The organism is Veillonella parvula, assembly GCF_945949885.1.
Classification (GTDB): domain Bacteria; phylum Bacillota; class Negativicutes; order Veillonellales; family Veillonellaceae; genus Veillonella; species Veillonella parvula_B.
Window position 1 is genome coordinate 1 of sequence record NZ_CAMFFZ010000020.1, and the last position, 41,936, is coordinate 41,936.

The following is a 41,936-nucleotide window of genomic DNA, read 5'->3' on the forward strand; positions in this document are numbered from 1 at the left end:
AGGAAGCTGCTGATTGATTAAAGACACACCTGAGGGTGTGTCTTTTTTATGTATGGCTTCCTATCCTCCCAGGGTACCTGGTGAGCAGAGCAGTAGAAGATGGAGGAGTAAAGCGACGACAGGTTCACTGCATCGCTTAGTTCGGAGCGTAAGATGGACATGTAGCAATGCTACATAAGGCCATCCACAGCGATGAACACCCAGTATCCTGGAGGGAAAAGCCGTACATAAGAACTTGCTGATTAATAAAAAGAAAAAGGTCTACCTGTAGGTAGGCCTTTTTCTTTTTATGAGTCGTCGATTAGCATACCTACTAGAGCCGTCTCTAGCCAAGGTTGGAGAGGTAATAGCTATATATAATTAGCATTAATTAACGTGCTTTGAGATACGTATTTTTCTTATAGCTATGTTATACTAGTTCTAATACTATATTTTCATAGGAGGTCTTATGACTAAAAAAATTGCGGTCCTCGTGAATGAGGATACAATGCAGCGCTGTTCTTGTGGCGGTTGTTTGAAAGCATTTATGAATAAAGCGGATTCCTTTGAGCGTTATGCTGATGAGGATATTGAGTTGGTGGGGTTCACACATAGTGGTGGGGATCTAGCTAAGAAGATTGAGTCTTTTAAGAAAAAAGGTGTTACTACGGTACATCTTTCTACATGTACGCGTGGTAAGAATGAAAATTATGAAAGCATCGCAGAGCAGTGTGCTGAGGCGGGCTTTGATGTAGTAGGCTATACACATGGTGGCGCTGTTTCTAAAGATGGTAAAGAAGCGGTAGTACTTTCAGCTAAACCAGTAACGACAGATCAATAGTTAGCAATGTTTGAATTAACCATAATAGATTGCACCATCTTATGATAGATGAATGATTGTTCCATTATTCATTCTATATTTATACTAAACCTATATTATATAGATAGTATGTAAATTATGAGTGATATATTTATCATTTTGAGAGGTTGGGAGAATGAATAAGAAACTTACAGCGGCTACTTTATCTATCGCTATGGCAGTGACGATGGCACCTACTATGATGCAAACGGCGCCTGCTAATGCTGCATCTGCTGCAGTACAATCTTTAGCTGGTGGTGCCATTGCTATGGCTTACGTATCTACTGCATTAAATAAAATGGATAACTCTGCAGAGGGTCAAAAAGAAAGTTTGGCACGGGCAAAAGAGAAAACTGGTTACTTAAACGATAGTGCAGCTCAAGAACGGGTAAATCGAATTTTAAAAACCTTAGAGGCCACACCTAGTGTAAAACGTTCTTACGTTGTATATGCTAATCCAGATGAGGAGTTTAATGCGTTTGCCACCCTTGGTCGTGTTATGTCCGTTAATAAGGGTGCTCTAGATACACTGGATGATGATCAATTAGCATATGTTATGGCCCATGAAATCGCTCATGGTGAGCATAAAGATATTATCAATGGTGCTAAGAAACAAATCGGTCTTTCTACAGCAGTAGGCATTGCGGCTGGTGGCAGTGAAGGTGCGGCTATTTTATCTAATGTAGCAGGCAACTACTTATCCAACCAAGTGTTTACGATGAGTCAAGAAAAAGCTGCTGACGAGTTAGGTTTCAAGATTTTAAGTGAATCTCCATACAATGTGGGCGGTGCAGCTGGCTCTATGCTGGTACTTCGCAATAAAGTTGGGGAACACTACCGTGAAGGGCTTTCACAAGTGGTAGCCCCTAACAATCATCCTAAGTTGTCTGATCGCGTGAACAATAATATTTCTCGCATGTACACATACTCTGGAAATCATGTAAATGTATCTAATGGTACTGTGTACGTAAATGGCGATAATATCTATACTCCAGCAGGTAGCGGTCGTTATACGGGGGAAGAACGCGCTTTTTACATGGCCGGTAAATTGGCTCGCATGTATCACAACAATCAAGTAACACCAGGATCTGCATCCTATAATGGTGATACTGTAACTGTAGCAGGTCAATCTATTGTATCTACACCAAATGCGGACGTTGCATTACAAGTAGCTACAAATCTTAATAATGCATTTGTAAAGCCTGCAGGCTCTGCTGTTAATGCGAAAAAACCAGCGAAGGTTAAACAAGAAAAACCTAAAAAGACAAAAGAAAATAAAAAGGTAAAAGCTGATAAAGCTAAAAAATAAATGAGAGTTATAAATGGCATATAATTTGCTTTAAGGATTTATGTTATTATAATCAGAATAATCAGAGGACTGAGCCCATAAAGGCTTAGTCCTCTTTTTATATGGATTGTAATTTTTATAGTTTGAGTATAAGTTTATATGTTAATAAATTTATAAGATGTATTGAGGGATATACGAGTAAGAAATAGACTGTAAAGATATTGATAACCTTAGAGCATAAATATTGTTCATGTGTAAATAAATTATATTCATAAAGCAATAATAGATTCATAAAAATACAGAAAATCTTTTGAGAATGGAAAGTGAATTGTAATGGATTTATATCATAAAATATAAGAAATTATCTTGTTAAACATAGCTGTTATAGAAGGTTTTATTATATTTCTTGTAATATTTATGAATTATTTATGCGATGACTTAGTGTTGTCTATATATGGTGGATAGATGTATATTTAAGGTAGATGAAATATATAGTTAGAATGGAATCCTATAGAAATACCGTAACGGTAGGGGGTATAGGGTTATTGTACTTATACATGCTTTATAGGATAATGTCAATGTTGGTGGTTAATCTAATAATATAGATGACCATTTTTTTGTTAAATAATACGTAATTTTATACATTATATGGAGGCTATGATGGAGTATACAATTCACCTATTTAATGCAGGTGGTTTCGTTATGTATCCACTTGTACTATTCATGTTAGCAGCATGTACTATTTTATTTGAACGTATTCGTACGTACAGAAACATCAATCATGAGTTACAACAGTTGTCCGATAGCATTGATGCAGGTCGTAATAGTAATAATTGGTCTACTCTAGAAAATTCTATAAAAAATAGTGATGACGCATTGAGTAGATTCGTGTCTCCTATTGTGGAGTCTGTATATAGTGCGGAAGGTTTAGAGAACCGTTTACATGATGTGGTAGGTTACATGGATGAACGCTTAAAACGCGGCCTTAACTGGCTTAGCATGATGGTAACAATGGCTCCATTACTTGGACTTTTGGGGACTGTTGTTGGTATGATTCGATCCTTCGCAGCCGTTGGAGGCGATATTGGTGCGCCTACTGTTATCACAGGCGGCGTATCCGAAGCGTTGGTTGCCACTGCAACGGGGCTTTCAGTAGCCATCGTAGCATTAGCTATCCATAGTTGGTGTACAGATAAAGTAAATTCTGATATTGCAAAGTTAGAGCAAAAATTAGGTTCTATTATGGATTTATATATTAGGAGTCAACGATGAAACGTAGTTCAGTAGGCATACAAAAAGAACCTACCATCATGATTATACCTATGATTGATATCGTATTCTTCTTGCTCGTATTTTTCATGATGAGTACGCTATACATGAATACAGAGGAACAAATTCCTCTTAACTTACCAAAGGCCTCCTCTTCCTCTGCGAAGACGATTGAGCCTATCACGATTTCATTAACAGCTACACATAAAATGTATTTGAATGAACGTGAGATTGCCCCTGATCAATTGGGTAATGAAATTCAAGGGATTGTTGCAAAAGAACCTCAACAGGTATTTATTGTACGTGCCTCTGAGGATATTGCATATAAGGACGTTATCAATATTTTAGATAATCTTAAAATTAGTGGTGCTCGGTTTGTTAGCGTAGCTACAGAACGGAAGTGATTCTATGGTAGACAAACGATATGGAATTCCTTTCGTAGCTGCATTGGTATTAAATCTTGTATATTGGGGTGTTGTAGGTGATTGGTTTGGTCATATAAAACCTCCAGAAACACAAAAAAAAGACTTGGTTATCAACCTCGATATGGTGCAACCGGAACCTCCTGAGCAGGAGAAGAAACAGCAAGAGAAAATGGTCTCTGATGATAAAGAAAATGCTGCGGGCGGTAAGTCGGGTAGTGTATTACCGGATTTATCGGGAAAACCGACACCGGGCTTGCAAAATCTTAACCCTTATCTAGGTGGCAATGAAGCCGCTAGTATCAATCTACATGGGAATACAGATAATCCTGTAGGTGTTCCCGGCGATGGTGATACAACAGGCCCGGGTGGTGGACCTATTGGTAATGGTGGTAAAGCAAATGACGGCCCTGGTACACAGGGAGGCAATCCTGGGACTAGTGATACGGAAGGTTCAGGGTACTTTGATGTTTCGGGGTATCGTGCTAGATTAGATGCCAATAAAGTCATGCCAACACAAGCTGTACGAAGAGGTATTACAGGGACAGTCACTATTAGGGTTTATTTTGATGGCGAAGGTAATTATGTAAGTGCTGAAATTGAGGGGAGTAGCGGCTCTAGCCTTCTTGATAATGATGCCCTTGCCCTTGCAGCTAGGTCAGGTGGGGTTACCAATACAACTGGTGAGCCTAAATCAGATGTTTTTTATATAAGATATGAACTTGAATAATGATTATATTTGGAATGAGCCTAAATTGAATTAAATGGATTACAGTTTATGTAGGGGATATGAGAAGGTTCATATCCCCTACAACCAAATTCCCACTGTAGTTCGGAGGCTACAAATTAACAGAATTAACATAGTTTTAATAAAACATATAGGATGATGAATGAAATGAATAAACGTGTATATGTGGCCACAATGATGGCGTTACTTAGTATGAGTGTAAATGGTTATGCGGTAGATATGACAACTAATCAGAATCAAGAGTCGTCCAATGTAATCAATGTAACCGCCAATCACACAGCCCTTCTAGATTTGGACACACCTGTAGCGATGAATGTAATTACACCTGAGGAGTTAAAAAATACTGGTGCTACCACTGCTTTTGATGCGGTGGCGACCGTAGCAGGGGTAACAATAAATTCTTATGGTGCTGGCGGTGCCGATTTTGGTGGCATGGATAGCCGTACGAATATTCGAGGCCTTGACCGTGGTGCCCTTGTTCTTGTAAATGGCGTGCCTATGAACCTCAATGGCAAAGGTGGACTCGGCTCTATTCCTACGAGTGCCATAAAACGTATCGAAGTAGTGAAAGGAGCTGCTTCTACATTGTATGGTGCAGAGGCATTAGGTGGCGTTATTAATGTTATTACTAAGACTCCATCTACAGAGGGGGGCTCTGCTACGGTTGCCGTAGGTAATCAGGGTGCTAAACGCTTTGATGTGTCTTATGGTACAGATAAATTCATCGTTGGTATCGATAGAAAATACTGGGGCATGCAGGACCCATCCACACCGATTCGCTACGACTATGCAGGTACTAAAGGATATAACTACTATAGTACTCGCAACAAGGGCAATTCGTTGGGGCTCTTTATGGGTGGTAAGCTTTCAGATAAGGTAACATTGAATTTTAATCGTGCTGAAAGTAAATCGTCCTTTGGTCTAATCAGTACGGAAACAAATCCGGTTAATCAAGCAAGACATTCTACGACGTATCATTATAAGGATGATCGCAATAATGCTTCCTTAATTTATAAGGACAAGGGTACTACAGGAACCTTGTTCTATAATGACCGTACGATGCGTGGTACGAGCCGGGCGCACAATACGTCCCAAGCTAAGGCAACTGAAACAAGCTATCGCGCACGTCAATATGGTTTTGATGTACAGCATGAATGGGATTTTAGAGATGGTAAGGACTATTTAATCGCAGGTGTTACAGGTAAACAAGAAATCTATCATGCAACGGCTGTTCCTGTGTATATTCATCCTAAACGCAATAGTTATGCTGTGTATGGTAGTTATTCTTATGAAATTAACCCTAAATGGACATCTATTGTAGGTTTGCGTTACACCATAATCGATGACCCAATTAGGGATCAACATGTGTTGACGCCACAATTCCAATTGTTGCACTCTATCAATAAACAATCCTCCATGTATGTGAACATAGGGAAAGCTTTTACAATGCCTAGTTTGAGCGATACATTCCGTAGCGTTAGCCGTCGTTATACAGCGGTAAGCAGCAAAGGTCTCAAACCAGAAGAGGGTTGGAACTATGAAATTGGGTACAAGCGGATTAACAAAAAGGATGATTGGAAGGTTGATGTGTTCTATATGGATTTCAAAAACTTCTTCCAATGGCAACCGGATGCAAATGGTCGACCTTTGGTGCGAGTAAATGGCGGGAAATTCCGCAACGTGGGCATCGAAGCCGAATATGGTAGACGTTTATCCGACCGCCTCAAATGGAACGTGAGTGGTTCCTATTCTAATCCACGACAAAAGGAAATGAATGAAACTTATTGGAAACAAGCAGCTCCTAAATTACAGTTTACTTCAGGCATTCGTTATGAAAGCCCAACCTGGGAAGCTGGTACATCCTTTAGCTTTGTTACCAAACGTTTGCGCAATCGTGATGGCGGCTTAAATCCTAATATTGCCCTTTGGAATGCGTATGTAGGTTATCATTTCAACAAGGATGCAACACTTCGTCTCGATGCTCGTAACTTGTTAGACCGTCATAACGTTATCACTAATGGGGATTATGAATACTGGGGAGACCCATTTACATATGAATTGAGTTATACACAAAAATTCTAATATTTATTTATAGAGATTTATATAAAATCCAGTACTAATAGGGGGTATGGGTTTTGTGCAGCCCTTTTAAATGTGTAATAATACAATTATGTAGCTTTTATGAATAATTAGTGTGTATTACGAGGGATTTGTTATGAACAATCTTAAGAAACGACGGACTTCTGTACTTATAGGATTGGCTTTGATGGGATTATCTGTGCATGCATATGCAGTGGATGTAACGGCTACCACAGATACTCCTACTACGGTAGCATCTACTGAGGCAAATGGCGCATCTGAAAGTCATGTCATTAATGTAACAGCAAATCGCATGGCTCTTTTAGATTTAGATACGCCGGCTGCGATGGATGTTATTACTCAAAAGGACTTAGCTAATAGCGGTGCTAAAAATGCATTTGATGCAGTTAATATGGTACCAGGCATTACGTCTTTTTCCTATGGTGCATCCGGTCTTGAATATGGGGCTATGGATAGCCGTGTGAATATCCGTGGCCTTGAACGGGGATCCTTGATTCTCATGAATGGGGTACCGATGAACCTCAATGGCAAGGGCGGCCTTAGTTCTATTCCGACTAGCTCTATTGAACGCATTGAAGTATTAAAAGGTGCAGCCTCTGCTTTATATGGCGCTGATGCTATGAGTGGTGTTATCAATGTAATTACTAAGACTCCAAGTAAAGAAGGGGGCTCTGTTACGGTAGGTTTTGGTAATATGGGTCGCCAAACTTATAAAATTAACTATGGCACGCCTCGCTTCTTAATTGGTGTGGAGCGTAACTTCTTTGGTGCTCAAGATCCAGAAACCCCTATCCGCTCCGATATCGGTGCTTATGCTAGAGGCTATGAATATTATACAGCTCGTAACAAAGGGAATTCCTTAGGTGTATTTATGAGCGGTAAATTAAATGATAAGTTGACTTTGAACTTTAGCCGTTTTGAAGGTAATTCTTCCTTTGGACAGTTGAGTACGGAAACGAATCCTATTAAGCAAAAGCTTCACTCTACAACATATGCTTATAAAGATACTAAAAATAATGCGTCTTTAGTTTATAAAGATGGCTATACTACAGGTACAATCTTCTACAATGATAGAGATTTGCATGGTAAAAGTCGCATACATAGTAAAAAGACATATACGTTGAGTGATAATAACTATATTGCTCGACAATATGGTTTCGATGTGCAACATGAATGGGACTTCCGCGGTGGCAAGGACTATTTCATTGCAGGTGTACTTGGTAAACGAGAAACATATCGCACTACATCTGGTCCATACTATGGAAATCCACATCGCAATAGTTATGCCATTTATGGTACATACTCCTACCAAATCAATCCTAAATGGACTAGTATTTTAGGCTTGCGTTATTCGGATATTAAAGACCCTGTGAAAAATCAACGCGTATTAATTCCTCAGTTCCAATTACAACATCGTATTAACAAGGAATCATCCATGTACATAAATGTTGGTAAAGCCTTTAGAATGCCGAACTTAAGCGATACTTTCAAGAAAATTAATAAAGGCTATGCCTCTGTTAGTGGACGTAATTTGAAACCTGAAGAAGGTTGGAATTACGAATTAGGCTATAAACACATTACTAACAAAGATAGCTGGAAAGTAGCGCTCTTCTATATGGACTTTAAAAACTTCTTCTCTTGGAAACCGGATAGCAATGGTAAAAACACGATTCGCGTAAATGGTGGTCGCTATAGAAATGTCGGTATCGAAGCCCAATATGGTCGTAAATTAACAGATCACTTAAAAATGACTGTGGGTGCATCGTATTCTAATCCAAAACAACGAGAAATCGATAAGACCTATTGGAAACAAGCTAACCCTAAATTGCAATTTACAGGGGGTATCCATTACAATAGCTCAACTTGGACTGCAGGTACTAGCATCAACTTTGTCACAAAACGGATGAAGAACCGCGATGGCGGTACAAACCCAAATCTTATAGCTTGGAATGCATACGTAGGCTATCAGTTCAATGAAAACTCATCCTTGCGTTTAGATGCGCGTAACTTGTTGAACCGTCACAACGTTATTTCTAACGGTGACTGGGAATACTGGGATGAACCATTCAACTATCAACTTAGTTATACTCAAAAATTCTAGTCTTTATGTAATTGCTAATTAGAACTATACAAGGAGTATCGTCATGAATAAGAACATCAGGTTTCTCGTATGTTTGATGATACTCCTTTGTGTATGTATAACAGGTTGCGGTCCTCAAACGGAGGCCGGCATAACGACATATACTCGTTATGTTGAAAGCCACGATGGCGTTCGGGTAGGAGTACCAGAGCATCCGAAACGAATTTTAGCATTATCCTCTGCGTTCGACACCATTTTATTAGGACTTATAGAACCAGAACGCTTGGTAGGCATTAATAAACTGTCTACCTATGAGGAATATTCACTAGAGGCGAAGCGCGCAAAGCTGGTAAAGCCTGTTATGAGTTCTTATCCACTAGAGAAAATCATCGCCTTGAAGCCCGATTTAGTCATTGCTCCTGACTATATATCGGCAGATGTTATTTCCGGCTTACGCCACATGGGTATAGCCACTGTTGTGGTGTCATCGGGCTCTACGGTAGAGGGTGTCATTAAGAATGTGACGGAAGTTGCTCATATTATTGGCGAAGATGAGATGGGTAACTTTTATAATCAAAAAATTCGTAAAGAATTAGACGAAATGAAGCGTTTAGGAGAGTCCATTTCTCCTGAACAGCGCAAGACGGTTCTCTTTGTATCATCTATGGATGGCTATACGGGAACGGGCAGTCTCTTTGATGATATGTGTACATACATGAACGTCTATAATGCACCGAATCGGATTGGCTTACCGCCGCGCATACCCTTTGGGGAGGAGCGGGTGTTAGCCATGAATCCAGACTACATTTTTATTCCTTCCTATAAGGGAATGGACAAGAATTTGGCAGATCGATATTTAAAAAATCCGGCCTTTCAAAATCTGCCGGCTATCAAGGAAAATCGTGTGAAACCCTTACCGGCAGCGTACTTATATACTATGAATCAGCATATTGGCGAAGCGATGCTAGCCATTATGTATACTGTGTATCCTCAATTAGAAAGGAATTCTCATGACTAAACAGACACAACGCATCATGGCGATAACTCTGATTGGGGTATTGCTATGTATCGTGAGCTTATTGGCGCTCCATGTAGGGACCATTGTGATTCCTATTGGAGGGGGCGTCCAAAGTATTTTGAATGGTATGGGTATACCAGTGAGTTTTACTGAACCTATTTCTGCTGAACAAGAGGCGGTACTGTGGTTTATCCGCATGCCGCGCCTCATCATTGGACTACTCGTAGGCGGTGCCTTGGCAATCGCTGGTGCCGTTATGCAAGGGGTATTCTCGAATCCGTTGGCTGATCCAGGTATTATGGGCGTATCCGCAGGGGCATCTCTCGGTGCGGTTATCGCCATCGCCCTTGGTGTAACATCTCTTGGCATGTTTTACATGCCTGCCTTTGCCTTCGTAGGGGCCTTTGTATCCGTTGGGATTACTATATTGTTAACATGGCGTAATAACAAGCTTGACACGACCACCTTGTTGCTTGCTGGTGTAGCTGTTAGTATGCTGCTCGGTGCTTTCACATCGGGCATTTTGACTATGATTAATGAATACCGCTTGCGTGAATTCCTATTTTGGATGGTGGGTGGACTTGATTTTCGTCGCTGGGACCACGTTCTACTAGCGGTGGGGCCTATCATGACGGGCAGCGTTATATTAATGATGCTCGGTCGTCACCTGAATGTACTCGTTCTCGGCGATACAGAGGCGCGTGCCTTGGGTTTGCCTGTTATGGTGTATCGCATGCTATTCCTGTTTTTGGCATCTGTCGTTACTGCTACTGCGGTGTGCGTCAGTGGTTCTATTGGCTTTGTAGGCCTCGTGGTACCACATATTGTGCGTATCTTAGTAGGGCCAGATCATCGAATACTATTGCCTATGGCGGCCGTTGGAGGCGCACTATTCCTCGTGTTCTGTGATACCTTAGGTCGCGTTATCGCTCAGCCAGTTGAAATTCGCGTAGGTATCATGACGGCTCTATTAGGGGCACCATATTTTCTATATTTACTTCATCGCTTGCGTCGTAAAGGAGGGGCCTAATGAAACTAGATGTTCAATCTCTATCGGTCACATTAGGAGATACAACCATTGTAAAAGAGGCCTCCTTTGCTATTGACCGGGGCGAGTTCGTAGGCATTATCGGCCCTAATGGCTCCGGTAAAACAACGTTGTTAAAAGCATTGCGTGGCCTTTATCCTACATCTGGTGGAGATGTTGTGTGGGATGGTAAAAGCATCTCTTCTTTGAGCGATAAAGAAATCGCTCATCATGTGGCGTATATGCAACAGTCTGTAAATGTTTCCTTCGATTATGAAGCCATCGATATTGTGATGACCGCTCGTTATCCTTATTTGAAATGGTGGGAACAAGAAGGCCCTGAAGATAAGGTTATCGTTGAACAGGCTATGAAAGAGGTAGGCGTTTATCATCTGCGGAATCGTTCTGTACAATCTTTGAGTGGCGGTGAGCGTCAACGGGTATTCTTAGCAAAGGCTTTGGCACAACAAACAGAGGTCCTATTACTAGATGAGCCGACGGCTGCCCTCGATCTAGTATATGCTGACGATATCTTTCATGAGGGTCGCAGATTATGTGACGAAGGTAAAACGATTTTAATTGTCGTTCATGACTTAGAATTAGCCGCAAAATATTGCACTAAACTCGTCTTAGTTAGTGATGGTCACATCGTTGATGTAGGTGCACCTCGAGATGTGCTCACTGCAGATAATTTAAAAGCTGCCTTCCACTTGTCTGCAGCAGTTTACGACGATCCATATTTCAAACAACAACGTATCTTTGTGTTCCCAAAAGGAACTACGGATATTGAGGATTATAAACAAACAGAGACTAGTGGAGAGATGTCAATTGACCCTCAACTGAAATAGACATATGGGTGCCTATGTATAGGTCAGTAAATTTCCTGTTTATCTTGATATATTTGTATTGCTATTCCTAGCGAGGTCAGGCTTATGTTATATCCATTTACTGCTATTGTTGGTCAAGATGAAATGAAATTGGCTCTTTTGCTAAATGCTATCAATCCGTCCATCGGTGGTGTGTTAATTGAGGGCGAAAAGGGTACTGCAAAGTCTACGGCTGTACGTGCATTGCCAAGCCTGTTACCTCCGATGGAAACAGGGACTGATGCGATGACCGTAGTAGAATTACCTATAAATGCTACGGAAGATCGCGTTGTAGGGTCTATTAATTTAGAAAAGGCCTTGCAAGAGGGGGTAAAAGCTTTTGAACCGGGGATTTTACACGCAGCACATCAAAATATTCTCTATGTAGATGAGGTGAATCTATTAGATGACCATATTGTAGATATTTTGCTAGACGTGGCCGCTATGGGGGTAAACACGGTAGAGCGTGAAGGGGTAAGCCATTCTCATCCATCTCGCTTCATCCTCGTCGGAACTATGAACCCTGAAGAGGGGGACCTCAGACCTCAGCTATTAGACCGCTTTGGGTTGTCCGTCATGGTCTATGGTGAACAGGATCCAGCCCAGCGGATGGAGGTGATTAAGCGACGTCTTGCATTTGGCGATGCTCCAGAAGCGTTTATAGCGTCTTATGAGGAATCGGAGCAAGCATTACATGAGCGCTTGCTACAAGCTCGCAAATTATTACCAACCATTATTCCCTCCGATGATAGTTTGCTTAAGATAGCGAGCATCAGCATTGGTGTCGGCGTTGATGGACATCGGCCAGACATTACGATGATGCACACCGCTCGTGCTCATGCAGCCTTTCACGGTCGCTCACAAATCATAGATGACGACATTAAGGTGGCCGCAAGATTGACGTTAAAACATCGCATGCGGAGATTGCCTTTTGAAGAACAAGGTCACGACGAAGACCGCATTGATACAGTAGTATCTGCGGTAATCGAGGGCTAGCTATGGAAACATCTGTACAAGAAGCCCTCAAAATAGGTCTTGTAAACGACCAGATACATAGCATCGTCATTTCTGGGGGGACTGGTGTCGGTAAAAGTTTTATGGTTCGTCAGTGCCTCGACACATGGCATATTTCCTATCGTGTTATACCGGTTTATATAGATAACTCACAACTTCAAGAAAGCATCGATTTTGAAGCCTCTCTCGAGCAAGGTAAGATGATCATGACCTCTAGCCTACTAGATGATGATAATACGCGATGCTGGCTCATCGATGATGGTCATGTTCTATCTCCAGAAGTGCGTCATGCCTTATTAACAGAGGCAAAACGCCGCCAAATCTTGTTGATTATGACCATAAACCATGAGGATAGAGCCTTAACTGATGCGGAATGGGAACTCGTAGACGTACACGTATCTATGGAACCAACTTCATTGGAATCTAGGGTAGCGGTATTACAACAAACTCGAGATGGAATTTCTTGCGCAGATACTGTGTTACCTTCAATAGAAGAGCACCCACCTGAGGATGTAGTTAGTTTAATCGATCATAAGCGGATTTCATCTATTGCCGTTCCTGATGCAATGATTTCATTAGCCATTTCCTATGCACTCCAAGCTCGTACTGTAGGTCACGGTGCAGAGTTTGTATTGCTCCAAGTTATGAAATCACTGGCTCTTCTTGAGGGTGTTTCTTACTGTAAGCCCATTCATGCAGAGCGGGGCGCTCTTTATGTACTGCCTCATCGGATGAAGCGTGATGACACAACCACATCACAGCCTTCACAAGAGGCGAATGAAAATAGTAAAACGGATAGAGATCAACTAGAAAATAGGGCTGAACATGCATCGGACCAAGCTGATGAAGATGCACAATATGAAGCGGACCAAAATGATTCTATGGGAAATGAAGCAGCTCCTAAGGATTCAAACGCTAATGATGGGGACACTCATTCTGCTATGAATAGTGCAGAAGATGCATCTTCTCAGCAAGACGATTCAAGTGAAGCTGATGGTTCTAATCAATCTAACGACTTAGATGCTACACAGAAGGAATCCTGTGATTCCGAAGTTATGAACGTAGGTGGAGACGACTCACAACGCTTATCCTCTTTATGTTTGCCCGATACGGTTGCCCGTATAGCTAACCAATTATTCCAATGGAAACTAGAATCCTCTAAAACAGTAGACCGTCAGTATCGCAAGGGCTCAGGTCGTCGCCTCATGACCAAAACAAAGGACATTAGAGGGCGTATGATTCGAGCTTACCAAGATGAACATGCCTTAGAGGACTTGGCGCTAGTAGATACGTTGCGAGCGGCAGCACCTTATCAACGATTGCGGGCTGCTACTAAAATGGAACAAGAAAAGCTATCTACTCAGTCCCAGCAATTAAAGCAACAAGGCGGCAAGGGATTATCTTTAGTGATAAAACCTCAGGATTACCGCCGAAAAGCCCGTGAAAAGCGTATTGGTGCATACCAGCTTTTCGTAGTAGATGCCAGTGGGTCTATGGCGGCGCGTCATCGTATGGAGGCCACTAAAGCGGCTATTCTCAGTCTCTTGCGAGATTCTTATATCCACCGTGATTCGGTAGGGCTCATTGCGTTCCGCAAGGAGTCGGCAGAGGTGTTATTGCCTTTCACGCGTAGCGTAGAGCGAGCAGAGCGACTGTTAGCCTCTATGCCTACAGGCGGTAAAACGCCATTAGCTCACGGTTTACGGATGGCCTATACCATGTGCGATAAATTGTTGCGTGCCCATCGGGCGGAACGAATTCAGATTATATGTATCACCGATGGTCGAGCTACGTCGGGTGATTCTGAGGACCCTGTAGCGGAGTCCAAGCAATGGGCTCGTATCCTTGGTACTTTGCCTGTAGATTGTATCGTTATCGATACGGAAACGGGCTTTATCAAACTTGGATTGGCTAAGGAATTATGTAAATTGATGAATGGCAGTTATTATGCCATGGATACTATTACGGCAGAGCGTATTTTGCGAGTGTCTCGGAGGTAGATCATGAGTCGACTCATGTATATTTCTAACTTAGGAAAACAAATCCAATATATAGAAAAGGCCGTTGCTACCTACCCTGAATTGATACAAGGTGAGGTGGATATTTGCAATATGAAAAATCCTCCTCTCTGGGACGGTGATTTTGAAAGTCGCCTTCGTGCTGCCGATGTAGTACTCGTAACAAACATGGGGGTTGGCTTAGACTCGCCATTCTTAGAACGCCTTGAACGATGGCTATATGCGCATCATCCAAAATACTGGATCGATGTGGTAGAGCCTAAGAAAACGGATATTTTGTATCGTAATATAGATGAGGATAAACGGATTCGTCTTGAAAGTTATCGTCGTACTAGTGGCATCATGAACTATGTGCGGCTCATTAACGGTGCTTTCAGTACAAAACCAATTTCTGAATGGGAAGAACCTGACCGAATTCCGTGGCAAGCCATTATGGGGCGAGCAGGCAATATCTATGAGTCCTATGATGAGTTTATGGATGCCGAAGGGAACCCTGATTGGCCGTCCATTGCGGTGTACTTTTACCGTGACGAGTGGATTATGGGGGATATTTATTATCAACAGGCCTTATTTGAAGAAATTTATAAACATCAGTACAATCCGATTATTTTTTATGGTCAATACGGTTCGAATCCTCGCGTAGGCATTCCGAATATGAAATTGTCCATGAACCATCTTTTTGGGAAGGATGTATTCCCCTTTGACGTGCTTATCAATACTTGTAAATTCTCCTTCCAGTCCTTAGGGGCTCAAACCTTGGAGGAGTTAAAATTACAGGACGTACCTATCGTTCAAGGTTATACCATATACATGGATGAGAAATCCTGGGCTGAGAATCCACAAGGGGTAACGCCGTTAGATGTGAATTTATCCATATCACAGCCTGAGTTAGATGGTGTTATTCAAGGCGGTGTAGTGGCTTGTCAGACCTTTGATGAGCGTGGTCACTATGTGTATTTACCTGTGAAAGAGCGCATTGCAGCCGTCGTTCAGCGAGCTATTAAATGGTCTAAGTTGCGTTATATTCCTGTATCTGAGCGAAAGATAGCCATTATTTTACACAACTATCCGCCTAAGAATTCTAATATTGGTTCTGCAGCAGGCCTTGATACGCCTGAGTCGGTGCTACGATTATTAGAACAGATGAAAGAGGAAGGTTATACGATAGATTTTGTGCCTGATACGAGTGCAGATTTAATGGACATTGTTACATCCCACATGACAAACGACCGCTCCATGCTTACCGATGAGTTGCTAGCTTCGGCTGAAGGTCGCTTGAGCAGTAAGGATTACAAAGCATACTTTGAAACACTGCCAGCAGATACGCAACAAGCTATGGTTACATCTTGGGGGGAGGCCCCAGGAGATGTATTTGTCTACGATGATGAAGTCATCATTCCAGGTTTTTCCAATGGTAATCTGTGGATTACGGTGCAACCACCGCGCGGTTTCGGAGAGAATGTATCTGCCATCTATCACGATCCATGTTTGCCTCCACCGCATCAATACTTGGCGTTCTACCATTGGGTTCGGAATGTCTTTGAAGCGGATGCGGTCATTCATGTAGGCACACATGGCTCCTTAGAATGGCTACCAGGTAAGGGGGCTGGTCTCAGTGCTAGCTGTTATCCTGAAATCGGCATCTCTAGTTTGCCAAATATTTACCCATACTGGACAACCATCATTGGAGAAGGCATACAGGCTAAGCGGCGTAGTTCAGCCTGTTTAGTGGGTCACTTGTCGCCACCGATGACGACGGCGGGACTCTACGATGAATTTGAAGAACTAGAAGCTTTACTAGATGAGCATAGTCATTTTGAACAGGAGCATCCTGAGAGTGTAGCTGACATAGGCGAAGTGATTCGCGAAAAGGCCCTGGCCTGTCATCTTATCGATGAAGAAAAGGGGCCTACTATGTTGGTGGACGATATAATTACAGAAGTTCACGAAAAGCTAAGCGACTTAAAGCATATGCAAATGCGTAACGGTTTACATATCTTGGGTCAAGGCCCTGAGGGGACAGATTTAGAAGAATTTATTACTGCTATCATACGGACCCCTCAAGGGGATATTGCATCAGGTCTTGAAACGCTAGCCGCTGAGTTAGGGTATGATTGGTCGTATCTAGAGGAACATGCTGGCGAAGTCAATGATGACGGAATTCGTAATAATGTGATTATCGATAGAATTTGGCAGGAATTACGAGCGTTTGTGTCTAATATTATACATAAACCAGATTATAAGGCACCTCAAAGTTTAGAGCCTTTGGTAGGTGACATAGTTCGTGAGTATATACCTAAATTAGGTCAAACCAAAAATGAGCTCAGTTCTATCTCTAAAGCCTTACAAGGAACCTATGTTGAACCTGGCCCCGGTGGAGCCCCATCGAGTGGTCAAGTCGATGTATTACCTACGGGTCGTAACTTTTATGGTTTAGATGAAAGAGCCTTGCCTACAAAGATAGCCTACCAATTAGGTATAGAGCTTGCAGATCAAGTTATGGCTGATTATATTTTAAATGAACAGCGCTATCCCGAGACGATAGGGATTATCTTATGGGCTAGTAGCAACTCTAGAAGTCATGGTCAGTGTTTAGGTGAATTCCTCTACTTGTTGGGGGTTCGTCCTAAATGGCAATCTAACGGTCGTATTTCAGGTCTCGAGGTTATTCCGCTAGATGAATTACAACGCCCTCGTATCGACGTGATGGGCCGCATCAGTGGTCTTATTCGAGATATGATGCCTACTGCCATTAGTTGGCTCGACAAGGCAGTTGAAATGGTGGCAGAATTAGATGAGTCCTTGGAAGACAACTACGTGAAAAAGCATATTCATGATGATGTGGATTGGCTCGTTGAACAAGGTGAAGATCCTATGCTAGCCACTAAAAAGGCGCGCATTCGTATCTTTGGCGACCCACCACAAGCCTATGGCACGGATGTGGGAGCCCTGATTGAAGGGAAAAATTGGGAGTCCTTAAGCGACATTGCACAAGTTTACAGCAAGTGGAGTAGCTTTCACCTGCATGAGGACATTCCTCAGGATATGAGGCTATTCCAACGGCGATTAACTACGATGGATGTAACCATTAAGAACGAAGATAATCGGGAAACGCACATTTTGAGTGCTGATGATTATTACAGCTATCATGGTGGTCTCATTGCGGCGGTGCGAAATGCAAAAGGTAGTGCCCCTCGTGCCTATGTGGGGGATAGTACAGATCGCAGCCGCGTCGTGATGCGGTCCTTATCGGATGAGTTTCGCCGCGTTGTACAAGGGGAAACGCAGAATCCGAAATTCATTCAGGCCATGATGAACCATGGCTACAAAGGGGCATCGGATATGTCTAATGTGGTCTCTCATAGTTTTGGCTGGGATGTTACCAGTGATGTGGTGCCTGACTGGGTTTATGAGGGGTATGCTAACAAATATGCTTTAGACAAAGTGGTGCAAGACTGGATGCGCAATGTAAACCCTTGGGCCTTACAGCGCATTGCAGAAATTTTGTTAGAAGCTGCTCAACGTGGCTATTGGGATGCAGATCTAGATATGCTGGAGGAATTGCAGTCTCTATATATTTCAATGGAAGGTGTTATAGAAGGTCGTTAGTATGAAACAAAGAATATCTCTTATATGTACCATAGTAATGATGGTATTTCTAGTGGTCGGTTGTGGTCCTACTCAGACGGGGACTACAGGCACGACACATCAAGTTACGGATGGTACAGGGGTAACCGTTATGGTGCCTAACGAGCCGAAGCGCATCGTTCCTGTCGCTGCGAGCACAGAGGATATTGTGTTATCTTTGGTTGATCCGAGTCGAGTGGCAGCAGTTGGTACTGTGCCTAACAATGTGCCTGACGAGTCTGCCAAGGTCGAGAAACATGTGAAAGCAACTGCTGAATCCATGCTCTCAGTACAACCTGATCTAGTGTTAGTTCCAAACTGGATGTCTCCGGATGCGATTGGGGAAATGCGGAATATGCAGATTCCCGTTTACGTCTATAAGACTCCGACTACGGTAGAGGAAGCAAAGGCTGTTATCCATGAAATTGCAGGTCTTTTACATGCTTCGGATGAAAAGATGATCGCTAGCATGGATGCAGATTTGAAAACCGTTGAAGAAATAGCGAATAAACATACCGGTGAGCGTCCTGTAGTGGCATTTTATACGCAATTTGGTTTAACCGGCGGCAAGGGATCAACCTTTGATGATATGACAAAATATCTGAAGGTTACCAATGCAGCTGCCCAATTAGGATTAGGACCTTTTGATAATGGGACGAGAGAGGATTTAATTAAAGCGAATCCGGACATTATTATCATCCCGTCGGTGGCCTATACTTCGGATGGTACTACGCCGGCAACGGCAGAACAACTCTATTCTGATCCTGCTTTGCAAGGTGTTAAGGCCATCGCCAATCGTCGTGTGGTCCTCGTAGATTCCTCGCAGGTCATGAGTTATTCCCAATTTATGACTCGTGCAATGGTTTCTATGGCACAAAATATATATAGCAAGTGATTTAGTGTGTGTGGAGGTTTTTATGAAAGTATCAAGAATGCAACGATTATCCCTATACGTAGGGTTAGCCCTCGTATTTGGTAGTACTTTGAGTGCTCCTAATGTATTAGCTGTTGAAGCTGGTGATGCGAAAGAAGCGCATACCATTGTTGTTACCGCAACTCGTAGTGAACAACAGCTTTCAGAAGTGCCAGCTAGTGTAGGCGTAGTAACAGGTGACGATATTCGTGAGCGCCATGCTACGAATATGAACGAAGCCTTGAACATCGTACCGGGCGTAGATATTAATACGTACGGTGGTGGCGTAGGTTACACGAACTCCAATGCATTCCGCATCAATGGGTCTGACCAAGTATTGTATTTAGTAGACGGCATCAATATGGGCGCAGCAGGGGTGAATCCGCCGATGACTATTTTGAAAGATATGTCTAGCATTGATCGCATTGAAGTTCAACGTGGTGCAGGCTCTACATTGTATGGTTCCGGTGCCATCGGTGGTGTAGTAAACGTGATCACTGCAAAACCTGAGCAAGGTGTACAAACTAAACTTCGCGTAATGGGCGGTAGCAATGATTTAGAGCAATACGCAATTACCAACGAAGGTAGCAAAAAAGATTGGTATTGGCGTGTAGGCATACAAAAAGATATCATTGGCTCCTACAAAGATGGTCATGGCGTGCGCATTCCTCAACATGGCAACAGCCACACTGCATCTTTCATGGTGGGCAATACAATCAATGATAAGAACGATGTAAAAATATCTTACGACACATATCGTGGTGATGTAATGTACTCCGACCATTTGGGTGCCCTTAATCACATTCGTTATGGTAATGAAGCGAATGACTCCTTACGCGCGATTTGGAACAACAAAATCAGCAATCGTTGGAGTCATCAATTATACTTGATGAACAATCATTATAAAACAACATATGATGGGTACTTAACGGATGTGAAGACTCGTGGTATTGGGGATCAAGTTACGTATAAAGCAAAAGACCATATTGTAGTAGGCGGCTTTGATTGGAGACAAGATAAGGTGCTTAACATGGGTGGCGTGAAGCTTACAAATACATCTTACTTCATTCAAGATGAATGGAAATTTGCTCCTAAGTGGACTGTAACGCCAGGTATCCGCGTTGACCATCATTCCTCCTTCGGTACTCATACATCTCCATCCATCAGCCTTGGCTATGATGTAAATGAGAAGACAAATGTATATGCTGCGTATAAAGAGTACTTCTTGGCACCTACACCATACCAATTATTTGATGGCTTCAATGGCAACCGCAATTTGAAACCGGAAACAGGTCATGAATTTGATTTAGGTGTACACCACAAATTCGGTAAAACATGGAATAGTAATCTTAGCTTCTTCAGCCGTAGTACGAAGGATAAAATCGGTTGGGTTATGACTGATCCGGCAAATTTCACAGGTCAATATCGCAATTTTGACACTGAAAAAGCTCGTGGCATCAATGCGGATGTGCGTAAACAATTGACTAATCACTTGTCCGCACGTCTTGGCTATACGTATACTCATATCGATGCAACACCAACTCGCAAAGCAAACCGTGATGGATATGTACCAAAACATGCTGTTAACGCAGGCCTTGATTACAACGATGCTAAATGGGATGCTCATTTGGATATTCGTGGTATTATCAATCGTCCTGGTACAGCAGATAATGTATTCCCACGTAAAACATACTGGTTGGCTGATATTAGCGCTAACTATCGCATACGCGAAAATGTTACTGTATTTGGTCGTATCAATAATATCTTTGATACATACTATGCGGAACAATCTAGCGTTCGTTGGGGCAACCCAGGTGACTGGTGGCCAGGTCAAGGTCGCAACTTCCGCCTAGGTGTAGAAGTGACTATCTAATAGATATAACTACTGCAATGGTTCGATTATAAAGCTATACTAATAATTGACAATTACGTCGTAGTTATTTGTATAGCTTCAAGAAGTAATCTATTTCATGGTGAAAGAGCCTCTCGTGGGGCTCTTTCATTTTTATTATAGTTTTTGATGGTATATTGAGACCGCACTAAGTACCATGAGAGTTATTTTCAATAACCGATAAATTAAGTATATAGGTAAATAAGTATATGTTATAAAACTATAGATTTTCTATAGTAAAAGCTCTATAATATTATGTATCTATCTATAGGTATTCATAGTTTATGTTTTGTGATGTATTTGTATATTTGCTTGTATAGTAAGTGTTTTGTTACTTTCATAGTTATCAAAACCTTCCAATGGAGAAGGTTGATTTTTAGAGGAGTTGGATCGAAATGAAACAACCAGAATTATCGCCGTATATGATGGCTCGGAAGCCGTCTGGCATTCGCCTAGGACAAATTAAATTCTTGGAACGTAAGAACCCGCCTATCTTGGTGAATGGTTCTATTGGCAATGTAATGCGTCCTATGCATCCCGCCATGCAGCGTAGGTTGTTTGATTTGGGCGGTGTCAATAGCCCGTTCCATAATGGGATTGTGCCATATGTACCAACTACGGGCACTGATGAGTGCCGTGAAGCGTTTCTCCACATTTTGCGCAGTCAAGGTTTTGATACGACAGGGCTTGATGTACTTGTAACAGACGGTGCATCCATGGCGATGGAAATCATCATGCTCGGCGTATGTGGTGGTGCTGGCGAAGAAGAACGTCCTCTTTTGATGTTCAATCCTTCTTATACAAACTATGATGCAGTAGGTCTTCGCATTGGTCGTAAAACGGTTACTGTAGAACGGGAGCTCAATGAAAATGGTGAGTTCGAATTGCCCTCTGTAGAGACTGTTGAACAACGCATTATCGAGACAAAACCTGGGGCGTTGCTTATCATTCCTTATGATAATCCTACAGGTCAATTGTTTAGCAAAGAAACGCTTATTGAATATACTAAATTGTGCGTTAAACATAATTTATGGATTATCTCTGACGAAGCGTACCGTGAATTGGCTTATGAAAAAGGGAAAGAAACATCTAGCATTTGGGCCTTAACCGATAAAGATGTGCCTGGCATCGAAGGCCGCCGTATCAGCCTTGAAACGGCTAGCAAGGTTTGGAATGCGTGCGGACTTCGCATTGGAGCTATCATTACGGATAACAAATTGTGTTATGAAAAATCTGTTGCGGAATATACGGCAAACCTCAGCGCTAATACATTGGGCCAATATATCTTTGGCGCATTGAAACATGAGTCCTACGCGCAATTGCACAACTGGTATGAGCAACAACGCGACTACTATCGTCAAATGATCTTTGAACTCCACAAAGGTTTTAAAGAGGTGGAACCGGACTTTATCGTGTCTCGCCCTGAAGCGTCTATTTACTTTGTAATCGACGTGAGAAAGGTTGCAAAACCTGGCTTTGATGGTGTAGAATTTGCTTCTTGGTGTGCCGAACACGGTGCAGTAAGCCTTGATGATGGCAAGGAATATACACTCCTCATGGCGCCGCTCAATGGTTTCTATAGCGGTAAAAACGGCAATGATAACCCTGGTAAAACACAATTGCGCGTATCTTTCTGTGAAAACCCAGATTTATTGCGATTGGCTCCTGAATTATTATCTAAATTATTCAGAGCTTACGAAGCACAACGAAATGTATAAAAGTAAAGAGTGCCCTCCCAAATGGGAAGGCACTCTTTTTAAGTTATGAGTTGTATATATACTATAAGTGGTATAGTATCACATAAAAAGAGCTATAACATTCGAAATTATAGCTCTTTTCGTTTTTCCCTAGATATGGTAAGTAGGGAAGGGCTTTTATTTACTTTCTTCATCATGCTGCGGTCCCTTAGTACGTATTTCGACTGCCATTTGCTCGCTAGGTATGGAGCTTTCATCAGTTGATGGATATGAAGTGTCTTCTAAGATAACCGTTTCTAATAATTTGTTAATTTCATCAGACTGTATGGATACTTCTTTGTTGTACCATTCGCCAAATTCGTGAATAACCTCTTCGTTGCGACGGAAATAGGTATATTGGTCGATTTTACGCGATTCTACAAGTTCAGCATTCTCTAAGATGCTCATAAATGTAGAAATAGAAGATTGCGATACACCGCAGCGCTTTTGGATACTCTTAACGCTTACACTATATGGAAAGTCGATAAGCGTATTAGCGTGTACTTGTACACCGAATTCTTTCTCCGGGTGTTTTAGCCACAATATAATATCTAACCGATGCGGATTTGATAATGCTTTCAAGATTTTTAACGGGTCCATAGGGCCTCCTCTTAATTAAAAAATAACGAGTTCCCAACCTTGACCGTGGACTTGCATTATGCGGTCGTATTATACGCGTCTTGCTCCGTATAGGGTTTTTGCTACCTTTATCATACGCTACTTTTACCGTGAAAGCTAGACTTACTTATAAAATTCACGAATTGATGAATTTTATTGCACTCATCTAGAACAGAAAGTATACATTAGTATTAATATATAATGAGTATATATACAACATGTATAGACTTTTATAATATATTTCTGAAAAATATAGAATATATTCATCTTTCTGTGCTAATTTTTAAAGGTATTTTGGTTCTAAATAGAGAAATATATATACTATATGAACTTATGTAAGTCTAAGCTTTCATTTAAAGGAGCTGAGTATATGGCAATTGATCGCAATGAAACATTTGATGTTATCGTTGTTGGCGCGGGACCGGCGGGTGCTGCGGCAGCATTACGCTTAGCGGAGCAGAGGGTAAAAGTTTTACTTATCGAACGTGGCACCGCACCAGGCGCTAAAAACATGATGGGGGGACGCATCTACACACATTCTTTGGAACGTCTTGTACCGGACTTTAGAGACCGTGCGCCGTTGGAACGAAAGGTGACAAAAGAGCGCATTTCTATTGGTACAGGCAATGAAATGACCACTATCGAGTACAGTTACCAAGATGGTGAACCTAATGAAGAATCCTACGTAGTATTGCGTGCTAAATTTGATAAATGGTTAGCAGAAGAGGCGGAGAAAAAAGGTGCTCTTCTCGTATCTAATGTACAGGTAACTGAGCTTATTACCGAAGGTGAAGGAAAACGTCGCCGTGTAATAGGGGTTCGCTGTCACGATGACGAAGTATATGCAAAACTAGTTGTTATCGCAGAAGGTTCTAACACATTATTATTGGAACAGGCTGCCCTTACAGGTCCTACAGATCCAAGAACAATGGCTGTAGGGGTGAAAGAGGTATATAAACTCAAAAAAGAAGATCTTGAAAATCGCCTCATGCTATCTGGCGATGAGGGGCTGGCGTGGCTTACTTTGGGCGATATGACCGATGGTCTATTGGGTGGTGGCTTTATTTATACGAATAAAGACAGCCTTTCCGTAGGTATGGTTGTAGGCCTTGAAGATATCGGCAAAGCCAATAAATCTGTAGATGACATGTTGTTAGCTTTCACCAATCATCCAAGAATCGCACCATTATTAAAAAATGGCCAATTGAAGGAGCATAGTGCGCATCTCGTACCAGAAGGCGGATTTAAAGCGTTGCCTAAGTTGGGCGGTAATGGGTATGTTATCGTCGGTGATGCAGCGCGTATGTGTATGAACTTGGGGTATACCATTCGTGGTATGGACCTTGCCATCGAATCTGGCATGTGTGCAGCCGATGCGGTTAACGTAGCCTTGCGCGATGAAAACATGGAGCGCGTTGCTAAATTGTATGAACGTCAAATCAAGAATTCTTGGTTATATAAGGATATGAAGCTTTATAAAAATATGCCTGCCTTCCTCGCATCAAACCCTCGCATATTCAAAGAGTATCCAGCTCTTGTGAATAATGTGATGCGCGATGTATTCACTGTAAATGGTGATGGTGCAGTCCCAATGATGAAGAAATTGATGGGTAGTGTAAGTGACGTTGGGTTAGTTACCTTGATTCGTGATGCTTGGAAAGGGGTGCGTTCCCTATGAAATTAGAAGAGCGCTTGGGCGCCAATAAATACTATGTAGATGAAACGTCTCCTCATATCATTGTGGATGGCGCCGGCTTTAGCTTGGAAGAGAAAATGAAACTTGTAAACGGCTGTCCTGCCGGTCTATATACATTACAAGAAAATGGCGATTTAGCCTTTGATTTCGCTGGGTGTCTTGAGTGCGGCACCTGCCGTGTTCTCTGTGGCGAAACAATCGTAAAAACTTGGAAATATCCGCGTAACGCTAAGGGCGTAGAATTTAGACAGGGGTGAGGGTATGGAGTTATTAGTATGTATCAAACAGGTTCCAGATACATCTGAGATTAAGCTGGATCCGGAAACGAATAATCTCATCCGCACAGGTCTGCCTAGCATTGTAAACCCTTACGATATGCATGCGTTAGAGGCAGCTCTTGCGGTAAAAGACCAATATGAAGGTAGTCGTGTAACCGTTGTCACTATGGGGCCTCCTCAAGCCGAGGCGGCACTTCGCGAGTGTTTATCCCTCGGTGCAGACGATGCGGTGCTCATTACAGACCGTGCTTTTGGCGGTGCTGATACATTGGCTACAAGCTATACGATTGCCTCTGCCATTCGTCATATTCAACGTACCATGAATCGCGAGTTCCAAATGATTTTCTGCGGCAAGCAGGCTATCGATGGAGATACAGCGCAAGTAGGCCCTCAAATTGCGGAGGAACTAGGCATGGCGCAAGCTACCTATGCTTGTGAATTATCTGTAGACCAAGCAGCCCAAAAAGCGATTGTAAAACGAGAACATGAAAATGGTTACGAAATTGTGGAAGTTCCTTTACCACTATTGGTAACGGCTACGGCTGAACTCAATGAGCCTCGTCAACCCGGTCTTTGGAGCTCGATTTACGCCAAACGATATACGATTACGCATATTACATTGCGAGATATGCCACATATTGATGAAAGCCGTATCGGGCTCAATGGCTCTCCTACACGTGTGCGCAAGGTATACCAACCACCGCTTCGGGGCAAGGTAGAGATGCTTTCATCCGTGGACGAAGGCGCTAAGAAAATCCTTGAATTGGCATATAATATCAAGCCAGAAAAGTTTTCTCATTTATTAGTACCGAGCGAAGAATCGGTCGAAGAGCCTGTAGATACCAATGATGAGGGCATAGATGTAAAAGACCCTGTACAACGGGCTGCCACTGTTGAAAGTGTATCCTCTAGTGAGTTTAAGGCTTTAGCGACCGTTAAAGGTGAAGAAGGTTCCAAAGGAGGTGATCGATAATGGGAGTGACAAATTTTGATGAATATAGAGATGTCTTTGTCGTAGCCGATACCATCGATGACGTAGTGCATCCGGTTACGTACGAACTTATCGGTCAAGCTCGTCGAATCGCTAAGGAATTGGGCCAACTCGTTCAAGTTATGCTCCTTGGTGAGAATGTTCAATCCGAGGCGGAGGAACTTGTGGCACATGGTGCCGATATTGTTCACGTTTTTGAAAGCCCTCTTTTGAAATACTATACAACAGACGGCTATACAAAGGTTTTGACAGATTTCTTTGAAGACCATAAGCCTAATATCCTTTTGATTGGCGCTACAAACAATGGCCGTGACTTGGCACCTCGCATGTCTGGTCGCATGAAAAATGGTGTCGTAGCTGACTGTACCATTTTGACGGTAGATACTACAGAAGGCCTTGTAGAATGGACACGCCCTGCCTTGGGTGGCAATATTTTAGCTGAAATTATTTCCCCAAATCACCGTCCACAAATGGGTTCTGTCCGTCCTAATGTATTTAAAAAGCCGGACCGCATTGCAGATAGCTGGGGCCGCATTCAAATTGAACCATTCGACCTTAACCCTGAAGACATTCGCATGAAGCGTCTCGACTTCATTCCGTTTAGCAAAGATGGTTACAACATCCAAGAAGCGGATATCATCGTGGCCGGCGGTCGAGGCATGGGTTCTAAAGAAAACTTCGATAAGCTCTACGAACTTGCCGATGCTATCGGCGGCGTTGTAGGTGCTACACGTCCCCTTGTAGAAAAGGGCTGGATCGAATTGCCATACCAAGTAGGCCAAACAGGTAAAACGGTAAGTCCTAAACTATACTTGGCATTCGGTATCTCCGGTGCTATTCAACACGTGAGCGGTATCTCCGGTGCTGACACAATCGTGGCTATCAACAACGATCCAAATGCAGAAATCTTCCAACACGCTAACTATGGGATAGTGGGGGATTGCATGGAAGTGTTAAATGATATGTTGGCGCATTTGAAATAAAAGACGTGCATAAAGTGGCATTAGAATTATAATACAATAAAGAAAGAGGATACCCTTCCCGAAAGCCTCCAAAGCGAGCTAAGTCGGTTTCAGAAAGGGTATCCTCTTTTTATTATCATATTCCTAAATCCATATGCCACTTTATGTATCCTTTTAAATACCATCTGCGCCGACATATTATTCTAGAAGAGGGGAAAGTACAGTACGCGTAACGCTCAAGGCGGCTTCGAATAGGTATCCCTATTTGGTTTACTGCTGCTGTAGAGCTCAAATGTTCAAGTATTATAAACCACTGCGCCGACATATTATTTACATAGAGGGAAAGTCGGTTTCAGAAAGGGTATTCTCTTTTTTATCATATTTTTAAATCTTTATGCCGCTTTATGTGTTCTTTTAATACTATATGCTCCAATGTATCATTTTTATTAGTATAGGGTGGTGGCTTAAAGTCCATTACATATTAAAGTGGTATAATTAGACTATAGATATAGTTCGGATTGATAAGGAGGTATTTATGGCTCGTAATGTTTTTGTTACTGGTGCAACGTCTGGTATTGGTCTTTGTATTGCCGAGGCATATGCAAAGTATGGCGATAATGTTTTGATTTCCGGTCGTCGCGCTGAGGTGTTGGCTGAGGTACAGGCTCGTTTGTCTAAGGAATATGGCGTGCGCATTGAGACTTTGGTTCTTGATGTGCGTAGTCGTGAGGATGTTGAAAGCAAGGTTCCAGCAGCAATTGAGGTTTTTGGTGGTGTTGATGTCCTTGTAAATAATGCAGGTCTTGCGCAAGGTTTGGATCCTTTCCAAGATAGTGCTGTCGATGATGCTGTGACCATGATAGATACAAATGTGAAAGGTCTTTTATATGTAACAAAGGCTGTACTACCTTTTATGATTGATAAAAACGCAGGCCATATTGTAAATATGGGCTCTACCGCTGGTATTTACGCATATCCAGGTGGCGCTGTTTACTGTGCTACAAAGGCGGCCGTTAAGACGTTAAGCGATGGTATTCGGATGGATACGATTGCTACAGATATTAAGGTCACAACCATTCAACCGGGCATCGTAGAGACTCCATTTAGTGAAGTGCGCTTTCACGGTGATGCGGAAAAAGCTAAAGCCGTCTACGCCGGCATCGATGCCATCCAACCTGAGGATGTGGCGGACGTTGTGCTATACGTAACAAACCAACCTAAACGCTTGCAAATTTCTGATGTCACAATCATGGCAAATCAACAAGCAGCTGGGTTTATGGTGCATAAGAAATAAGACGGCGTATGATTTAACGTAAAAGCTAATATAGAACTCAAGGCTTTATATAAGAAATAACTACTTGAAATTCCCTATCATTTAGGATATAATTATAAAATAAGTTTTGATAAAGAATATTTTGTAAAATGTATTTTTGTATTATAATATTATTAATCAATGTGGTGTGTTTGTACAGATGTATTTGTAAGAGCGCGGAGATTATATTAATGTTGAAGAAATTTGTATTGATGGCAGTTGCTTGTGCTTGTGTAGGTTCTTATACTGTTGCTGGTGCTCAAGGTACTCTTGATGTAAAACCAGATCAACCTAAATCTGTGGTAGCGCAACAAGAAGCGCCAATGGTTGGTATGCCAAGTCCGTTTCATGAGTTTTCTACTGTAGATGAAGCGGCTAGATATATGAACATTACACCTCAAATGCCTAAGGTATTACCTGTGGGTTACAACATTGAGTCTGTAAGTACTATTGATAAGGATATATTGCAAGTGGTTTATGTTTACCAAGCTGGTGAAGATGCTACTCGTAATCAAGCTGCAGGCAAACGCATCGTCCATCGCATAGCCAATGAAATAAAAGAAGATATCAGCGGCGATTATAACGATTTTCGTGTAACAGCTAATGAAAAAGTAAACGGCACAAAGGTTGTTTTCAAAGGCGGTAATAAAATGGTATATCTCATAGGTTGGACAAAAGACGGACAAACTCATGGGATGTACTTCGAACGCCCTGTAACTCGTGACATGGCTAAAGCAATCGTTGCTAATACAGTAGCCCCAAAACAACATACAAAATAATATAAAAGTCCAGGCCTAATGGGATAGGCATGCGAGCTGTGGTGAAGCACTCGCATGGACACTGTAAGGGTTTTATATGGAACGGCTCCTCATATGAGGGGCCGTTTTTGTTGGTATGCAAAACTTTCATAATGATAATGATTCTAAATACCCATATGGGTATATCTATCTAAGTATTACATTGATAGAATATAAATATAGCTATTTTGTGATAAAGAAGGCAGGTGATGTATTGTATCGATTAATACTACAGCGTTTGGCGAGTATTGTAGGTATTTTATTTGTTGTTACCATCGGTACATTTGTATTGATAAAATTATCTCCTATTGATCCCGTGTCGATGAAGTTTAATCTTGTAGGGGCTACACCAGATCCAGTTGTAGTTGCACAGATACGAGAGCAGTTAGGGCTCAATGACCCTTGGTGGCAACAATACCTACGTTGGTTAGGTCAAATTGTACAAGGGGACTTTGGTGAGTCCATTCTGTATGCTTTACCAGTGGCGACCATTCTTGGCGGTGCCTTGCCTAATACCTTGGGGCTAGTATCCTTAGCTCTTGTTATGGGAATCGTGGTGACCATACCGCTCGGTATGTTATCTGCAAAGTATCAAGACTCATGGATTGATCATGGGGTTCGTCTCGTTACATTCCTAGCATTAGCAATCCCTGGGTTCTGGGTCGGTTTATTATTACTGTACTTATTCGGTGTTAAATTACAGCTAGTGTCGGTAACGAATACCAATGGCTTTTCTGCTTATGTATTGCCCGCGGTAACCCTTGCTTTATGGATATGTGGTCTCTACATTCGTCGATTGCGCAATGCTATCTTAGAGGTGTCGCGACAGCCCTTTGTACAGGGGGCTCGAGCATTGGGCTTGCCAGAATGGATGGTCTACACCCGTTACATATTCCCTCATGTGGGACTTATGTTGTTGCCTATGATGGGGGTAACCATGGGGGCTATGCTAGGTGGGTCTGCCGTTATTGAAACGGTATTCTCCATAAAAGGCATCGGCTACATGATGGTGCAGGGCATTATGGCTCGCGATTATGTATTGATGCAGGGCTATATCATTTGGATTACCTTGGTGTTCATCGTGATAAATATCATCATTGATGTATTGAGTGTTTGGCTGAATCCGAAGCGAAGAGCCGCTATAAAAGGAGGCTCTTATGAATAGACAAAAGCCCTATACTTTATACGCTATATTGGTATTAGCAACTCTGTGGATCGTATTTTTCTTATGTGCTCCCTATATAGCACCCTTTGATCCTGAAACGACGAGTATCGCGGACCGCTTACAAGACATTAGTAGTACCCATCTATTAGGTACTGACCAACTCGGTCGTGATGTGTGGTCTCGTATTCTGTACGGTGGTAAAGCCTCTTTAGGGATTGCTTTCACCATCATTGGCATTAGTGGGGCCATCGGTATCGCTATTGGTGGGTTAGCAGGATTCTCTACACCTAGCATTGACCGTTGGTTATCTCGCTTGATTGATTTGGTACTAGGATTCCCGAACATGGTGATTGCTATTGCTTTCATCGGTATTATGGGACCTAGCATAACGAATGTAATCATTTCCTTGTGCATTACGAAATGGGCGGAATATGCACGTATCACTAGAGGTCTTGTACAGATTGAACGCCACGCGGAGTACATTACCTTTGCTCGTATGTCGGGCGCTTCAAACCTACGAATTTTGTGGCGCTATATTCTGCCGAATGTATTGCCACCGTTGGCGATTGTTATTATTCAACATCTAGGGGATGCCATCATTTTGGTAGCCAGTTTTTCGCTCATCGGCATCGGTGTACAACCGCCGGATCCGGAGTGGGGCGCTATCTTGTTGAGTTCCCGAGATTTTCTACAAACGGCGCCGTGGCTGCTAATTTACCCAGGGCTCGCTATTTTTATTACCGTTGTTTTATTTAACTATATTGGTGATGCGTTGCGCGATGCCCTTGATGTATCTCGTTAACCGTGCTGTGTATAGATTTTTTATGGTGAAAGCCTCGACGAGGCAATGTATTTTAAAGGAGATATTATGAAGCGTTGGTTGTTAGCATGTTTGTCCATGCTATGCATGGTGGCTCTCTTGGTTGGCTGTGGCAATGATACTGCTAAAGACAGCAAACAAGGTAAGCATATGAATGTTGGTTTGTATTGGTTTGGTGAAACATTAGACCCAACTCACGAATGGGATGCGTGGACATTGACGCGTATCGGCGCTGGTGAAACATTGGCAACGGTAACACCAGATATGAAATTTACTCCACAATTGGCAGACTCCTGGGAAAATGTGGACCCTACAACATGGAAATTCCACATCCGTGAAAATGTTAAATTCCACAATGGCGCTCCAATGACGCCACAAAAGGTAAAAGAGTCCATCGAGTACACAATGAAACAAAGTGCTCGTTCTGCAAAGGCCGTTAAAATCGAGTCCATCACAGTAGATGGTCAAAACTTGATTATTAAAACAACAGAACCTAATGGTTCCTTGTTATCTAGCTTGACTGAACCTGCTTTTGTTATCATGGATACTGCAGATCTTAAAGACGTAGCATCTAAACCAGTTCTTACAGGCCCTTATAAAATCACTGCTTTCAAAAAAGGTGAAACAATTGAACTCGCAGCCTTCGCAGATTACTGGGGCGGCAAACCAGGTCTTGATTCTGTAACTGTAAAAGATATCGAAGACAACAATAAACGCGCTATGGCGTTGCAATCTAAAGACGTAGACGTAATTCAAAAAGTGGACTCTGCTAACCGCAGCTTGTTCAAAGACGGTTTCAATATTCAAGACGTTGCTGGCGTTCGTGTGTTTATGTTGAAAGCAAACCACACAGAAGCATCTCCATTACATGATAAAGCTGTACGTTCCGCTATTGCTCATATCATTAACTATGATTCCATGGCTAAAATCATCGGCAATGGCTCTACACCAGGGGCGGCACCATTCCCGCCATCTGCCAACTTAGGCTATGATGCGATTGCTAATAAACCGATGACAGATGTAGCAAAAGCTGACCAAATCTTGTCTCAGGCTGGGTACGCTAAGAATGCAAACGGCATGTATGCAAAAGATGGCAAAGAATTAGCGATTACTATTGCTATTTGGGGTAAAGACACAAGCTTATCCGAAGAAATTCAACAAGAATTGAAAAAAGCTGGTATTGCTGTAACTCTTAAGAAATTACAAAGCCCTGATGAAGTAGATACACTTGGTACAGATGGTTTCGATTTAGTAGAACGCAATGTAGTGACTATGTCTACAAACGATCCTTACTGGTTCCTCAGCTTATTCTACAAAACTGGTGCGAAAGCAAACGTTGGCGGCTACACTAATCCTCAAGTAGATGCGTTAATCGACCAATTGTCTGTAACATTTGATCAAAACGAACGCTCTAATATTGCAAAACAAGCACAACAAATCTTAGTTGATGACGTAGCAGATATTTATTTGTTGTATCCAAGTGCAACGGTTGTATCTACTACAAAAGTTAAAAATGTACCGGTACATCCAATCGATTACTACTTATTAACAAAGGATTCTACTATTGAATAAATCTGATTGTATCGTATTTGATAAGGTTATAATTTCATACGGTGCGGAGCAAGCGGTACGCGATGTATACTTCTCCGTGCCCAATGGTGAGGTCTTTGCCATCGTTGGTGAAAGCGGCTCTGGTAAATCTACGTTAGTTCGTGCCGCCTTTGGCATGTTGAAACAAGCTAACATTAGCGGCCAAATTTTGCTAAATGGCACCGATGTTTCTACATTGAGTGATGGTGATTGGCGACAACTACGGGGCACAAAGATTTCTATGATCTTCCAAAATCCCAGCGCCTATCTAAATCCGTATCGGACTGTAGAAAATCACTTTAAGGATTTGTTCTGTGCTCATGGTGAAAGTTATGATGTAAGCCGCGTTATAGATATGCTTAATCTCGTTCACTTAACTGACGGAGCACGTATCTTGCAGTCCTATCCGTTTCAGTTGAGCGGTGGTATGCAACAACGGTTAGCAATAGCTTTGAGCCTCATCTTGAAGCCTGGTATCGTATTTGCTGACGAACCGACTAGTGCCTTAGATATGCTGGTGCAAGCCTCTGTATTGGACCTTATGAAAGAGGTAACACAGGCTCTTGGGGCAACGGTGATTATTGTAACCCATAATATCAAGGCGGCGGCGCGCATTGCCAATAGCATTGGGGTTATGAATAAGGGGCAACTCGTTGAAGTGGGATCCACCGAAGAGGTAATGACACATCCAAAGGATGAGTATACTCGTATTTTGTTAGATTCCGTAATGAAAGTGGTGTAGTATGATTCAACTCGAGAATATATGTAAACAATATACGAACCACAATCATACGGTCCACGCCGTTGATAACGTATCCTTTTCCGTGGCTCCCAATGAACGCGTAGGTATTGCTGGTGGTAGTGGTTCCGGTAAAAGTACGCTGCTTAGGCTGATTGCTATGCTAGAAAAACCTACATCTGGCACCTTGCGACTCTTTGGTGAGGAAATCCATTCCATTCAAAATCATACAGAAATATATCGCTCTATGCAGATGATGTTCCAAAATCCCTTGGCGGTGATTCCACCGAGAATGAACTTAGAAGCATTTCTCTTAGAGCCGTATATCAACTATGGTCTCATGGATGTGACTGCAGCAAAGGACGATATCCGTAAGTGGATTCAACATGTAGACCTACCTGAAACGATCGTTAACAAATACCCGCATGAGGTCAGCGGCGGTCAATTGCAACGTGTTGTATTAGCACGAATTATGCTGATGAACCCAAAACTAGTACTCTTTGATGAACCTACATCAGCCCTTGATGCGGTGAACCAAAAACTAGTGCTAGACCTATTACAAAAACTCCATACGGAACAACCCTTCGGTTACGTATTCGTCAGCCATGACATCGGACTATTACAAGCTGTAACAGACCGAATCATCGTCATGAAAGATGGGCAAATCGTAGAAAATATCGAATCAAAACGACTTAAAGAAGCGGAACATCCGTATACACAAGTACTAGTAGAAGCGAGTATGTAAAAAGGAAAGAGCCCTATACTTTGGTGTAAGGGCTCTTTGTTAATATTGATATATTTCTATAACAAAGTTTGATAATGATGAGTTATTATTGAAAATTAGTTTATACTACCGAAGATTTCTAAACCATGTATACCTTTGTATTGTTGAAAAAGCGTACGTTGTAAAGTTCTATATGTTATTGCTTGATTTATAGATTCATAAATATCTATTCCCCAATTAAAAAAATAATGATTGTTATTACTATCAAACTCTTCTATAAAATCAATAATAGGAGTGAGAATATCCTTTTTGAGAATATTATTATTGTTGTTCTCATCTAAATTCTTATGTTTAAATATTTTTAAGAGCTGTTTGATTCCTTTAGTATTTTCTGGGCTTAAATTTTGCCAATTAAAAAATATAATTATATACCAAAATTCACTATATAGCATCATATTATCTGGCTTTATATTTGAAAGTGCTATTTCAATATTATTATTAATCACATTAGTAATTTTTTTGTGATAGGTTATATCATATTTGGAATAAATGCTATAGCATGCCCATAATAATGGGTTCTTTTCTTTTTCTAAAAAATCCTCTAAATACTTTTCAATAATATAGGGTAACGCTGATTTATGAGCAGCGATAACTAGTAATAGATTAGATAAATCTTGAAGTGGAAATTTTAAAAATATAAAACTATATTTTGTAAAAATTCTTTCTATTTTACTATAGTCAAATGATTCATCCTTTAGAAGTTCAGACTTAATATAATAAAATATAGTAATAAATTTTTGAGTATTATCAAATGATGCAAAATAAGAATAAATATAGAATACTAAATCTAGCAAATAAAGTAATTTAGATTTCTTAGGTTTGTTTATTAAGAGAAGCCCTTTTTTCTGTTTCTTGAACTTATTTAAAAATGTACTAAGTATGAAAGATATAATATATCGGGTATAATCTGGATGCTCTTTTATTAATACATCAAAATCATTTTTCATTCTTGGGAAGTTGATAAAGCCATTACTTAAAAGTTGTTCAGGCATACTACTATTATCAAAGATTTTTTCGATTTTATCTACATAGTCTCTTGTTTTATTTATCCAGTAATTATTGATCACAGGAGTGATTTCAGATTTAAATTTATGTTCGTTTAAATGCAATAGATACTTTGAAGTATAATTTTCATATAAATTTATTATTTTGTCAGTTGTAATTTCAGAATTAGTAAAAATGAAAATATCATCAACAAATCTATAAATTTCATAGTCAAGATCTTTTTGTAGGCCTAAAATGCTTAATTCGTTATAAACTTGGATATCAATTTCTTGTAATAATATTTCAGCGATTAATCTTGAGAATTCAGGACCGATAACAATCCCATTGGAAGATTTACCATTAATATTCTGTAATATTTTGTCGATAGTAATGAATAAATTGGTATTTTTAGCATTCTTTGAGTCAATTGTATGGGCTTCAACAATCCATTTAAAGGTATGTGTATAAATACTGTCAAAACAGGATTTATAGTCTGCTTTCGCAAAAAATTTATACTGATGATTAGCTATCTCCCAGGTAGGTGAATTAAAAAAATCAGTAAGAGAGCTATGAGTTTTTAAGTTAAAATATAATCCACTTTGTTGGATAATATCTTTCTTGAATTTGTGGCTTTTTTGCTCAATATATTCTATTGTTTTTTTCTTTTTTGCTTTGTAATATAAGTTGCTATTATTACTGTGATAGCGAATTGAAAAAATAGCTTTTTTTTCTAATAATGGAAGAATTTCCTTTTGATATAAATCAATAAAAAAATAAATATTAATTGCGGATAGTGGCTGAATTAATGAGAGCGTACGAGTTGTTTTTTGATTTTTTATAATTTTGAATTTTAATGGTGCAGTTGACCAAGTGGGATCATTAAACATAATGTTTTTATTTTTATGCTTTATTTTTAGTAAATTTTTTTTTGCTGATTTTAAGTTTTTTGCTGCTTTTTTTTCAAAAAGGTATTGATAAAATCTATATAATGAGTATAGTTCAGGTAGTTCTACAGGCATTGTATCTGTTATGAGATAATCTAATTGATTTCTTCGAATATTTGTATTTTTCATTGTTTTTATCCGTTTAATCTATTATTATAAGTATGAGGAATTCCTCATGCACAGAATATAAGTATAGGGGAGACCCAATATCTTATTGTGCACACATCAGCGACTCTATTTAGGTGAAAGTATTTATATGAGTGCTTTGCACAAGTATGGGTATGAGTAGTTTACTAGACGTGAATCTATGTGTAGATTTAACTACAGGTAGGGGAATGAACTGGTTGATAAGTGGAGTTAACTCTTAATAAGAGCCGAAAGTACGATAAATTGCAGCGTGGCTGGATTTTATCGTACTTTTTGGTTAAAAGCCAACTTTCAATGCGATAAGGTACTTTCCGAGTATTTGATTGTAAGTTAGTCCCTTCATATTACGAAGACCTATTTTTCGTGCTAATTTTTTTAAAGTTTTTAGATTATAACCTAAGCATTCAACAAAAATCATACTTTTTTTATTTTGTAAGGTATAAAGTAACGTATATGTGTTGTTAGATGATTTTAAATAGTATGGTAATGGAAGATTGTTTTGATTAAATGCATCCTTTACAGCATTTTCCAAGAACGTTTTTGTGTCAGGAATTAGTGCTGCTAGATAATACTGAAGCTCTGTATAGTTAGCAATTATACCTTTGCTTTTCCATATAATATTATTTTTGTGTGTAGATAAATATACAATTCTGTGACAAAATGCTTTTATTTTTTGTCGTAATATTTCATCAGAGAGTTCATTTTTAATATTGTCGGCAATTAGGTGATTTAGTTTATTTTGATATTTAATGATTTTTTCTTTAGTGATACCGTAAGTTAATTTGATTTTATCAGGATTACTTTCGGGCTCAAAGTTTATTTGATAACCTAAAAACTTTAATTCTTTTAATTGATTTAAATCATATTTTGAAATGTAGTTAAACTTATTCGGGTTAAGTTTTACTTTACATTTTATATTAATATTATCCTTATAAAAAACACTGGAAATTGCTTCCTCTATAATCTTCTTTAGGCTATCTTCTTTAATATTTATATTACTAATTATTAGGCAGTCATCAATGTATCTTTGATAGAATATAATACCGAGGTCTTTTAGCTTTTGAGTTAATATATTATCGAAATCTCGAGCTACTAATTCACAGAGGGTATTAGATAAACTTAAACCACTAAATGTATATTTAAAACAATTACAATACTGAGTGATAAGAGCTTTTTCTGCTCTTGATAAATTAGAATCTTTTAGATAATTTTGGTTAACATAGTCATTAGAAATTGAATTGAAGAAGTCTTTGAAATCAAACTTATAGATTGTAAAATCTTGCATGTTTTTTAGTAGCGTTAATGTACCAAATAAGGATTTTATAATTTTATTTCTGTTTGGAAAGATTATTTTGAACTCTTTGTCGATTCTTTTTTTTAGATAAAGGCAAACTATATACTCTAAGCTATTTTTATCATATTTATAACCGAATCTTTTTTTTGTGTGCTGTGTCAAAATAAAATGCTTTTTTTGGCCATTGAAGTTGATATTTTCTTCTTTGATAGCCTTTTTTAAGTTATCGATGGTTGGATAAAAAGATGAGGAGTTGTTATTGCTAATCTTAAATAAGTTGCTTTGAATATCAATTATGGATTGAAGTAAATTATAATCAATTTGGCTCATATAAACCTCCTGTAGATATTAGTTATTCTTATTATAATATAAAATATGGAAAATAATCTATCTTGATTTTATATGATTAAATATTAGTTATAGAGATAAGTATATTGATATCGAATAAATAGGTATTTAGAGTTTTAATCATCTTTCATAATCCTCCCTTACCATAAAAGAAATCACATGTTTTCTTTCAGAAAGAGGGGTTAATTATGACAGCAGTAAAGCATGAATGGCGTAAACATGAGAAAGACCTGTATTGTCCGAAGCAGAAGGCGGTGCAGGTTACGGTGCCGAGCATGAAGTTCCTCGTGCTGGATGGCGTGGGAAATCCTAATCATGCGGCTTTTGCTGATGATATCGAGGCGCTATATTCGTTGTCTTATGGGATAAAGATGTTGCCGAAAAAGGGCGTGACGCCGGATGGATACTTTGATTACACCGTGTATCCATTGGAGGCGCTTTGGAAGCAGATTGAGCATACGGAGCAGTTTGATAAGAATAATCTGCAATATCGAGTGATGATCAGACAACCAGATTTTGTGACTCCTGACGTGTTAGAGGCGGCGATTGTTAATGTGTCCAAGAAAAAATTGTTGCCTCGATTTAAGGATGTGCGGCTCGAATCGATAGAGGATGGAGATTGCGTACAGATATTGCATATCGGGCCTTATGATAATGAACCGGAATCGTTTATGAAAGTGGATGAATTCTGCTCTGCTCATAATTTGCAACGTGTTAATAACGAATGGCATCGGGAAATCTATTTGTCCGATGCGCGAAAGGTGGAGCCCGCAAAATTGAAGACGGTACTGCGCGTGCAGGTAAAAAGGGGATAGTATAAAACTGTCATAATAAACTTAATCAAATTATGAACGAGGTACCTTATGGAGTTGAATAGTTTTTTCTTACTATTTCCCAGTATTTTCATGCTGCACGAATTGGAGGAGATACTTCTGTTTCCTCGCTTTATGGATCGGAACCCGCAACTACAACGACGACTTTTATCGGGGGCGTTTACACCTTTCAGAATTAATGCAATCATCTATCAGGAATTTGTACTCTTGTTGATTATACTGGGATTAAGTATATATTTTGAAAGCTTCGATTTTTATATTACCATTATCATAGCGTACGTATACCATGTAATTGGACATATATTCCAAAGTATTTTTCTGCGACAGTATATCCCGGGTGTTCTTAGTGGTATTATCACGGCTGGATATTGCACATATCAGATATATGATGCGGTGTCTGCAAACTATATGCTATTAGCCTATTCGTTCCTAACACTTTTGATTATTTTCGTTAATATCGTTGTGAGCTTTAAAATGCTTCAACGGATACAATAAACGCCTGAGTAGACTGTAAAAGTAAAGCGTTCACAAATATATTGTTAAGTAAAACGGCTCCTCCATGAGGGGCCGTTTTTTGTATATAAAAAGGCCATCAACAGTGTGTCGATGACCTCTTAATAGGTAATATATTATTAAGCAATTTCCGCTTTCAAATCGATAACGTGTTTACATGCCGTGCATCCTGGGCAGTCACAGAATTCAGCGCCTTGTGCTTTGATGTCTTTCGCATGTTGTAATAGGTTAGCGGCGCCTTCTTTACCTAGGATTTGCGTAGCTTAGTTCAGAGCTAGCAAAGCCGATTGTTTCATCGATGAAGGCGATATTCTGTTCTGCCACGGATACGAGTTGTTTTGTGAGTTCCGCTTGCTTAGGCGTGCCTTCCGCATTGAGCCAGGATTGAGCGAATTCTTTTACTGTAGGATTGCTTGATGGAGCATCTAATAAAGCTTGTACGAGTTCTTTTACTTGTGTATGTGTCATAATGGTCTTCTTTTATAAACTACTAACTATATAGAGCAGTGTGCCAACTAGTATTATATGAGCACATGTTCCTTTTGTTGAGTTCATTATAGCACTTACAATAATTTTGAATAGTAGAATGATTTGCGATAGATACTATCAAATAGGATAGATTTGTGATGATTACTGAGAAAAATTTTTGATATAATTTAATAATAAAAGCCGAATACCAATAATTGGCACAATGTAGCTGTATTGAAAACGTAGCTTTATTGAATAAAAGATAGAATCAGATAGTTATAAACAAATTAGAATTTGTAAGTGAGGTGAGTTTCTTTGAAAGCGTATATTAGGAGTTTAGAAACAGAGTTTTCCTTGATAGAAAATGGTTTTAAAGAGGAAGAAAGACGAGCCTTGGCCGATTATAAATCTAGTGATATTGAATATATCAAGGAGTTGGCATTTTTAGCCTATAAATCTGATATTTATCAAGTAAGAATGTACGCTGTATTTCTTTTTGGATACTTATCAGAGCAAAAAGATATCTTGGTATTTATGAGAGATGAAGTGTCTAAAGATGATAATTGGAGAGTTCAGGAAGTATTAGCAAAGGCATTTGATGAATTTTGCAGAAAGACCGGGTATGAAAAAGTGCTTCCAATTATTGATGAATGGTTAGATAATCATAATACAAATACGAGGAGAGCCGTTACAGAGGGATTAAGAATATGGACAAGTAGGCCATATTTCAAAGACAACCCTAATGAAGCTATTAGACGAATTGCTGCACTAAAAGAAGATACCAGTGAATATGTCAGAAAATCGGTAGGCAATGCTTTAAGGGATATTAGCAAAAAATTTCCTGAATTAATTAGAGCTGAACTCAATAATTGGAAGTTAGACAGCAAAGAAATAAATCAAGTATACAAATTGGCGAGTAAATTTATTATCTGACAAATTTAAGTTTATCTAATTAATGTAATCGTAAACTATGGAGGTAGTAATGAATAAGATCACTTGCATATGTTTAGGCGTTAGAGACATGGAACGATCAATAAAGTTTTATAGAGATGGTTTGGGATATAAGACTGACTGTAAAGAAAATAATCCGCCAGTAATATTTTTCGATACGGCAGGGACAAAATTTGAACTATTTCCTTTGGAACAATTAGCAAAAGATATTGATGAAAGCAATCCTCCAACGGGAAATGGATTTGCCGGAATTACATTAGCTTATAATGTTGAACATAAAGAAGATGTTGATCGTGTTATTGAATTAGTGCGAAATGCTGGGGGAAGAATTGTAAAAGAACCACAAGATGTTTTTTGGGGTGGGTATCATGCATATTTTGCTGATCCAGATGGATATTACTGGGAAGTTGCATGGGGTCCAAACTTTAAGTTTGATGAAAAGGGATTATTGGAATTTTAGTAGTTAATCTTGCTCAGGCGTGTCTTAGGTATCAGCTTGTAATTGAGCAATTTTTTATTGTTGGATTACTTGTGTGTGCATCTAATAAAGCTTTGCACAAGTTATGTTAATTATGCGTACATCATTATAATCTCCTTTATATTTACTGACTATAGATTTAGAATCATGCGTTCTTATTTAATGAGCCAGTTTCTGTTGAGCGAGCTAGAGAAATGATTAAGAGTGTACATATTGAAAAAACACTTTAAGTGTAGTATATTATAGATAGGCAATTGATAGTTGTGCAATTAACTACAAAATCCCTCGGAGCTGCAACTCCGAGGGATTTTTTACATTGTACGCCGAATAGGCATGACTAAACCCCCAGTTAAACTGGGGGTCAGTAAA

General features: G+C 40.3%; 34 protein-coding genes and 1 pseudogene. 31 read left to right on the top strand and 4 right to left on the bottom strand.

Annotation, left to right across the window (positions count from 1 at the left end; all coding sequences use genetic code 11):
- Window positions 1-448: 448 nt before the first annotated feature.
- From Q7O55_RS06790 to Q7O55_RS06865, 16 genes are all read left to right on the top strand, one after another.
- Window positions 449-820 carry a CGGC domain-containing protein gene (locus tag Q7O55_RS06790; RefSeq protein ID WP_303929361.1) on the top strand — a complete coding sequence of 124 codons (372 nt, stop codon included), beginning with the start codon at window positions 449-451 and terminating at the stop codon, window positions 818-820.
- Window positions 821-974: 154 nt separating this feature from the next.
- The gene (locus Q7O55_RS06795; RefSeq protein WP_303929362.1) at window positions 975-2,147 is read left to right on the top strand and encodes a M48 family metallopeptidase; all 1,173 of its coding nucleotides are present in this window, start codon (window positions 975-977) and stop codon (window positions 2,145-2,147) included.
- A gap of 639 nt (window positions 2,148-2,786) precedes the next feature.
- On the top strand, window positions 2,787-3,398 hold the full coding sequence (locus Q7O55_RS06800; RefSeq protein ID WP_004694376.1) for a MotA/TolQ/ExbB proton channel family protein: 612 nt from the start codon (window positions 2,787-2,789) through the stop codon (window positions 3,396-3,398).
- Entirely contained in the window at window positions 3,395-3,799 is a 405-nt protein-coding gene (locus Q7O55_RS06805; protein WP_303929363.1) for a biopolymer transporter ExbD, read from the top strand. The genes Q7O55_RS06800 and Q7O55_RS06805 overlap by 4 nt, the downstream gene beginning before the upstream one ends.
- Before the next feature lie 4 nt (window positions 3,800-3,803).
- Window positions 3,804-4,547, top strand: a complete 744-nt coding sequence (locus tag Q7O55_RS06810; RefSeq protein ID WP_303929364.1) for an energy transducer TonB — start codon at window positions 3,804-3,806, stop codon at window positions 4,545-4,547.
- A gap of 153 nt (window positions 4,548-4,700) precedes the next feature.
- Window positions 4,701-6,647 (top strand): TonB-dependent receptor, encoded by a 1,947-nt coding sequence (locus Q7O55_RS06815; protein ID WP_303929365.1) that lies wholly within the window; start codon window positions 4,701-4,703, stop codon window positions 6,645-6,647.
- A 133-nt stretch (window positions 6,648-6,780) separates the two neighbouring features.
- Complete coding sequence (locus Q7O55_RS06820; protein WP_303929366.1) at window positions 6,781-8,766, top strand: TonB-dependent siderophore receptor; 1,986 nt, start codon at window positions 6,781-6,783, stop codon at window positions 8,764-8,766.
- A gap of 43 nt (window positions 8,767-8,809) precedes the next feature.
- Window positions 8,810-9,763: an ABC transporter substrate-binding protein gene (locus Q7O55_RS06825; protein ID WP_303929367.1), complete on the top strand. Its 954-nt coding sequence runs from the start codon at window positions 8,810-8,812 to the stop codon at window positions 9,761-9,763.
- Window positions 9,756-10,793 carry an iron ABC transporter permease gene (locus Q7O55_RS06830; RefSeq protein ID WP_303929368.1) on the top strand — a complete coding sequence of 346 codons (1,038 nt, stop codon included), beginning with the start codon at window positions 9,756-9,758 and terminating at the stop codon, window positions 10,791-10,793. Before Q7O55_RS06825 ends, Q7O55_RS06830 begins: the two co-directional genes overlap by 8 nt.
- The gene (locus tag Q7O55_RS06835; protein ID WP_303929369.1) at window positions 10,793-11,638 is read left to right on the top strand and encodes an ABC transporter ATP-binding protein; all 846 of its coding nucleotides are present in this window, start codon (window positions 10,793-10,795) and stop codon (window positions 11,636-11,638) included. Before Q7O55_RS06830 ends, Q7O55_RS06835 begins: the two co-directional genes overlap by 1 nt.
- 84 nt (window positions 11,639-11,722) lie before the next feature.
- The gene (locus Q7O55_RS06840; protein ID WP_303929371.1) at window positions 11,723-12,652 is read left to right on the top strand and encodes an ATP-binding protein; all 930 of its coding nucleotides are present in this window, start codon (window positions 11,723-11,725) and stop codon (window positions 12,650-12,652) included.
- Window positions 12,653-12,654: 2 nt separating this feature from the next.
- Window positions 12,655-14,670 carry a VWA domain-containing protein gene (locus tag Q7O55_RS06845; RefSeq protein WP_303929373.1) on the top strand — a complete coding sequence of 672 codons (2,016 nt, stop codon included), beginning with the start codon at window positions 12,655-12,657 and terminating at the stop codon, window positions 14,668-14,670.
- Between the two features lie 3 nt (window positions 14,671-14,673).
- A complete protein-coding gene (gene cobN / locus Q7O55_RS06850; RefSeq protein WP_303929374.1) occupies window positions 14,674-18,297 on the top strand; it encodes a cobaltochelatase subunit CobN in 3,624 nt (1,207 codons plus the stop codon).
- Window position 18,298: 1 nt separating this feature from the next.
- Window positions 18,299-19,210: an ABC transporter substrate-binding protein gene (locus Q7O55_RS06855; protein WP_303929375.1), complete on the top strand. Its 912-nt coding sequence runs from the start codon at window positions 18,299-18,301 to the stop codon at window positions 19,208-19,210.
- Between the two features lie 22 nt (window positions 19,211-19,232).
- A complete protein-coding gene (locus Q7O55_RS06860; protein ID WP_303929376.1) occupies window positions 19,233-21,101 on the top strand; it encodes a TonB-dependent siderophore receptor in 1,869 nt (622 codons plus the stop codon).
- A 413-nt stretch (window positions 21,102-21,514) separates the two neighbouring features.
- Window positions 21,515-22,837 carry a pyridoxal phosphate-dependent aminotransferase gene (locus Q7O55_RS06865; protein ID WP_303929377.1) on the top strand — a complete coding sequence of 441 codons (1,323 nt, stop codon included), beginning with the start codon at window positions 21,515-21,517 and terminating at the stop codon, window positions 22,835-22,837.
- A gap of 156 nt (window positions 22,838-22,993) precedes the next feature.
- Here the strand turns inward: Q7O55_RS06865 and Q7O55_RS06870 are convergent, their stop codons facing one another.
- Window positions 22,994-23,455, bottom strand: coding sequence for a helix-turn-helix transcriptional regulator (locus Q7O55_RS06870; protein ID WP_303929378.1), 462 nt, complete (start codon window positions 23,453-23,455; stop codon window positions 22,994-22,996).
- A gap of 388 nt (window positions 23,456-23,843) precedes the next feature.
- Between Q7O55_RS06870 and Q7O55_RS06875 the strand changes: the two genes are divergently transcribed.
- The 11 genes from Q7O55_RS06875 (at window position 23,844) to Q7O55_RS06925 (ending at window position 34,568) form a co-directional block, all read left to right on the top strand.
- A complete protein-coding gene (locus Q7O55_RS06875) occupies window positions 23,844-25,151 on the top strand; it encodes an FAD-dependent oxidoreductase (protein ID WP_303929379.1) in 1,308 nt (435 codons plus the stop codon).
- On the top strand, window positions 25,148-25,426 hold the full coding sequence (locus tag Q7O55_RS06880; RefSeq protein ID WP_004694335.1) for a ferredoxin family protein: 279 nt from the start codon (window positions 25,148-25,150) through the stop codon (window positions 25,424-25,426). The genes Q7O55_RS06875 and Q7O55_RS06880 overlap by 4 nt, the downstream gene beginning before the upstream one ends.
- 4 nt (window positions 25,427-25,430) lie before the next feature.
- On the top strand, window positions 25,431-26,420 hold the full coding sequence (locus Q7O55_RS06885) for an electron transfer flavoprotein subunit beta/FixA family protein (protein ID WP_303929380.1): 990 nt from the start codon (window positions 25,431-25,433) through the stop codon (window positions 26,418-26,420).
- Window positions 26,420-27,421, top strand: coding sequence for an electron transfer flavoprotein subunit alpha/FixB family protein (locus tag Q7O55_RS06890; RefSeq protein WP_012863686.1), 1,002 nt, complete (start codon window positions 26,420-26,422; stop codon window positions 27,419-27,421). Before Q7O55_RS06885 ends, Q7O55_RS06890 begins: the two co-directional genes overlap by 1 nt.
- Before the next feature lie 514 nt (window positions 27,422-27,935).
- Window positions 27,936-28,694, top strand: a complete 759-nt coding sequence (locus tag Q7O55_RS06895) for an SDR family NAD(P)-dependent oxidoreductase (RefSeq protein WP_303929381.1) — start codon at window positions 27,936-27,938, stop codon at window positions 28,692-28,694.
- Window positions 28,695-28,903: 209 nt separating this feature from the next.
- Window positions 28,904-29,491 carry a hypothetical protein gene (locus Q7O55_RS06900; RefSeq protein WP_303929382.1) on the top strand — a complete coding sequence of 196 codons (588 nt, stop codon included), beginning with the start codon at window positions 28,904-28,906 and terminating at the stop codon, window positions 29,489-29,491.
- Window positions 29,492-29,723: 232 nt separating this feature from the next.
- Window positions 29,724-30,674 carry an ABC transporter permease gene (locus Q7O55_RS06905; protein WP_278467313.1) on the top strand — a complete coding sequence of 317 codons (951 nt, stop codon included), beginning with the start codon at window positions 29,724-29,726 and terminating at the stop codon, window positions 30,672-30,674.
- Entirely contained in the window at window positions 30,667-31,476 is an 810-nt protein-coding gene (locus Q7O55_RS06910) for an ABC transporter permease (protein WP_303929384.1), read from the top strand. Before Q7O55_RS06905 ends, Q7O55_RS06910 begins: the two co-directional genes overlap by 8 nt.
- Window positions 31,477-31,542: 66 nt before the next feature.
- On the top strand, window positions 31,543-33,066 hold the full coding sequence (locus tag Q7O55_RS06915; RefSeq protein ID WP_303929385.1) for an ABC transporter substrate-binding protein: 1,524 nt from the start codon (window positions 31,543-31,545) through the stop codon (window positions 33,064-33,066).
- Complete coding sequence (locus tag Q7O55_RS06920) at window positions 33,059-33,826, top strand: ABC transporter ATP-binding protein (protein ID WP_303929386.1); 768 nt, start codon at window positions 33,059-33,061, stop codon at window positions 33,824-33,826. The genes Q7O55_RS06915 and Q7O55_RS06920 overlap by 8 nt, the downstream gene beginning before the upstream one ends.
- Window position 33,827: 1 nt before the next feature.
- A complete protein-coding gene (locus Q7O55_RS06925) occupies window positions 33,828-34,568 on the top strand; it encodes an ABC transporter ATP-binding protein (RefSeq protein ID WP_303929387.1) in 741 nt (246 codons plus the stop codon).
- 95 nt (window positions 34,569-34,663) lie between these two features.
- On the opposite strand, the gene Q7O55_RS06930 is transcribed toward Q7O55_RS06925, so the two are convergent.
- Window positions 34,664-36,664 carry an RNA-directed DNA polymerase gene (locus Q7O55_RS06930; protein ID WP_303929388.1) on the bottom strand — a complete coding sequence of 667 codons (2,001 nt, stop codon included), beginning with the start codon at window positions 36,662-36,664 and terminating at the stop codon, window positions 34,664-34,666.
- Between the two features lie 295 nt (window positions 36,665-36,959).
- Window positions 36,960-38,306 carry a reverse transcriptase domain-containing protein gene (locus Q7O55_RS06935; protein ID WP_303929389.1) on the bottom strand — a complete coding sequence of 449 codons (1,347 nt, stop codon included), beginning with the start codon at window positions 38,304-38,306 and terminating at the stop codon, window positions 36,960-36,962.
- 206 nt (window positions 38,307-38,512) lie between these two features.
- Between Q7O55_RS06935 and Q7O55_RS06940 the strand changes: the two genes are divergently transcribed.
- Together Q7O55_RS06940 and Q7O55_RS06945 are read left to right on the top strand one after the other, a co-directional pair.
- Window positions 38,513-39,139 carry a GyrI-like domain-containing protein gene (locus tag Q7O55_RS06940; protein ID WP_303929390.1) on the top strand — a complete coding sequence of 209 codons (627 nt, stop codon included), beginning with the start codon at window positions 38,513-38,515 and terminating at the stop codon, window positions 39,137-39,139.
- A gap of 48 nt (window positions 39,140-39,187) precedes the next feature.
- A complete protein-coding gene (locus tag Q7O55_RS06945) occupies window positions 39,188-39,652 on the top strand; it encodes an HXXEE domain-containing protein (protein ID WP_303929392.1) in 465 nt (154 codons plus the stop codon).
- Between the two features lie 137 nt (window positions 39,653-39,789).
- Here the strand turns inward: Q7O55_RS06945 and Q7O55_RS06950 are convergent.
- A pseudogene (locus tag Q7O55_RS06950) lies at window positions 39,790-40,138 on the bottom strand (hypothetical protein).
- A 315-nt stretch (window positions 40,139-40,453) separates the two neighbouring features.
- On the opposite strand from Q7O55_RS06950, the gene Q7O55_RS06955 reads away from it, so the two are divergent.
- Window positions 40,454-41,071 (top strand): DNA alkylation repair protein, encoded by a 618-nt coding sequence (locus Q7O55_RS06955; protein WP_303929394.1) that lies wholly within the window; start codon window positions 40,454-40,456, stop codon window positions 41,069-41,071.
- Between the two features lie 49 nt (window positions 41,072-41,120).
- Window positions 41,121-41,549, top strand: coding sequence for a VOC family protein (locus tag Q7O55_RS06960; protein ID WP_303929395.1), 429 nt, complete (start codon window positions 41,121-41,123; stop codon window positions 41,547-41,549).
- Window positions 41,550-41,936: the final 387 nt, after the last annotated feature.

Coding starts and splice junctions, on each gene's coding strand:
- Q7O55_RS06790 (WP_303929361.1), top strand. CDS start 449: ATGACTAAAAAAATTGCGGTCCTCGTGAATGAGGATACAATGCAGCGC.
- Q7O55_RS06795 (WP_303929362.1), top strand. CDS start 975: ATGAATAAGAAACTTACAGCGGCTACTTTATCTATCGCTATGGCAGTG.
- Q7O55_RS06800 (WP_004694376.1), top strand. CDS start 2,787: ATGGAGTATACAATTCACCTATTTAATGCAGGTGGTTTCGTTATGTAT.
- Q7O55_RS06805 (WP_303929363.1), top strand. CDS start 3,395: ATGAAACGTAGTTCAGTAGGCATACAAAAAGAACCTACCATCATGATT.
- Q7O55_RS06810 (WP_303929364.1), top strand. CDS start 3,804: ATGGTAGACAAACGATATGGAATTCCTTTCGTAGCTGCATTGGTATTA.
- Q7O55_RS06815 (WP_303929365.1), top strand. CDS start 4,701: ATGATGAATGAAATGAATAAACGTGTATATGTGGCCACAATGATGGCG.
- Q7O55_RS06820 (WP_303929366.1), top strand. CDS start 6,781: ATGAACAATCTTAAGAAACGACGGACTTCTGTACTTATAGGATTGGCT.
- Q7O55_RS06825 (WP_303929367.1), top strand. CDS start 8,810: ATGAATAAGAACATCAGGTTTCTCGTATGTTTGATGATACTCCTTTGT.
- Q7O55_RS06830 (WP_303929368.1), top strand. CDS start 9,756: ATGACTAAACAGACACAACGCATCATGGCGATAACTCTGATTGGGGTA.
- Q7O55_RS06835 (WP_303929369.1), top strand. CDS start 10,793: ATGAAACTAGATGTTCAATCTCTATCGGTCACATTAGGAGATACAACC.
- Q7O55_RS06840 (WP_303929371.1), top strand. CDS start 11,723: ATGTTATATCCATTTACTGCTATTGTTGGTCAAGATGAAATGAAATTG.
- Q7O55_RS06845 (WP_303929373.1), top strand. CDS start 12,655: ATGGAAACATCTGTACAAGAAGCCCTCAAAATAGGTCTTGTAAACGAC.
- cobN (WP_303929374.1), top strand. CDS start 14,674: ATGAGTCGACTCATGTATATTTCTAACTTAGGAAAACAAATCCAATAT.
- Q7O55_RS06855 (WP_303929375.1), top strand. CDS start 18,299: ATGAAACAAAGAATATCTCTTATATGTACCATAGTAATGATGGTATTT.
- Q7O55_RS06860 (WP_303929376.1), top strand. CDS start 19,233: ATGAAAGTATCAAGAATGCAACGATTATCCCTATACGTAGGGTTAGCC.
- Q7O55_RS06865 (WP_303929377.1), top strand. CDS start 21,515: ATGAAACAACCAGAATTATCGCCGTATATGATGGCTCGGAAGCCGTCT.
- Q7O55_RS06870 (WP_303929378.1), bottom strand. CDS start 23,455: ATGGACCCGTTAAAAATCTTGAAAGCATTATCAAATCCGCATCGGTTA.
- Q7O55_RS06875 (WP_303929379.1), top strand. CDS start 23,844: ATGGCAATTGATCGCAATGAAACATTTGATGTTATCGTTGTTGGCGCG.
- Q7O55_RS06880 (WP_004694335.1), top strand. CDS start 25,148: ATGAAATTAGAAGAGCGCTTGGGCGCCAATAAATACTATGTAGATGAA.
- Q7O55_RS06885 (WP_303929380.1), top strand. CDS start 25,431: ATGGAGTTATTAGTATGTATCAAACAGGTTCCAGATACATCTGAGATT.
- Q7O55_RS06890 (WP_012863686.1), top strand. CDS start 26,420: ATGGGAGTGACAAATTTTGATGAATATAGAGATGTCTTTGTCGTAGCC.
- Q7O55_RS06895 (WP_303929381.1), top strand. CDS start 27,936: ATGGCTCGTAATGTTTTTGTTACTGGTGCAACGTCTGGTATTGGTCTT.
- Q7O55_RS06900 (WP_303929382.1), top strand. CDS start 28,904: ATGTTGAAGAAATTTGTATTGATGGCAGTTGCTTGTGCTTGTGTAGGT.
- Q7O55_RS06910 (WP_303929384.1), top strand. CDS start 30,667: ATGAATAGACAAAAGCCCTATACTTTATACGCTATATTGGTATTAGCA.
- Q7O55_RS06915 (WP_303929385.1), top strand. CDS start 31,543: ATGAAGCGTTGGTTGTTAGCATGTTTGTCCATGCTATGCATGGTGGCT.
- Q7O55_RS06925 (WP_303929387.1), top strand. CDS start 33,828: ATGATTCAACTCGAGAATATATGTAAACAATATACGAACCACAATCAT.
- Q7O55_RS06930 (WP_303929388.1), bottom strand. CDS start 36,664: ATGAAAAATACAAATATTCGAAGAAATCAATTAGATTATCTCATAACA.
- Q7O55_RS06935 (WP_303929389.1), bottom strand. CDS start 38,306: ATGAGCCAAATTGATTATAATTTACTTCAATCCATAATTGATATTCAA.
- Q7O55_RS06940 (WP_303929390.1), top strand. CDS start 38,513: ATGACAGCAGTAAAGCATGAATGGCGTAAACATGAGAAAGACCTGTAT.
- Q7O55_RS06945 (WP_303929392.1), top strand. CDS start 39,188: ATGGAGTTGAATAGTTTTTTCTTACTATTTCCCAGTATTTTCATGCTG.
- Q7O55_RS06960 (WP_303929395.1), top strand. CDS start 41,121: ATGAATAAGATCACTTGCATATGTTTAGGCGTTAGAGACATGGAACGA.